Genomic DNA, 48,061 nt, shown 5'->3' with positions numbered 1-48,061 from the left:
CGGTGGTGGTGAAAATCGCCGATCGCCAGTGGCGTTATTCCCGCTTCCCTGAGCTGCCGCTGTTTGGCCGCGCCGCGCGCGAAAGCCGCATCGAAAGCCTGCACGCCGAGCGTGAAACGCTGTCTGAACGTTTCGCGACCCTGTCGTTTGACGTTCAGAAAACCCAGCGCCTGCATCAGGCGTTCAGCCGCTTTATCGGCAGCCATCTGGCCGTGGCCTTTGAAGCTGACCCGGAAGCGGAAATTCGCAAGCTCAATACCCGCCGTGGCGAGCTGGAACGTGCCATTGCCAGTCATGAAAGCGACAACCAGCAGAGCCGCGTCCAGTTCGAGCAGGCGAAAGAGGGCGTCGCGGCCCTTAACCGCATTCTGCCGCGCCTGAATCTGCTGGCGGATGACACGCTGGCCGATCGCGTGGACGAGATCCAGGAGCGTCTGGATGAAGCGCAGGAAGCCGCGCGTTTCGTTCAGCAGCACGGCAATCAGCTGGCGAAGCTGGAGCCCGTCGTATCTGTACTGCAGAGCGACCCGGAACAGTTCGAGCAGTTAAAAGAAGATTATGCCTGGTCACAGCAGGTGCAGCGCGAGGCGCGTCAGCAGGCGTTTGCCCTGACGGAGGTGGTGCAGCGTCGCGCCCACTTCGGCTACTCCGATTCGGCTGAAATGCTGAGCGGTAACAGCGACCTGAACGAAAAACTGCGTCAGCGCCTTGAGCAGGCGGAAGCTGAACGTACTCGCGCCCGTGAAGCAATGCGCAGCCACTCCGCTCAACTGAACCAGTACAACCAGGTGCTGGCCTCGCTGAAAAGCTCCTTCGACACCAAGAAAGAGCTGTTAAACGATCTGCAGAAAGAGCTTCAGGACATCGGCGTGCGTGCCGACAGCGGGGCAGAAGAGCGCGCGCGTATTCGTCGTGACGAGCTGCATGCACAGCTCAGCAATAACCGTGCGCGTCGTAATCAGCTGGAAAAAGCGCTGACCTTCTGCGAAGCGGAAATGGATAACCTGACCCGTCGCCTGCGCAAGCTGGAGCGCGACTACTTTGAGATGCGTGAGCAGGTTGTGACCGCGAAGGCGGGCTGGTGCGCGGTGATGCGCATGGTGAAAGACAATAACGTTGAGCGTCGTCTGCACCGCCGTGAACTGGCATATCTCTCAGCCGACGAACTGCGTTCCATGTCGGATAAGGCGTTGGGTGCGCTGCGTCTGGCGGTGGCGGATAACGAACACCTGCGCGACGTGCTGCGTATGTCGGAGGATCCAAAACGTCCGGAACGTAAAATCCAGTTCTTCGTGGCGGTTTACCAGCACCTGCGCGAACGTATTCGTCAGGACATCATCCGTACCGACGATCCGGTTGAAGCCATCGAACAGATGGAAATCGAGCTGGGTCGCCTGACGGAGGAGCTGACCTCCCGCGAGCAGAAGCTGGCGATCAGCTCCCGCAGCGTAGCGAATATTATTCGTAAAACCATTCAGCGTGAACAGAACCGTATCCGCCAGTTGAACCAGGGCCTGCAGAGCGTGTCGTTTGGCCAGGTGAACAGCGTGCGCCTCAACGTCAACGTGCGTGAAGCCCACGCGACGCTGCTGGAAGTGCTGTCTGAGCAGCACGAGCAGCATCAGGATCTGTTCAACAGCAACCGTCTGACCTTCTCCGAAGCGCTGGCGAAGCTGTATCAGCGCCTGAATCCACAGATTGATATGGGCCAGCGTACGCCGCAAACCATCGGCGAAGAGCTGCTGGATTACCGTAACTACCTGGAAATGGAGGTAGAGGTAAACCGTGGCTCAGACGGCTGGCTGCGTGCGGAATCCGGGGCGCTCTCTACCGGTGAAGCGATCGGTACCGGGATGTCAATTCTGGTGATGGTTGTCCAGAGCTGGGAAGATGAAGCGCGCCGTCTGCGCGGCAAAGACATCTCGCCATGCCGACTGCTGTTCCTGGATGAGGCGGCGCGTCTTGATGCCCGCTCCATTGCCACGCTGTTCGAGCTTTGCGAACGTCTCGATATGCAGCTCATTATTGCGGCGCCGGAGAACATCAGCCCCGAGAAAGGCACTACCTACAAGCTGGTGCGTAAAGTGTTCCAGAACAGCGAACACGTTCACGTTGTGGGGCTGCGTGGCTTTGCGCCGCAGCCGCCAGAGTCATTGCCGGAAACCACAGCCGACGCTTCCTGAAGCGTCTTCTGACCCGAAGCGGCGCCCTGGCGCCGCTTTTTTTTTAAACTTAACTTGTGCTTAGGGCTGCGTTATCTTTAAACTTCTTTACATAAGGTAAGGCAACAGCTTAGCCGTCTACCTATAATGAAAGAAAGCCCCAACGTGATGGGCATGTCGTGAAAACAGGGGGCAAGGGATGTTGCTTAAGAAAGAATGTGGTCGTCAGCTGTCTGCGCTGAGTTTATGCCTGGCAGTGATGTTTGCTCCGCTGTTAACCGCCCAGGCCGACGAGCCTGAAATTGTGCCGACTGACAGCTCGGCAACGACAGGCGCGCAGCCAACGTCGTTGTCCCAGCCGCTGGACCAGTCTCCTGCGACGGCTGTCATGGCCGGTATTAAACCGCTGCCGGAAGGCATCGACGCCGAATCGCTCAGTCAGCAGCTGCAGTTGGGGCTACCGTCAGGCTACACGCCTGTCTATATCAATCAGCTCACGCTCCTCTATGCTGCCCGCGATATGAAACCGATGTGGGAAAACCGCGATGCCGTGCGCGCCTTCCAGCAACAGCTGGCGGAGGTCGCGATTGCAGGGTTTCAGCCGCAGTTTACAAAATGGGTTGAGCTGTTAACCGATCCTGCTGTCACCGGGCAGGCGCGGGACGTGGTGCTTTCCGATGCCATGATGGGCTACCTGCAGTTCGTGGCGGGTATTCCTGTCAATGGCAACCGCTGGCTGTACAGCGATAAACCTTACAAACTGGCGACGCCAGCGCTGTCGGTGATTAATCAATGGCAGCTAGCGCTGGATAATGGCGAACTGCCGCGCTTTATCGCCAGCCTGGCACCGACGCACCCACAATATGCCACTCTGCACCAGTCGCTCCTCGCGCTGGTGGGGGACACGCGTCCGTGGCCGCAAATGCGCGGTACCGCGACGCTGCGTCCGGGGCAGTGGAGCAGCGATGTGCCCGCCCTGCGCGAGATCCTGGTGCGTTCCGGTATTCTGGAAGGCGGGCCAAAGATTGCTCTCCCGGGTGATGATCCACAAAACGTCGCCGTCAGCCCGTCAGCTCCCGTGAAAGAGAAGAAAGCCGTTGTCCTGAGCGACAAACCCGCGGCTTACGATCGCGAGCTGGTTGCGGCCGTTAAGCAATTCCAGGCCGCTCAGGGGCTGGGGGCCGATGGCGTCATTGGCCAGACGACGCGTGACTGGCTGAACGTATCGCCTGCGCAGCGGGCAGGGGTGCTGGCGCTCAATATCCAGCGTTTGCGCTTGCTGCCGGGAACGCTCTCTACCGGGATTATGGTTAACATCCCGGCGTATTCCCTGGTCTATTACCAGGACGGTAGCGAAAAACTGGCGTCGCGCGTGATTGTCGGGCGTCCGGATCGCAAAACACCGATGATGAGCAGCGCGCTGAATAACGTGGTGGTAAACCCGCCGTGGAACGTGCCGCCGACTCTGGCGCGAAAAGACATTCTGCCGAAGGTCTGGAACGACCCGGGTTATCTGGAACGTCATGGCTATACGGTGATGCGTGGATGGAACAGTAAAGAGGCCATCGATCCTTATATGGTCGACTGGTCGACGATCACAGCGTCAAATCTGCCGTTCCGTTTCCAGCAGGCTCCCGGGGCGCATAACTCTTTAGGGCGCTACAAATTCAATATGCCGAGTTCAGAAGCTATCTATCTGCACGATACGCCGAACCACAACCTGTTCCAGAAAGATACCCGCGCGCTGAGTTCTGGCTGCGTGCGCGTGAACAAAGCCTCGGAGCTGGCCAATATGCTGCTTCAGGATGCGGGCTGGAACGATACGCGCATTTCGGATGCCCTGAAGCAGGGGGATACGCGTTACGTTAATATTCGCCACAATATTCCGGTCAATCTTTACTATCTGACGGCGTTTGTGGGCGAGGACGGGCGTACCCAGTATCGTACAGATATTTACAATTATGATCTCACCGCGCGATCCGGCGCACAAATTTTGCCAAAAGCGGAACAATTAATCAGGTAAATGAAGCAGTTCGGGAAAAATGATTGTCGTAAGTTATGGTGAATAAGGGGCTATATCGCTGCAAGCCGCGTATTCACTGGGGTTGGGCGCCTTGACGTACCTGGTTTTGCCAGTTATGGTGCCCTTCGTGCGCTAAGCATATTACGATTTCTTTTACCTGTAGACCTGATTATCATGGACAAATTTGACGCTAATCGCCGCAAACTGCTGGCGTTAGGTGGCGTTGCGCTCGGCGCAGCGGCCATCCTGCCGACGCCAGCATTTGCCACCCTCTCGACACCTCGTCCGCGAGTTTTAACGCTCAACAATCTTCATACCGGTGAGTCGCTAAAAGCGGAGTTTTTCGATGGCAGAGGCTATATTCAGGATGAATTAGCAAGACTTAACCATTTTTTCCGTGATTTCCGCGCGAATAAAATAAAAGCCATCGATCCTGGACTGTTTGATCAGATTTTCCGCCTTCAGGGCCTGCTGGGCACCAGCAAGCCGGTGCAGCTCATTTCTGGCTATCGCTCGATTGATACCAACAATGAACTGCGCGCCCACAGTCGCGGGGTAGCGAAAAAAAGCTATCACACGAAGGGACAGGCAATGGATTTCCATATTGAAGGCGTTTCGTTAGCCAATATTCGCAAAGCTGCGTTATCTATGCGCGCAGGTGGTGTAGGATATTACCCCAGCAGCAACTTTGTGCATATTGATACCGGTCCGGTTCGGCACTGGTAATAACGAAACACAGGAGCAGTATGAACTATCGTATTATTCCGGTTACCGCGTTCTCCCAGAATTGTTCACTCATCTGGTGCGAACAAACTAAACTGGCCGCGCTTGTCGATCCCGGCGGTGACGCTGAGAAGATCAAGCAGGAAGTCGCTGACAGTGGCGTGACGCTCATGCAGATTTTACTGACGCATGGTCACCTCGACCATGTGGGCGCAGCGGCTGAACTGGCTGAACACTACGGCGTGCCGATTGTCGGTCCGGAAAAAGAAGATGAGTTCTGGCTGCAGGGATTACCTGCCCAAAGCCGCATGTTTGGCCTTGATGAGTGTCAGCCCCTGACGCCCGATCGCTGGCTGAACGAAGGAGAGCGCGTTAACGTAGGGAATGTGACTTTACAGGTGTTGCATTGTCCTGGACATACGCCAGGCCATATTGCCTTCTTTGATGACCAGTCTCGTCTGCTGATTTCCGGCGATGTGATTTTCAAAGGTGGCGTAGGACGCAGTGATTTTCCTCGCGGCGATCACGGGCAGCTGATTCAGTCGATTAAACAGAAGCTATTGCCGCTGGGTGATGACGTTACGTTTATTCCTGGACACGGTCCAATGTCGACGCTGGGCTATGAACGGCTCCATAACCCGTTCCTTCAGGATGAAATGCCTGTCTGGTAACCCGAATAAAAAAAAGCCTGCATAACGCAGGCTTTTTTTATGGGCGCAAATTACAGTACGGCGACAATCGCTTCGCACAGTGGCGCCATGTTGTCAGGCGTCATGCCTGCAACGTTCACGCGGCCAGAGGCCACGGCGTACACGCCAAACTCTTCACGCAGACGCAGAACCTGCTCTTTGGTCAGGCCGCTGAACGAGAACATGCCGTTCTGTTTGATGATAAAGCTGAAGTCGCGGTCTGCGCCTTTCTCAGCCAGGGTGTTCACAAACAGCAGGCGCATGCGCTGAATACGCTGGCGCATATCGTTCAGCTCTTGTTCCCAGATAGCGCGCAGCGCATCGTTGCTCAGGATAGTGGCAACAACAGACGCACCGTGTGCCGGTGGGTTAGAGTAGTTAGCGCGGATAACCGATTTCATCTGGCTGAACGCACGATCGACGGTCTCTTCGTTAGCAGCAACCAGCGTACAGGCACCCACACGCTCATTGTACAGACCGAAGTTCTTGGAATAAGAGCTGGCGACAATCAGTTCCTGATGCACGGCTGCGAACGCGCGCAGGCCTTCGGCATCTTCTTCCAGACCACGGGCGAAGCCCTGGTAGGCAAAGTCAAACAGCGGCAGCCAGCCTTTTTCTACGGACAGCTTCGCCAGGTGTTGCCACTGCTCAAGCGTCGGATCGATACCGGTTGGGTTGTGGCAGCAGCCGTGGAACAGCACCACGTCACCCGCCTGCGCTTCGCTCAGGCTCGCCAGCAGGCCGTCAAAGTCGAGAGAGTGGTTTGCCGCGTCGTAGTAGGCGTATTCACGCACTTCCAGACCCGCAGAGTTAAACACGCTCTTGTGGTTAGGCCAGCTTGGGTTGCTTACCCATACGCGCTTAACAGAGGTGTTTTTCGCAAGGAAATCCGCCGCCACGCGCAGCGCACCGGTACCGCCCGGAGTCTGTGCTGTACGGGCACGTTTGTCACTCACAATTGCGCTGCCTTTACCGAACAGCAGCTCCTGGGTACAGCGACCAAATTCAGGGATACCATCAATACCGAGGTAGTTTTTGGTGGTTTCGTTTTCCAGCAGATACTGCTCAGCTTTCTTGACGCTGGTCAGTACCGGAGTTTTGCCGGTTTCATCTTTATATACACCAATACCCAGGTTGATTTTGCCAGGGCGGTCGTCGGCACGAAACAGATCGGCCAGGCCCAGAATAGGGTCGGCAGGAGCGGCGGTAATGTTCTCAAACATGACGAAGTTCCATTGTGATTACAGAAGTGAAATCCGCTATCAGGTTAACGGTAGATTTACAAAATGCCAACCGTTTGCGACGAAAAGCGTGCGGCTTTTCAAAAGTCGCCATTATTTTCTGTCACGCATAAAAAAACAGGGCCGAAGCCCTGTTCATTAAGCATATAACAAAGTGGTGTACTGATTAGAACTGGTAAACGATACCAACACCAGCCTGGTCGTCGGTAGACAGAGCTGTTGCACGGGTGTAATCATTCTCATCCAGCAAGTTGAACTTGTACGCAGCATAAACGTTCATGTTCTTGTTGAAGTAGTACCAGGTACCCACTTCGATGTATTTAACCAGATCAGCATCGCCACCTGCGAAAGTAGCACCGTTAGCAGTACGGCCTGTCAGGTCTTTACCCTTAGACTGCACATAGCCAATGGATGGACGCAGACCAAAGTCGAACTGGTATTGAACCACAGCTTCGAAGTTCTGCGTTTTGTTCGCGAATTCGTCATCGTTTTCACGAGTCATGTTACGGGATTCACCGTACATAACAGATGCGTATACGCTGTTCGCATCATATTTCAGTGACGTTGCCCAACCTTCAGCACGTTCACCTTTACCATCGGCAGTCTGCTTAGTGGAACGGTCAGAGTTGGTGTATGCCGCGGTTACGTTGAAGCCGTCTGCGAAGTCATAACCCAGAGAGTAGCTGCCGCCATCGCCGTTCTGGCGAGAAGTGGTGTGGCCGTTTTCATTTTTACCCTGGTACTGCAGGCCCAGTGCCAGACCATCAACCAGACCGAAGAAGTTAGAGTTACGGTAGGTAGCTAAACCGGTGCTACGCGAGGTCATGAAGTTATCAGTTGCGGCCAGAGAGTCGCCACCCCAGATAACCAGCATATCGGTTGAAGCCAGTGCATCATAGAACACACCGTAGTTACGGCCGTAATCAAATGAACCGTATTCACCCGCTTTCAGACCCGCGAAAGCCAGACGGGTTTTGGTACCCTGAGCACCTTCCTGAGAGGAAGCGTCCATGTTGTATTCCCACTGGCCGTAACCTACCAGTTGGTCGTTAACCTGGGTTTCACCTTTGAAACCGATACGGGCATAGGTGGTATCGTTGTTATTAGATGCACCGTTAGTAGTCCATTGATGCTCACCTACAGCTTTACCGTAGAAGTCCAGCTTGTTAGCGTTTTTGTTATAGATTTCTGCAGCGTTAGCTGCACCAGCTACCAGCAGAGCAGGGATAACCACTGCCAGAATATTGCGCTTCATCATTATTTATTACCCTCATTGGTTTTTTTATGACACTCGCCACTGCCGTCAATAAATTCTGTCAATAAATATTTCCGGAACTATTGATGAGAGTTTGGTGTCTTTATGTATCTGACAGGCATCTTTCCATTCGGCGAAGCGTTTCGCTAGCCTGAAAGTGCTACAATTCTCAAGATTAAGTAACTGAAAGAAAATATGTGTAACTAAATATTTATTTTTGGGAACTTTGTGAACCACCTCAAACTTCAGAGTGCCCTGGCGAATTAAGCGACAGGGCATATCCTATATATATGAATTCCTTATGATTAATTGAGATAACGGCGATTCATATAAACAGAGGCTAAACGACTCAGTTTTTCTTATGACCTCAAAAAGCCTTCTGGATGGCTGTAAAAGTGGTTGAAATTTGTGCTAACGCTTGAGGATGTAATAATCGCAATAAGAATGGGGTTTATTTTTTGTGGCTGAATATTTCGCGGAAACAAAACGTAACAGCTAGTGGTTGTGACGGGGTTAAGGTTTAAAGATGCTGACTTTGCGCTGACGAAAACTGACAATGCAGAATAAAATAATGGCCAGCACAGGCTGGCCATTTTAGTCTTTTACCGATTAGAAGCTGGCGTTACGTGGTGTACGTGGGAATGGAATCACGTCGCGAACGTTCTGAACTCCGGTAACGTAGGCGATCAGGCGCTCGAAGCCGAGACCAAAACCGGCGTGCGGTACGGTACCGTAACGACGCAGATCGCGGTACCAGCTGTAGTCAGCTGGGTTGAGCCCCATCTCTTCCATACGCGCGTCCAGCACGTCAAGACGCTCTTCACGCTGAGAGCCACCGATGATTTCACCGATGCCCGGCGCCAGTACGTCCATCGCTGCCACGGTTTTACCGTCTTCGTTAAGGCGCATATAGAAGGCCTTAATGTCTTTCGGGTAGTTTTTAACGACAACCGGCGCTTTGAAATGTTTCTCGGCCAGATAGCGTTCGTGTTCAGACGCCAGGTCAACGCCCCAGTAAACCGGGTTCTCGAACGTCTCACCGCATTTCTCGAGGATCGCCACCGCGTCGGTATAGTCCACCTGCGCAAAGTCGGCAGACACAAAACGCTCCAGACGCGCCACAGCATCGCTGTCTACGCGTTCTGCGAAGAATTTCATGTCGTCAGGACGCTCTTCCAGCACCGCTTTGAATACATACTTCAGCATCGCTTCCGCCAGACCCGCAACATCGTCCAGGTCGGCGAACGCCACTTCCGGCTCCAGCATCCAGAATTCCGCAAGGTGACGGCTGGTGTTGGAGTTTTCGGCACGGAAGGTTGGGCCAAAGGTGTAGATCTTAGACAGCGCACAGGCGTACGTTTCGCCGTTGAGCTGACCGGATACCGTCAGGAAAGCTTCTTTACCAAAGAAGTCTTTGTCATAGTCCACTTTACCTTCCGGCGTGCGCGGCAGGTTTTCCATGTCCAGCGTCGAGACGCGGAACATCTCACCCGCACCTTCTGTATCGGACGCGGTGATCAGCGGGGTAGACACCCAGAAGTAACCCTGCTCGTCGAAGAAACGATGCAGCGCCTGCGCCAGCGTATGACGCACGCGCGCCACCGCACCAATCAGGTTGGTACGTGGACGCAGGTGCGCCACTTCACGCAGGTATTCAATGCTGTGACGTTTTGCTGCCATCGGGTAGGTATCCGGATCTTCAACCCAGCCGGTGACTTCAATGGCTGAGGCCTGAATTTCGAAACTCTGGCCCTGGCCCGGGGATGCCACAACCACGCCGGTGACAATAACGGAACAGCCCGTCGTCAGGCGCAGAACGTCATCATTGTAATTGGGCAGAGAATTATTAATGACGGCCTGTACAGGATCAAAGCAGGAACCGTCATAGACGGCAAGGAAGGAGATGCCAGCTTTAGAATCTCGGCGGGTACGCACCCATCCGCGCACGGTGACCTGTTGGTCAACGGCGACACGGCCCTGGAGTACGTCGGCTACAGGCACAACGCTCATAATATTCTCTCTGTTAATAGTCGGAAAAAATAAACACTTGTCCACCCTTATGGGGGGATATCTATGTTACCTGCCATCCGCTATCAGACAAGTAAATTTCGCAGTCAAAAGAGAAGAATTAAGAAATAAATAAGAAGAGGGGAGCCATAAAGGCTCCCGTAAGCGCTTAACTGGCTTTTTTGATCTGAGGAAGATCGAAGGCTTTGCGCAACGCGCGAACAAACGCTTTGTCATGGCAGATGGTTTTGCCCGGGCTGTCGGAGAGCTTCGCCACCGGCTTGCCGTTACATTCCACCAGTTTGATGACAATATTCAGAGGTTTTACCTGAGGAATATCGCAGGTCAAACGGGTACCAATGCCGAAGCTTAGGTTCACTCTGGTACTGAAATGGCGATAGAGTTCGACCGCTTTCGCCAGGTCGAGATTATCGGAGAAGACCAGCACCTTGCTCATCGGATCAATGCCGAGTTTCTCGTAATGGGCAATGGCCTTCTCGCCCCATTCAACCGGATCCCCGGAGTCGTGGCGTAATCCCTGGTAACGTTCAGCGAACTCGGGACCAAAGTCGCGCAGGAAGGCATCCATCGTAATACAGTCGGTGAGGGCGATCCCGAGTTGATTCGGGTACTCCTCAAGCCATGCGGCCAGTGCCGCGCGCTGGCTGTTAGCCAGATTGGGGCTGATCTGCTGATGCGCCTGGAACCACTCGTGCGCCTGGGTACCCATTGGCGTCAGGCTAAGGCGACGTGCCAGATCGTAGTTACTGGTGCCTACAAACCACGGCTCCTGCTGAAGACGTTTAACGATGGCCTCCTGAACGTCGCGCGAGAAACGACGACGGGTGCCAAAGTCCATCAGGCGGAAGCGGGACATGTCTAACCCTTCGGTCAGCGTGGAGAAGGCCGCGAGTTTATTTTCCAGCGCGGCGACCGCCTGCTCGACGCCCGTTTCCGGCGAACGGTAGCGGTGAGCCAGTTCGCTGATCACCGCCAGAAGCGGCACTTCCCACATGATCACTTCCCGCCACGGACCTTCAAGGCGAATATCCAGCTTGCCGTTATCGTTAAGCACGGTGACCTGCTCCGGCTTATAGCGGAAATCGCGCAGCCAGTTCAGGTAGTCGGCTTTGAAGAAAGGCAGGCCAGAAAGCCACTGATATTCCTCGTCCTGCAGCGTCAGATGCTGCATAGCATTGACCTGTTCACGAATGGCGTCTGCGTAGATACCGAGCAAGTCGTCGCCACGGCAGCGGAATTCCGCCGCGACATGAACGTCATAGTAATGGTGGAAAACGGCTTGCTGCATATGCAGTTTATACGCGTCGGTATCCAGCAACGTATGCAGAACTGGAGAAGCGAATTGAGTCATAGGTGCGCAGTAGCATCCTCTCACAGGAGCGTTTAGTACAATAAACAACTCCGGAGTATACCTTGTTTAGTGATTTATTGAACCCCGATCACAACATAAGCGCGTTTTATGGTCGAGGGCATTTTGTGCCCCGTGTTATACAAATGTAGCAAAAAAAGGTTTTGACCCTGAAAAGATGAACATTCTGCATAGCGCGTTTTGCGCAACAGGAATATATTGAAACGTTACTCGACAAACGATGCATAAGGTTTTCTATGACACAACAGCCACAAGCCAAATACCGCCACGACTACCGTGCGCCGGATTACCTGATTAGCGAAATCGATCTGACTTTTGACCTGGATGCCACTAAAACCGTTGTCACGGCGGTAAGCAAGGTGACGCGCCACAGCGCAACTGCGGTGCCGCTGCGTCTGGATGGTGAAGACCTGACGCTGGTCTCCCTGCATATTAATGATGAAGCCTGGTCAGACTATAAAGAAGAAAACAACCAGCTGGTCATCGACAACCTGCCGGAACAGTTTACGCTGCGCATCGTGAATGAAATCAGCCCGGCCGCCAACACCGCGCTGGAAGGGCTTTATCAGTCAGGCGTGGCGCTGTGTACCCAGTGTGAAGCGGAAGGGTTCCGCCACATTACCTGGTATCTTGACCGCCCGGACGTCCTGGCGCGCTTCACCACCAAAATCATCGCCGATAAAACCCTCTATCCCTTTCTGCTCTCCAACGGTAACCGCGTAGGTGAAGGCGAGCTGGAGAATGGCCGTCACTGGGTGCAGTGGCAGGATCCGTTCCCGAAACCGTGCTACCTGTTTGCGCTGGTGGCGGGGGACTTCGACGTGCTGCGTGACACCTTCAAAACGCGCTCAGGCCGTGAGGTGGCGCTGGAGCTGTTTGTTGACCGCGGCAACCTTGACCGCGCGCCGTGGGCGATGACTTCCCTCATCAACTCCATGAAGTGGGACGAGGAGCGCTTCGGCCTCGAATATGATCTCGACATCTATATGATTGTCGCCGTCGATTTCTTCAACATGGGCGCAATGGAGAATAAAGGCCTGAACGTCTTTAACTCCAAATACGTGCTGGCGCGTACCGATACCGCAACGGACAAAGACTACCTCGATATCGAACGCGTCATCGGCCACGAATATTTTCACAACTGGACCGGCAACCGCGTCACCTGCCGCGACTGGTTCCAGCTCAGCCTGAAAGAGGGCCTGACCGTCTTCCGTGACCAGGAGTTCAGCTCCGATCTGGGTTCACGCGCGGTAAACCGCATCAACAACGTGCGTACCATGCGCGGCCTGCAGTTTGCGGAAGATGCCAGCCCAATGGCGCACCCGATCCGTCCGGATAAAGTCATCGAAATGAACAACTTCTACACCCTGACGGTGTATGAGAAAGGCGCTGAAATTATCCGCATGATCCACACTCTGCTGGGTGAAGAGAACTTCCAGAAAGGGATGCAGCTGTACTTTGAGCGTCATGACGGCAGCGCGGCCACCTGCGACGATTTTGTGCAGGCAATGGAAGATGCCTCTAATGTCGATCTCTCTCACTTCCGCCGCTGGTACAGCCAGGCCGGTACGCCGATTGTTACCGTCAAAGACGACTATAATCCGGAAACCGAGCAGTACACGCTGACCATCAGCCAGCGCACGCCGCCGACGGCAGAGCAGGAAGAGAAATACCCGCTGCATATTCCGTTCAGCATTGAGCTGTACGATAACGAAGGCAAAGTCATCCCGCTGCAGAAGGGCGGCCACCCGGTACACAACGTGCTGAACGTGACCCAGGCCGAGCAGACCTTTATCTTCGATAACGTCTACTTCCAGCCGGTGCCTGCGCTGCTGTGTGAATTCTCCGCGCCGGTGAAGCTGGAGTACAAGTGGAGCGATCAGCAGCTGACGTTCCTGATGCGTCACGCGCGTAACGATTTCTCCCGCTGGGATGCGGCGCAAAGTCTGCTGGCGACCTACATCAAGCTCAACGTAAACCGTCATCAGCAGGGCCAGCCGCTGTCGCTGCCTGTCCATGTGGCTGACGCGTTCCGCGCGATCCTGCTGGATGAGAAGATTGACCCGGCATTGGCCGCAGAAATTCTGACTCTGCCGTCAGCGACTGAAATCGCGGAGTTGTTCGAGATTATCGATCCGATCGCGATCGTGGCGGTGCGTGAAGCGCTGACCCGTACGCTGGCTACTGAACTGGCGGACGAGTTCCTCGCCATTTATAACGCCAACAAGCTTGACGCTTATCGCGTTGAGCACGCGGACATTGGTAAACGTTCTCTGCGCAACACCTGCCTGCGCTATCTGGCGTTTGGTGAAACCGAGCTGGCGAACACCCTGGTGAGCAAGCAGTATCACGAGGCGGATAACATGACCGACGCCCTGGCCGCGCTGGGTGCAAGCGTTGCCGCCGAACTGCCGTGCCGCGATGCGCTGATGCAGGAGTACGACGACAAGTGGCATCAGGATGGCCTGGTGATGGACAAGTGGTTCATCCTGCAGGCGACCAGCCCGGCGGCCGATGCACTCAGCAACGTACGCAGCCTGCTGAAGCATCGTTCCTTTACCCTGAGCAACCCAAACCGCGTGCGTTCGCTGATTGGCGCGTTTGCCAGCAGCAACCCGGCGGCGTTCCACGCCGAAGACGGCAGCGGTTATCAGTTCATGGTGGAAATGCTGACCGAGCTGAACAGCCGTAACCCGCAGGTGGCGTCGCGTCTGATTGAGCCGCTGATCCGTCTGAAGCGTTACGATGCGAAGCGTCAGGCGAAGATGCGTGCCGCGCTTGAGCAGCTGAAAGGGCTGGAAAATCTGTCTGGTGATTTGTACGAGAAGATCGCCAAAGCGTTAGCGTAAAATAAGTTAACCCTCCCTCTCCCCGTGGGAGAGGGCCGGGTGAGGGCATCAGGCATTAGCCTTAGCTCGCTGTAACTCTATGCTCCCGCGCTTCATCACTCGATCTAATACCTCAGCTTCGAGCTCCGCCAGTCTTGCTGAGCCCACGCGACGAGGCCGCGGAAGATCCACCGTCAGATCCAGACCTATTTTCCCGTCCTCTATTAACAGCACCCGGTCCGCCATCGCGACGGCTTCGCTCACGTCATGCGTCACCAGCAGTACCGTAAAGCCGTGCGCCTGCCACAGGGATCCAATCAAATCCTGCATTTCGATTCGCGTCAGGGCGTCGAGCGCGCCGAGCGGTTCATCAAGCAGCAGCAGGCCAGGACGGTGAATCAACGCCCGCGCCAGCGCCACGCGCTGCTTCTGCCCACCCGAGAGGGCGGCAGGCCATTCATCGGCTCGATTTTCCAGCCCAACGGCGGCCAGCGCCTGGCGGGCTTCATCCCGCCAGCTGCCCTTAAGACCGAGCCCGACATTGTCGATAACCGTTTTCCACGGCAGCAGCCGCGCGTCCTGAAACATCATGCGGGTATCGTCCTGAATATTCGAAAGCGGCGTTGTTCCTGCCAGAATGTCGCCGCCGTTGGGGGCTTCCAGTCCGGCCAGCAGCCTTAGCAGGGTACTCTTGCCGCCGCCGCTGCGCCCGACAACGGCCACAAATTGTCCGGCGGGGATATGCAGATCCAGCCCGTTAAGAATGGTGTTTTCGCCGTAGCGTTTGGTCACGCCGTTCAGCAGTAACGGTGTTCCCTGGTTCAGTCGTGCAGTATTCATGCTTTCGCCTCCTGAAGGGTGTAGGCCGGGTTCCAGCGCAGCCAGCTGCGCTCCAGCCACTGGGCGCTAACGTCGGCGAGTTTGCCGAGCAGGGCATACAGAATGATGGCAACCACCACCACGTCCGTTTGCAGGAATTCGCGGGCGTTCATCGCCAGGTAACCAATGCCTGAATTGGCCGAGATAGTCTCTGCTACAATCAGCGTCAGCCACATCAGGCCGAGCGCAAAACGCACCCCGACCATAATGGAGGGCAGGGCGCCCGGCAGGATCACGTGTATAAAGAGAGAAAAACCCGATAAGCCGTAGCTGCGCGCCATCTCCACCAGACCGCGATCGATATTGCGGATCCCGTGCCAGGTGTTGATGTAGATCGGGAACAATGTGCCCAGCGCCACGAGGAAGATTTTGGCGCTCTCATCAATCCCAAACCACAGGATAACCAGCGGGATCAGCGCCAGATGCGGCACGTTGCGCAGCATCTGAATAGAGGTATCCAGCAGCCGCTCGCCCCAGCGGGAAAGGCCACTGATCAGGCCCAGAACCAGACCGATGCTGCCGCCGATGGAAAACCCAATCACGGCGCGCCAGGAGCTGATCGCCAGATGCTGCCACAGCTCACCGCTCACGCTCAGCGACCAGAACGCTTCTACAACGCCCTCCGGGGAGGGCAGAATGCGGCTCGACAGCCAGCCGGTGGACGACGCGAACTGCCAGAGTGCCACAATGCCGACGGGTAAAAACCACGGCGCGGCGCGCAGCAGCCATTTTTGTGAGGTGGCAGACATGGTCACTCCTTAGCTCTGTGCGGCTTTGCGTGGAATAAACTCGTTCGCCACGGCTTCGCCCTGAAGCTGAAGCCGCTGCGGCTGTGGAATTTCCGGAATGGCGACATCCAGATGCGGGAATAACAGCTCGCCCACCTTGTACGCCTCTTCCAGATGCGGATAGCCGGAGAGAATAAAGCTGTCGATGCCCAGCTCGGCGTATTCATTAATTCGCGCAGCCACGGTCGGGCCGTCGCCAACCAGCGCCGTACCCGCACCGCCACGTACCAGGCCGACGCCCGCCCACAGGTTCGGGCTGATCTCCAGGTTCTCGCGCTTGCCGTTGTGCAGGGACGCCATTCGGTGCTGTCCGACGGAGTCGGTTTTGGCAAATGCGGCCTGGGCTCTGGCGATCGTTTCATCATCCAGATGCGAGATCAGGCGGTCCGCCGCCTGCCAGGCTTCTTCATTGGTTTCGCGAACAATCACATGCAGGCGAATGCCGAAGCGCACCTTGCGGCCATGGGCGGCCGCCTTAGCGCGGACCTGGGCAATTTTTTCTTTCACCAGCTCAGGCGGTTCGCCCCAGGTCAGATAGAGATCGACCTGCTCTGCCGCCAGATCCTGGGCCACATCCGACGATCCGCCAAAATAGAGCGGCGGGCGCGGCTGCTGCACTGGCGGGAAGTAGAGTTTCGCGTCGCGAACGTGGATATGCTTGCCTTCAAAGGTAACGGTTTCACCTTCCAGCAGACGTCGCCAGACGCGGGTGAACTCGGCGGAGGCTTCATAGCGCTCGGTATGGTCGAGAAATACCCCATCGCCCGCCAGCTCCTGCGGATCGCTGCCCGTCACCAGGTTAAACAGGGCGCGGCCGTTGGACAGTCTGTCCAGCGTTGCCGCCTGACGCGCCGCCACGGTGGGGGAGACAACGCTCGGGCGTAACGCGACCAGGAACTTCAGACGCTGGGTGACCGGGATCATCGACGCGGCCACGAGCCAGGCATCTTCACATGAACGTCCGGTCGGGATCAGCACCCCGGTGAAACCGATTCGGTCCGCTGCCTGCGCAATCTGCTGCAGGTAGCCGTGGTCAACCGGGCGCGAACCCTCTTCTGTACCAAGATAGTGTCCATCACCGTGGGTGGGTAAAAACCAGAAAAGATTCAGACTCATGATTTAGCTCCTTCTTTGCCTGCGGGCTGCCAGATGCGTTCGCGAATAGTGACCTGTTTCGGCACCAGGTGGTTTTGATAGAAAAGGTCTGCCGTTTGTTGCTGAAGCGCGGCGACGTGGGCGTCCACGGGCGTGATGGTGGTCGGTGGACGGTGGTTGAGATAGCTCGCGATCACCGGCTCAGGTAAGCCCATGGTTTTCGCCAGCAGGGTAATGCTCTCCTGGCGCTGGGTCTGGGTCAGCGCATCGGCCTGGGTAAAGGTATCCAGTACGCCCTGAATAAATGCGCCGTTCTTTTCCGCATAAGGACGCGCGGCCAGATAGAACGAACCGGTCTGCTTCAGCGTGGTGCCGTCTTTCAGCACGCGAACGCCGCCCTGCAGTAAAGCGGCGGAGTAGTACGGATCCCAGATGGCCCAGGCATCAACGTTCTTCTGCTGGAATGCAGCGCGCGCGTCGGCAGGCGTCAGGTAAACAGGTTGAATGTCAGTGAACTTGAGTCCGGCTTCTTGCAGGGCACGCAGCAGCAGGTTGTGTGAGCTGGAACCTTTCTGGAAAGCAACTTTATGCCCTTTAAGATCGGCGACGCTTTTAATGTCGCTGTTTTCTGGCACCAGAATCACTTCGGCCTTCGGTTTGGGCGGCTCAACGCCAACATAGACGAGGTCCGCTCCCGCCGCCTGGGCGAATATCGGCGGAATATCACCCGTACTGCCGAGATCGATACTGCCGACGTTCAGGGCCTCCAGCATCTGCGGGCCAGCCGGGAACTCCACCCAGGAGAATTTGGTGTCCGGGAAGCGTTTTTCCAGAAGCTGGTGGCTTTTCGCCAGCACCATGCTGACACTGCCTTTCTGATAGCCAATGCGTAAACTGTCCGGAGCCGTTTCTGCGGCATGGGCCAGCGAGGAAAGCGCCATCAGACCTGCCAGGCCGATACGGGTTAACGTTTTAAACATGTGCGACTCCTTGAGGCTGACCAAACGCCGGCGCCTGGATATCCCTGCGGTGCAGAGCATGCCAGAAGGTTTCCAGGGCAGTATCGAGGCGGGTTTGCAGGTTCGGCGTAAAATGAGGTTTATGTTGATAATCGATAACCTGGGAGTCATCGGCGAAAACGCCGTGGAGGATCTCCTGCGCTTTCAATGCGTTCAGCACCGGCTTCAGGGCATAATCCACGGCCAGTAAATGGGCAACCGTACCGCCCGTTGCCAGCGGCAGCACGACTTTGCCGTCCAGGGCACGTTCCGGAAGCAGATCGAGCAGGGTTTTCAGCGCCCCGGAAAAAGAGGCTTTATAAATGGGCGTTGCCACAATTAGGCCGTCAGCGCCGTTAAGCTGCTCGATGAGCGTTTTAAGCGCAGGGCTGTCGAAACGGGCATAAAGCAGATCTTCAGGTTCGAAGTTATGCAGGTTCCAGTGGCACACTTCCACATCCAGGGCATTGAGTTTTTCGCGGGCATATTCCAGCAGGGCGCTGGATCGCGAAGGGAATCGTGGACTTCCGGCCAGGGTAATGACGCGCATACTTCCTCCTTATAACTAATTGTTTGCTTTTATCTAACATTCATAACAATTTTCAGGAGTGTGACACCGCGCGGTTATTCCACTAAATGATTTATCTGCAATTAAAATGCGAAAAAGTGCATAAGAAATAGACAGGGAGGTAAACGATTGCGTTTTACGCTGATTTTTTGCCGCAGGTCAATTCCCTTTCGCGCGTGGATCGCCCATAATCCCCTCCCGGTTTGCACACCGGGAATCCAGGAGAGTTCATGTACTACCCCTTCGTTCGTAAAGCTCTTTTCCAGCTCGACCCTGAGCGCGCTCATGAATTTACAATGCAGCAATTACGTCGTATTACCGGAACGCCGCTGGCCGCGCTGGTGCGTCAGCATGTCCCGGTAAAACCTGTGCAGTGCATGGGTCTGACCTTTAAAAACCCGCTGGGTCTGGCGGCTGGTCTGGACAAAAATGGCGAGTGTATCGATGCCCTGGGCGCGATGGGCTTTGGCTCCATTGAAATCGGGACCGTCACGCCCCGCCCGCAGCCGGGAAATGACAAGCCGCGACTGTTCCGCCTGGTTGAAGCCGAAGGGCTGATCAACCGCATGGGCTTTAATAACCTTGGCGTTGATCACCTTGTTGAGAACGTTAAAAAAGCCCACTTTGACGGAATTCTGGGCATCAATATCGGCAAAAATAAAGACACGCCGGTCGAGCAGGGTAAAGATGACTATCTGATTTGTATGGAAAAAGTCTACGCCTATGCCGGTTATATTGCGGTGAATATTTCTTCACCCAATACTCCGGGGTTGCGCTCCTTACAATATGGCGAAGCGCTGGACGATCTTCTGAGTGCCATTAAAAATAAGCAAAATGAACTCCAGACGATCCACCATAAATATGTTCCGGTCGCGGTTAAGATCGCCCCGGATCTTTCTGCCGAAGAATTGATCCAGGTTGCCGACAGTTTAGTTCGCCATAATATTGATGGTGTGATTGCAACCAATACCACCCTCGATCGCTCCCTCGTGCAGGGAATGAAAAACTGTGACGAAGCGGGTGGGTTAAGCGGACGTCCGGTACAATTAAAAAGCACCGAGATTATTCGCGCCCTGTCTGCGGAATTAAAAGGACGCCTGCCGATTATTGGCGTCGGTGGCATCGACTCCGTGATTGCTGCGCGCGAGAAGATGGCGGCGGGTGCGTCACTGGTGCAAATCTATTCCGGCTTTATTTTTAAAGGACCACCGCTGATTAAAGAAATCGTTACTCATATCTAATCTTTTCTCTTAATCAGACAACCAGGGCTTTATTTCCAGCCCTGGTTGTTTTATATTCCGTCACTGTTGCTTATTTAGACATTATAGTCTTTTATTAATGGTGTTATAAACGAAGCGGCGATCAGGACATTTTTAGTACAGGACGTTTCGGGGACGGGAGAGAAACATGCGAATTAAACCTGACGATAACTGGCGCTGGTATTTTTGCGACGAGCATGATCGAATGATGCTCGATTTAGCCAATGGCATGTTGTTTCGCTCTCGTTTCGCCCGCCGAATGTTAACCCCGGACGCGTTTTCCCCGTCGGGCTTTTGCGTTGACGATGCGGCGCTTTATTTCTCTTTCGAAGAAAAATGCCGCGATCTGGTGCTTTCTAAAGAGCAGCGTGCCGAGCTGGTATTAAATGCGCTGGTGGCTATCCGCTTCCTGAAACCGCAAATGCCGAAAAGCTGGCATTTCCTGCCGCACGGTATGAACTGGACCCCGGCAACAGGTGACGCGGCGAGCGTCAATCTGAGCGATACCGCAGAAGAGGTAAGCCTGCTGGTGGTTGAGCCTGGTGAAAATGCTGCGCTCTGCCTGCTGGCCCAGCCCGGCGTAACCATTGCCGGGCGGACGATGCAGCTTGGCGATGCCATTAAAGTGATGAACGACAGGCTGAAGCCACAGCTGCGCGTAGATTCTTTCAGCCTCGAACAGGCGGTTTAAGCTTCCAGCTGTACGGACGTTTTCGGTATGCAGCTACAGCACAGAATTGTGCCGTCATTTCCAATTGCCGATTTTTTCAACGCACTTACTTCGCCATCCACCAGCCTGATGCGGCAGCATCCGCAAATGCCTGCGCGACAGGAATAGGGGACGCGAATACCTGCCTGCTCCAGTTGCTCCAGTAATACCTGCTGGTTGTTGCCACGGATGATGTTTCCCTGCCAGTGAATATCTACCGCAGAAGCGACATTCGTCACAACGTCGACCATTTCTTCTTCCTGACCTGAGCCGTACACTCTTGCAGGCCCTCGGGCAAGGATCTCTACCTCATCACCAACGCGGATTGCACCGCTGGAGCGCGGGATCAGGTTCTGGCCGAAATCCACATCGCCGTTGTCCTGCGCGGTGCGGAATGACTGCAGCGTCTTCAGCGGTTCGCCGGAAGGGTGCTTCTGGCCTTTCTCCGGGCTCACCGTGGTGAAAATGCAGCGGCTACAGGGTTTTACGACATCAAAGATGACGCTGCCAATGCGGATCACTTTCCAGGTGTCTTCGTCCCAGGCGTCAACACCGGTCACCACCAGGTTCGGACGAAACTGTTCCATCTGAACGCTGGCTTTGCAGCGGCGTTGTAAATCACGCAGCGAGGCTTCGTTAGTCAGCAGGAACGGGAAGCCATCGGCGAAGGAGAGGGGAACGGCGTCGTGGCGCTTCACGCGACGCGTCAGCTCAGGCCCAACCCAGCGCAGCTGCACGTCACGGGAAAAGAAGCCGCTCAGCCAGCGGTTAATCTCATCCGGGGCGATGCGCGCGGTAAAATGGTTACCCCACACTTCCGTTGGCGCATCGACGGGCGCAAAATCCGCAAAGCGAATCACCGCGCTGGAACCGTCCGGCGCGGTAAGGTGCAAACCGTCGTGAAGCGGGGAAGGGGTAAAGCGAACCATCTGCGGGAACTGGCGTGCGGTAATAAACGTGCCGTCAGGCTCGGTGACCATAAAAATACGATCGAAGGCGAATCCGCTCATGTCGGCCAGCGCGTGAGAGACGCCGATTCCGCGCATGGATTTCACCGGATGAATAAAAAGCCTGGATAACGTCGCCACTGCACACTCCCACAAATGAAAATAAGCCTTCAACTTTATGACATACACGCCATATTAGCTATAATGCGCGACAATTTTCTAAGAGTAAAAGTGACGATATGAATTCTCTGTTTGCCAGTACGGCCCGTGGGCTGGAAGAGCTGTTAAAAACTGAACTGGAAAGCCTGGGCGCACAAGAGTGCCAGGTGGTTCAGGGTGGTGTCCATTTTGAGGGCGACACGCGGCTTATTTACCAGAGCCTGATGTGGAGTCGCCTGGCGTCGCGCATCATGCTGCCGATGAAGGAGTGCAAGGTTTATAGCGACCTTGACCTCTATACCGGCGTACAGATGATCGACTGGACAGAGATCTTCACCCCGAATGCCACCTTTGCGGTGCATTTCAACGGCGTGAACGACGAGATCCGCAACAGCCAGTACGGTGCCCTGCGCGTAAAAGACGCCATTGTGGACTGCTTCACGCGTAAAAATAAGGAACGTCCGAACGTCGATCGTGAAAACCCCGATCTGCGTATTAACGTCTGGCTGAACGGTGACACGGCGAGCATCTCTCTCGATCTAAGCGGTGCAGGTCTGCATCTGCGCGGCTACCGCGATCGTACCGGTATGGCGCCAATTAAAGAAACGCTGGCGGCTGCCATTGTCATGCGCTCCGGCTGGCAGCCGGGCACGCCGCTGCTCGATCCGATGTGTGGTTCCGGTACGTTGCTGATTGAGGCGGCCATGCTGGCAACCGATCGCGCGCCGGGCCTGCATCGCGGTCACTGGGGCTTTAAAGGCTGGGCACAGCACGATGAAGCGCTCTGGAAAGAGGTCAAAGACGACGCGCAAACCCGCGCACGCAAAGGCCTGGCAGAGTACACCTCCCACTTTTATGGTTCGGACAGCGACCCGCGCGTCATTGAACGCGCGCGCAGCAACGCCCGTCGCGCTGGTATCGGCGAGCTGGTCACCTTCGAAGTGAAAGACGTGGCGAACCTGACCAACCCGTTGCCAAAAGGCCCGTACGGTACCGTGATCAGCAACCCGCCATACGGCGAGCGTCTGGACAGCGAGCCTGCGCTGATTGCCCTGCACAGCCTGCTGGGCCGCAATATGAAGGACCACTTCGGCGGCTGGAACCTGTCTCTGTTTAGCGCCTCGCCGGAGCTGCTGAGCTGCCTCCAGCTGCGCGCCGATCGCCAGTTTAAGGCCAAAAACGGCCCGCTGGACTGCGTGCAGAAGAACTACCATCTGGCGGAGAAAGCGGCCGACAGCAAGCCGTCCGGCGTGGCGGAAGATTACGCCAACCGCCTTCGCAAAAACCTGAAGAAATTTGAGAAGTGGGCGAAGCAGGAGGGCATTGAATGCTATCGCCTGTACGATGCCGACCTGCCGGAATACAACGTGGCGGTTGACCGCTACGCGGACTGGGTGGTGATTCAGGAATATGCGCCACCGAAAACCATTGATGCGCAAAAAGCGCGTCAGCGCATGCTGGACGTCATTGCCGCCACCATCGCCGTGCTCGGCATTGCGCCGAACAAGCTGGTGCTGAAAACCCGCGAGCGTCAGAAAGGAAAAAATCAGTATCAGAAGATGGGCGAGAAGGGCGACTTTATCGAAGTGAGCGAATACAACGCGCGCCTGTGGGTCAACCTGACCGACTATCTGGATACCGGTCTGTTCCTCGACCACCGTATCGCCCGACGCATGCTGGGCCAGATGAGTAAAGGCAAAGATTTCCTCAACCTGTTCTCCTATACCGGCAGCGCCAGCGTGCATGCGGGTCTGGGCGGGGCGCGGAGCACCACCACGGTGGATATGTCCCGCACCTATCTGGAATGGGCGGAGCGCAACCTTCGTCTTAACGGCTTAACCGGACGTCAGCATCGCCTGATGCAGGCTGACGTGCTGGGCTGGCTGCGCGACACCGACGAGCAGTTTGACCTGATCTTTATCGATCCGCCGACCTTCTCCAACTCCAAGCGTATGGAAGATAGCTTTGATGTACAACGCGATCACCTGCGCCTGATGACCGACCTGAAGCGCCTGCTGCGCAAAGGCGGCACCATTATGTTCTCGAACAACAAACGCGGCTTCCGTATGGATCATGACGGCTTAGCAGCCCTGGGACTGAAAGCACAAGAAATCAGCCAAAAAACGCTGTCTCAGGACTTTGCCCGTAACCGTCAAATCCATAACTGCTGGTTGATTACCGCGGTCTGAAAGGAAAAATAAATGTCTTTAATTAGTATGCACGGCGCGTGGCTCTCTTTCAGCGACTCACCGCTTCTCGACAATGCAGAACTGCACATCGAAGATAACGAGCGCGTCTGTCTGGTGGGCCGTAACGGCGCGGGTAAATCCACGCTGATGAAAATCCTCAACCGTGAACAGGGTCTGGATGACGGGCGTATTGTTTACGAGCAGGATCTGATTGTCTCCCGCCTGCAGCAGGATCCACCGCGTCACGTGACCGGCAGCGTTTACGATTTCGTGGCGGAAGGGATCTCCGAGCAGGCTGAATACCTGAAGCGCTATCACGAGATTTCGCATCTGGTGATGACCGATCCGAGCGACAAAAACCTCAACGAACTGGCGAAAGTGCAGGAGATGCTCGATCACCACGGTCTGTGGCAGCTTGAAAACCGCATTAATGAAGTACTGGCGCAGCTCGGTCTGGAACCCGATATGGAACTGTCGGCGCTCTCCGGCGGCTGGCTGCGTAAAGCGGCTCTGGGCCGCGCGCTGGTCAGCGGGCCGAAGGTGCTGCTGCTGGACGAACCGACCAACCACCTGGATATCGAAGCGATTGACTGGCTGGAAGGTTTCCTGAAAACCTTCAGCGGCACCATCATCTTTATCTCGCATGACCGTTCGTTTATTCGCAACATGGCGACGCGCATTGTCGACCTCGACCGCGGCAAGCTGGTGACCTATCCCGGCGATTACGATACGTATCTGCTGGAGAAAGAAGAAAACCTGCGCGTGGAAGAATTGCAGAATGCCGAGTTCGACCGCAAGCTGGCGCAGGAAGAGGTCTGGATCCGCCAGGGCATCAAAGCCCGTCGTACCCGTAACGAAGGCCGCGTACGTGCCCTGAAGGCGATGCGTCGCGAGCGCAGTGAACGCCGTGAAGTGATGGGCAGCGCCAAAATGCAGGTGGAAGAGGCGTCCCGTTCCGGCAAGATTGTCTTCGAAATGGAAAACGTCAACTATCAGGTTGACGGTAAAGTGCTGGTGAACGATTTTTCCGCGCAGGTGCAGCGCGGCGATAAAATTGCGCTCATCGGCCCGAACGGCTGCGGTAAAACCACGCTGCTGAAACTGATGCTGGGCCAGCTGCAGGCCGACAGCGGACGTATTCACTGCGGGACCAAGCTGGAGGTCGCCTACTTCGACCAGCACCGCGCGGAGCTGGATCCGGACCGTACGGTGATGGACAACCTCGCCGAAGGTAAGCAGGAGGTGATGGTAAACGGTAAGCCGCGCCACGTGCTGGGCTACCTGCAGGACTTCCTGTTCCATCCGAAACGCGCCATGACGCCGGTGCGCGCGCTGTCCGGCGGTGAGCGAAATCGTCTGCTGCTGGCTCGCCTGTTCCTTAAGCCAAGCAACCTGCTGATCCTCGATGAACCGACGAACGACCTCGATGTCGAAACGCTGGAATTGCTCGAAGAACTGATTGACGGCTATCAGGGTACCGTGATGCTGGTCAGCCACGATCGCCAGTTCGTGGATAACACCGTGACCGAGTGCTGGATCTTCGAAGGTGAAGGGCGAATTGGGCAATACGTAGGCGGTTATCATGATGCAAAAGGGCAGCAATTGCAGTCTCTGGCGCAGAAACAGTCAAAGTCCAAAATAAGTTCTGAACCTGCTGTAACAAAAGCAGAAACTGTCAAGAAAACCTCGGCTAAACTAAGCTATAACCTGCAGCGCGAACTGGAGGGGCTACCGCAGCGTCTTGAAGAGCTGGAAGCCGCGCTTGAGGATTTGCAAAAACAGGTTGCTGATGCGTCATTCTTTACTCAATCGCATGACTATACTCAGAAAGTACTGTCAGAAATGTCCGCGGCTGAAAAAGCCCTGGAAGAAGCATTTGAGCGCTGGGAGTACCTTGAGTCTCTGAAAAACGGCGCATAAACAGGGATAACATATGTGTGACCAGCACCATGCCGACAGGCATATTTTATGCTCGCAATGCGATATGCTCGTGGCGTTGCCAGAGCTTGGTCACGGACATAAAGCCCTGTGTCCACGTTGCGGTGCGACGTTGACAACCGAGTGGGACGCGCCGCGGCAGCGTCCCACTGCTTATGCTTTGGCAGCATTGTTTATGCTGCTGCTCTCCAATCTCTTCCCCTTCATCTATATGAAGGTGGGGGGGATCACCAGCCAGGTAGATTTGCTTGAAATTCCGGGCGTGATGTTCTCGGAAGATTACGCCAGCCTGGGGACCTTTTTTCTCCTGTTTGTCCAGATAGTCCCGGCTTTTTGTCTGGTCGTCATCCTTTTGCTGGTGAACCGCGTCAGGATGCCGGCACCGCTGAAAATCCGACTGGCGCGTATCCTTTTTCAGCTCAAAAGCTGGGGGATGGCCGAGATCTTTCTGGCGGGGATTCTGGTCAGCTTCGTGAAGCTCATGGCATACGGCGACGTGGGGATTGGCAGCAGCTTTATTCCCTGGTGTCTGTACTGCGTTCTGCAGCTGCGCGCCTTCCAGTGCGTGGACAGGCGCTGGGCGTGGGACGATATCGCGCCAGCGCCGACGCTTGCACAGACGGTGAAGGTCGGCGTACCCGGTATTCGTCAGGGGCTGCGTTCTTGCCCATGCTGCACCGCCGTGCTGCCCGCCGATCTCGACGTTTGTCCGCGCTGCGAAACGAAAGGGCACGTACGCCGTAAAAATAGCCTTCAGTGGACGATGGCGCTGCTGGTCACATCCATCATGCTGTATCTGCCAGCCAATATTCTGCCGATCATGATCACCGATTTGCTCGGTGACAAAATGCCCTCGACGATCCTCGCCGGGGTGATACTGCTCTGGGGCGAAGGTTCTTATCCGGTCGCCGGCGTCATCTTTATCGCCAGTATTATGGTGCCCACCTTAAAAATGATTGCCATTGCCTGGCTCTGTTGGGATGCGAAAGGGCATGGAAAACGCGATAGCGAACGCATGCACCTGATTTATGAAGTGGTCGAGTTTGTCGGACGCTGGTCAATGATTGACGTGTTTGTCATCGCCGTTCTCTCTGCACTGGTGCGGATGGGCGGTTTGATGAGTATTTATCCCGCGATGGGGGCTTTAATGTTTGCACTGGTCGTGATTATGACCATGTTTGCGGCCATGACCTTCGACCCTCGTTTATCGTGGGATCGTGAGCCTGAATCAAGCCATGAGGAAGAGTAAGAGCATGGAAAATAAGAGTGGAGAGGCGAAAGTGCAGAAGGTCAAAAACTGGTCGCCGGTGTGGATTTTTCCCATCGTGACTGCGCTGATCGGTGCATGGATCCTGTTTTATCATTACAGCCATCAGGGACCGGAAGTCACGCTGATAACCACCAATGCCGAGGGGATTGAGGGCGGTAAAACGACTATCAAAAGCCGAAGCGTGGATGTGGGCGTGGTGGAAAGTGCAACCCTGACCGACGATTTAACCCATGTGGAGATCAAGGCGCGCCTTAATGCCGGCATGGAAAAACTGCTGCACGGCGATTCCGTTTTCTGGGTCGTTAAGCCGCAGGTGGGGCGTGAGGGAATCAGCGGCTTAGGGACGCTGCTTTCGGGCGCCTACATTGAGCTGCAGCCTGGCGCTAAGGGTAACCAGCCAGCCAAATACCAGCTTCTGGATTCACCGCCGCTTGCACCACCTGATGCCAAGGGTATCCGCGTGATCCTCGACAGTAAAAAAGCAGGTCAGCTTACGGCGGGCGACCCGGTCCTGTTCCGCGGCTACCGCGTGGGATCGGTTGAGAAAAGCACGTTTGATCCGCAGAAACGCGCGATCAGCTATCAGCTCTTTATCAATGCGCCAAACGATCGGCTGGTCACCAGCAATGTCCGTTTCTGGAAAGACAGCGGGATCGCGGTGGATCTGACCTCGGCAGGTATGCGCGTTGAAATGGGGTCGCTGACCACGCTGTTTGGCGGCGGCGTAAGTTTTGACGTGCCGGAAGGCCTGGATTTAGGGCAGCCGGTCGCAGAGAACACCGCTTTCCGTCTCTTTGACGATCAAAAAAGTATTCAGGATGCGCTCTATACCGATCACGTCGACTTCCTGATGTTCTTTAAAGATTCTGTCCGCGGTCTGCAGCCGGGGGCGCCTGTTGAGTTCCGCGGTATTCGTCTCGGTACGGTTGGACAAGTTCCGTTCTTCGTCCCGGGCCTGAGCCAGATGCTGGATGATGACTATCGTATTCCGGTGCTGATCCGCATCGAACCGGAGCGTCTGCTAAACCAGATTGGCGAAAATCAGGATATTGCTGCCCATATCTCTCAACTGATGGAACGCGGCCTGCGTGGATCGTTGAAGACGGGTAACCTGGTGACCGGTGCGCTGTATGTGGATATGGACTTCTACCCGAAAGCACCGCCGATTACCGGTATCCGTGAATTCGGTGGCTATAAGATCATCCCAACGGTGAGTAGCGGCCTGGCGCAGATCCAGCAGCGTCTGATGGAGACGCTGGATAAGATCAACAATCTGCCACTGAATCCGATGATTGAAGCGGCGACGAACTCTTTGAGCGAAAGCCAGGCAACGATGCGTCGTCTGCAAACCACGCTGGATAACATCAACAAGATTACGGCGAGCCAGAGCATGCAGCAGCTTCCGCAGGACATGCAGAAAACGCTGCGTGAGCTGAACCGCAGTATGCAGGGCTTCCAGCCGGGTTCAGCGGCCTACAACAAGATGGTGGCAGATATGCAGCGTCTTGATCAGGTCTTACGTGAACTGCAGCCGGTGCTGAAAACGCTCAACGAGAAGAGCAATGCGCTGGTGTTCGAAGCGAAAGATAAAAAGGATCCTGAGCCGAAGAGGGCAAAAGAATGAAAAAGTGGCTATTGATGGTTGGTGCTCTGCTGTTAACGGCGTGCAGTTCAGGAGTAGATAATAAAAGCTACTATCAGCTGCCTGTGGCGACCCACAGCGGTGGGCAAAGCACGGCCAGTCAGGGAAACCGTCAGCTGTGGGTTGAGCAGGTTGCGGTGCCGGATTATCTGGCAGGAAACGGCGTGGTCTATCAGACCAGCGACGTTAAATACGTGATTGCGACGAACAACCTGTGGGCCAGCCCGTTGGATCAACAGCTGCGCAACACGCTGGTGGCCAATCTGGGCAGTCAGCTACCGGGTTGGGTTGTCGCGTCGCAGCCGTTGGGTAACGACCAGGATACGCTGAACGTCACCGTAACGGGCTTCCACGGCCGTTATGATGGTGCGGTGGTGATCAGCGGGGAGTGGTTGCTGAATCATCAGGGGCAGCTGATTAAGCGTCCTTTCCATCTGGAGCTCAAGCAGCAGAAAGATGGCTATGACGAAATGGTGAAAGTCCTGGCTCAGGGTTGGGCACAGGAGTCGGCCAGCATCGCGAGGGAAATCTCCCGGCTGCCATAAGTAAAATTCATCATCAAAAACCGCAGTTGGCCTCTCGCTGATTGCGGTTTTTTTTTCGTTTTCACTTCAGTTTGTTACTTGTGCTGCGTCACAATTTTTGTACAAATGAACTTCCAGGTAGCTCACAAATATGACACCCGTATGAATTTTGAACATTGACGATGGGGCTAATTCGGGGTATTCGTTATCTGTGCCTGTACATTGAGTGCAGACACTGTTTTCTTTCCACCAGACAAAAGAATGAGGGAAACGAGGCATGAAGAGACAGAAACGAGATCGCCTGGAACGGGCTCATCAACGTGGTTATCAGGCCGGCATCGCTGGACGTTCTAAAGAAATGTGTCCTTATCAGACGATAAATCAAAGGTCACAATGGCTTGGAGGTTGGCGAGAAGCCATCGGCGACAGGGCACTCATAGCCTGATAACGTCTCTTTCAAAAAAGAAACCTCCGCAATGCGGAGGTTTCGCCTTTCCGGGAGTGCGAAAAGCACGATCAGAACGCAGAAGTATCCTGGAACAGGCCAACTTTCAGGTCGCTTGCGCTATAGATCAGACGCCCGTCTACCAGCACTTCGCCATCTGCCAGGCCCATAATCAGGCGGCGGTTAACGATGCGCTTGAAGTGAATACGATAGGTCACTTTCTTCGCTGTAGGCAGAACCTGGCCAGTGAATTTGACTTCGCCCACGCCCAGTGCGCGGCCTTTACCTTCACCGCCCAGCCAGCCCAGATAGAAGCCAACCAGCTGCCACATCGCATCCAGGCCCAGACAGCCAGGCATTACCGGATCGCCAATAAAGTGGCAACCGAAGAACCACAGGTCCGGGTTGATATCGAGTTCTGCTTCTACGTAACCCTTATCGAAGTTGCCGCCGGTTTCGGTCATTTTCACGACACGGTCCATCATCAGCATGTTCGGGGCCGGTAACTGTGGGCCTTTTGCGCCAAACAGTTCACCGCGACCAGAGGCAAGAAGATCTTCTTTTGTATAGGATTCGCGTTTATCTACCATGTTCTCAGTAAGCCTTATTTTAGTGAAGGACGCAGGATAGCTAACACGTGTACGCTGAACAAGTCCGATCAGTTCGAACTAAACCAGCCCAGCCAGCGTAACGGCCATGGATAACGATGACGAGCATCCTGCTGTGTCGCCTGAGCAATGCGCTCCTGGATAGTCTGCATCAGGGTGGTTTGCCCTTCGCCATCCCATACCAGGTTTGTCAGTAAGGGTAGTGCATCCTCAATCCCTTCGATGGCCCAGATAGCGAACTGCTCTTGTTCCACCGCATCCAGAATCTCCTGACTGAGGCTTAAATGGCGTGCGTTGGGAGCCGGGATAATCACACCCTGCTTGCCGTTTAAACCGCGCTGCTGACAGATAGAGAAGAAGCCTTCAATTTTCTCGTTGAGGCCTCCCACTGGCTGGGCGCGGCCAAACTGGTCCACCGAACCGGTGATCGCGATGTTCTGATTGATGGGCACTTCCGCCAGGGCGCTGATTAAGGCGCACAGCTCGGCCATAGAGGCGCTGTCGCCATCCACTTCGCTGTAGGACTGCTCAAACGTCAGCGAGGCGGAGAAGGGGATCTGTTGCTCAAGCTGCAGCTCTGACATCAAAAACGCCTGCATGATCATCATGCCTTTGGCGTGTATGTTGCCGCCCAGCTCGGCTTTCCGTTCAATATCGGTAAACTCGCCATCGCCAATGTGCACAACGCAGCTGATACGGGACGGCTCCCCGAATGCGCGCGGATGGCCTGGAAATTCAATCACAGACAGGGCGTTAATCTGCCCGACGCGTTCGCCTTCGGTTTCCACCAGAATTTGTTCGAGCAGAATTTCATCCTGCATGCGGTCAGCAAGATAGCCTTCTCGCCACTCACGCTGAGCCAGCATCTGAGTGAGCTGTTCGCCGGTGAACGCCCCGTCACCGCTAATCACACCCACTTCACGCAACTGCTTGCCGATCCAGAGCGGGCAGAGTGGCAGCGTTTCCTGGTCACCGGTATAGCGCACCGCTTCGCGGATCAGGCCTGGCCACGCGTCAGCCGCAGGCGTTGGCAGCGCAAAACGTTCTGCTACAGCCATCACCCACTGGCACCACTGCGCCATATCGTCGGCGTCAGCAATCTGGATGTTGTCTTCGTATTCGCTATACACGGCCTGCTCAGCCAGTTCCGGCTCCATTTCCTGGAAGTCCGCCAGCGATTCACGGTCGCCCGTCAGCACGACGGTCAGCGACAGCGGCATAGAGGGAACAGAGACGGGCAGAGGACGAGACTCATCGTAGCCGACCCAGTCGAAACGCTGCTGGTGCACGATGGTTTTCAGACGCATCCACAGCAGCGGCTGCGAGAGCAGGGTGCGCAGTGAAATGATCAGAACACCGCCATTTGCGCGATGTACCAGCCCAGGCTGCAGCGAAAGCTCGCCGTTAAACTGGCGCAGACAACCAAAAAGTTGTTCAGCCTCAACCCAGTTAGCGGTAATCACCTCGCCCTTAGCGGCAAAATGGCCGTCGGCCTGTGCCGCCGGTTCGAAAGTGACATCATGTCCCGCGATACGATACTGGCCGCCAAAAACGGCGTTCGCTTCCGGCTTTAACTGACGCACGGCATCCCCGAACAACGTCAGGTATTCCGCTTCTTCCGGGGCTTTGAGCAGCATGAAAGGCGCAGTTGCCCATGGGCTTAAGACCTGCTCCAGCGCGTAATGCAAACGGGGCTGCGTATCGCTAAGGATGAATTCGTGTTCTTTTGCGAGTTCGGGCTGTGCAAACAGTTCCTGATAACTTTCGGTATCCGGAACAAGGTCACGCCATGCAAGTTTCGTAATGGTCAAAGTTGATGTTTTTTAGTCAGATGTAAAAGCGTGGAGTATACCGTAAGCGGGGGGCTGTACCCAAGCAGGATTGGGGATTTCGACAGGGTGATTGGCTGCATTCACTCACAGGATATGATTTCTTTTCAGCAGATTGCTAAAAAACTGATATTCTGAACAGAGTTACGTGGTAACACTGAGATCGCAATGAAATATCAACAACTGGAAAATCTCGAAAGCGGCTGGAAATGGAAGTACCTGGTCAAAAAGCACCGTGAAGGGGAGCTGATCACCTGCTACATCGAAGCCAGCGCTGCACAAGAAGCCGTGGATATTTTGCTGACCCTCGAAAATGAACCGGTACAGGTTAACGGCTGGATTGAGAAACACATCAATCCTGCCTTGTTAAACCGGATGAAGCAAACTATCCGTGCGCGACGCAAACGGCATTTTAATGCTGAGCATCAGCACACTCGAAAAAAATCAATCGACCTGGAGTTCGTTGTCTGGCAACGTCTGGCTGGGCTGGCACAACGACGGGGCAAAACGCTGTCGGAAACCATCGTGCAGTTGATTGAGGATGCCGAACATAAAGAGAAGTACGCCAACCAGATGTCGACGCTGAAGAACGACCTTCAGGCTCTGTTAGGTAAAAAATAGATTTTTCTTTTCTTCAGACAATAAAAAACCCCGCATGGCGGGGTTTTTTTATAAGACGATAACTTATGCCGCTGGCTGAGTTACAACGTCTTTGATGCCTTTAACTTCGATCTCTACGCGACGATCTGGAGCCAGGCAGTCGATCAGTGCAGCGCGAGCTTTCACGTTGTCACAGGTGTTGCCAGTAACTGGGTTAGATTCGCCCATACCACGTGGGGAGATCTTGTTAGCTGGGATACCTTTAGAGATCAGGTAATCAACAACAGACTGAGCACGTTTCTCAGACAGTTTCTGGTTGTAAGCGTCAGAACCGATACGGTCGGTGAAGCCCAGAACCACTACAGAACCGTCTTTAGGATCCAGGTTGCTCAGCTGAGAGTACAGCTGATCCAGTGCCTGCTGACCTTCTGGTTTCAGAGTTGCTTTGTTGAAGTTGAACAGAACGTCAGACTTCAGAGTGAAGTGCTTGGTCTGTACTTCTGGAGCTGGAGCCGGCGCTGGAGCAACAACTGGTGCTGCTTCTTCCTGCTGGCCGAAACGGTAGGAAACACCTACGCTCAGCATGCCGTTGTCTGGACGAACACCAACGGTGTTGCCGTCGCCGATGTTGTTAACCCACTGGTATTCCAGACGGGTAGCGATGTCACGGGTCATAGCCCACTCAACGCCACCAGCGAATACTGGGGAAACACCGGTGTCATGGTCGCTACCAACCTGGTTGTTGCTGGAGTCAGCGCGCCATACCATGCCGCCCAGACGGGTGTACACGTCCAGATCGTCAGTTACTGGGTAACCCAGTTTAGCGGTCAGCTGAACGCCCTGTGCTTTGAAAGCGCCGTTTACGGTGTCGCCTTTGTATGGCATACGACCTAACCAGTCGTAACCCATTTCAAAACCAACATACGGGTTAACCTGATAGCCACCGAACGCACCTGCACCAAGCTGGCTCTCGTGAGTCGGGCCATCGTTGTTCAGGTCTTTGTTGTACCAGCCGGTGTCGTGGAACTGAGACCAGCCCAGTTTACCACCTGCATACCAGGTATTATCTTTCGGAGCGGCCTGCGCTACGGTAGCGAAGCCAGCCAGTGCCACTGCAATCGCGATAGCTGTCTTTTTCATTTTTTGCGCCTCGTTATCATCCAAAATTCGCCATGAAAGTCTCAAGAGAGAATCACGGTTAAATCCTTCACCGGGGGGCGTGGTCAAATATAAATCTACCGATATCTTCGGCTTAGGCCGAGCACCCCTGGCGATGTAAAGTCTACAACGTAGCTGAAAACTTACAAGTGTGAAGTCTGTCAGGCATATGAAAAAAAAAGTTCCGTATACCGATTATTTAACATTTTTAGAACGAATTTTGTGCAATAAAATGAAGGAGAACCGCACCAGACAAGCCTTGCCGCAATTTTCAGACCGGGAACTTTAATGCCATCTTGTGGTCGAAAAAAATTCCAGGAAAAATCTTAATTTCACTCAATGATACAAATTTGAGTGAATTTTTAGCCCAGAAAGTTGTCCTCTGCGGTAAGAATCCGATCGAACCGGACGCATAATGAACCCGATCGCACTCCCTTCTTCAGCGGCTTCAGTCAGACGGAAATGTTCCTCTTCCGTCAATTCTTCGGGTAACCATCCAATTACCACGCTGTAATTTCCGGTGCGTAACGCGCGGATCATCGACTCAACGGTATCGCACGGCGAGAGCTGATTAATCTGCATGACCTTGGTCAGCGGAAGGCCAGCGGACTGAACCCACTCACGGCTCAGTTTTTGTTGAGGCGTGAGCCAAAGCTGCCAGCGCGATTGCTGACCAAGCTGTTGTAATAACGGCAACAACAGAAGTTGCGTCAACAGGGGCTGGTCTTCACGATAAACCACTTCACTGATAAGCCCTGTGGAAACACGCTCGACGGAATTCTGCGCGACATTGCCTGCGGCAGAAGAGAGAGAGATTGCGCGATTTGCATAGCCTGAAGTGTGCATATTCATTCCAGCCCTGTAGTTACTGTATGGATATACAGTAACCCCTGTATGCATAAAGATCAACCTCATTTTCGGAAAGCGACTCGCAAAATTCATTCAATCTTGATGCCCCTGGAAAAATCATCTTGCTCAACGGCGATAAGTTGCCTATTTTCCTGCTAACGGATCCGCTAGTAAGAAATTTCGTTGTTATTTTATGATTTTGAAGGGAAATATCATGAAAAAGATATCTTATGAACGGATTTATAAATCCCAGGAATACCTCTCCCCGTTGGGCGAGATTCATCATCGTGCGCTGTTTGGAGGCTACACCCTGGCGGTGGATGATGCGGTTTTTGCCATGGTGTCTGATGGCGAGCTTTATCTTCGGGCTTGTGAGGAAAGTGCGAAATACTGCGTAAAGAATGCCTCCTCATTTTTGACATTGATGAAGCGAGGCCGCCCGGTGCTGCTCAACTATTATCGTGTGGATGACGGATTATGGCAGGACAGGGAGCGGTTGCTTCAGCTCTCTTCGTTTGCGCTCAGTGCGGCAAGAAAAGAGCGCTATCAGCGCCATCAACGAAACCGACTCAAGGATCTGCCAAACCTGACCTTTCAGCTTGAAGTCTTGCTCTTTGAAGCCGGAATTACCAATGAAGAAACACTCCGGGCGCTGGGCGCCAGAGCCAGCTGGCTGAAGATGCGGGCGAAAAATAAAGCGCTCAGTATTAAAGTCCTCTTCGCGCTCGAAGGGGCTATTGAAGGGCTGCATGAGGCGGCACTCCCGGCAGGCATTCGCCGGGAGCTAACGGAGTGGTTTAATGCGCTGCCTGAGCCACAGGAGAATCACTCCTCCAGGTAGCGATTTGCTGTTGCAGCCGGCAAATTTCAGGCAGCAGAGCGATAAGCAGGCCTATCTGCTGAAGAACCAGCGGCGCTTTGCTGTCGTTTCCCGGGTCAAGATGCGCAATGCGTTGCGCCAGTTCATTCAGCGCCTGTTGTACGCGCGGTTCATCGGCTGGGCGGTGATGAAGCGCGTCATCGACATAACAGACGGCGTCATCGAGCAGGTTGAGAATACCCGGGTTGGTGAGTTTCTCGCGGTGGGCACCCAGCGTCGAAATATAGCTGGTAAACGTATGGTTCAGGCAGAGCAGGCGGAACGCGGTCTCACGAATTTCCGCCGTGGCGCGAGGCTCCGTTGACATGTTAGAGACAACGGAGGCCAGTTCTGCATCACTGTTGTGCGCATCACGACGTGCTATCCGGTAAGCCAGGCGGTTATCGCGCCCCTGGTGATACTGCTCCAGGATAGCGTCAAGGTATCGACAGTTGGCGTTCATCGCCCTGTCGACCACCCGCGGCAAATTGCGGAAACGCCAGTCCGGCCAGATAAAGCTGACCGCGGCCCAGGCAATCGCGCAGCCTATCAGGGTATCGATCACGCGGGGCAGGGCGACTTCAAAGCCTTCACCCAGCAGGTTAAAGCAGAGCAGTACCAGCAGCGTGATGAACATGGTGGCGTGGGCATACTGCACGTTGCGAAACGCGAAGAACAGCACGCCGGTGATGACGATCAGAATCAATTGACCTTCGACGGAAGGCACGAAATAGAGCACCGGAAGGCCGATCGCGACGCCAACCAGCGTACCGATAATACGCAGCGCAAGTCGGTGTCGGGTGGCGTTATAGTTCGGCTGGCAGACGAACAGGCTGGTGAGCAGGATCCAGTAGCCGTGGTGCAGTCCGGTTATCTGAATAAAGGCATACCCCACGCACAGCACCAGCGACATTCTCACCGCGTGGCGAAAGAGAGCCGACTCCGGCGTAAAGTTGCGGCTCAGGCGTAGCCACATATCGCTAACGCTGTGCACGCTGTCATCAGCAAGCTGATTGTCCACCTCACTGCCCGGCAGTGCCATCGCCTGTTCGGACTCAATGGTCGCCAGCTGTGCATCAATCGCCCGCAGGTTGTTCAGCAGAAAGCCCAGCGCTTTGATGTGTTCCGGTGACGTTCCGCTGGCCTGAACGCGGTCGAGCGCCGCATCAAGGTGGCTGAATACCCGTTCAAAGCGGGGATCATGCTGATAGGGCGTGCGCAGCAGAATGGAGCGCGAGAGCCGCTGACACGCCTGAGACTGCATGGAGAGCAGGCGCTGGAAGCGGAACATCACGTCGCTGTAGCGGAATCTCTCGCGCAGTGCGGCATACTGAACGTGCGATGAGCTGGCGCGTTCATGAATATCCTGGGCGGCAAAATAGTAGTGTAAGGTCCTTCGCGTTCCGCGCTGACCGCGATCGCCGCGCAGACGGGTCAGCAGAGAGGCTTTTGTCTGGTTAAGGGTGGCAACCAACTGGCCGTTTGCCAGCGCCAGATCGTAGAGCGGAGCCTGGCTTTCTTCCTCGATATCCGGGTCGAACAGCCGGGATTTCAGTTCCAGATAGTGGGCTAACTGCTCAAAGCTGCGGGCAAGGTTATCCTGTAGAGGGCGAACCGGGAAGATCAGATGACCGGTTAGCGTCAGCAGGTTATACCAGATGGCGCCCAGCAACAGCAGAACCGGCTGCTGGTACCACTGGTCGTACAGGGAAACGCCCAGCATGGTGTAGATGGCGATCAGCAATGCACCAAAAGCGATGGTGGCATAGCGCTGCCCAAGGCCACCCAGCAAAATAAACCCGCTGGTTGAGAGGGTAAGACCCAGGGCAAACAGCCAGGGCCACGGGAAAAGCAGCTCAACGGACGCTGACGCAATAAAAAAGCAGACAAGCGTAATGACCAGATTACGCAAACGCCCGGCCAGACGATCGTCCAGGTCCGCCAGCGCCCCGGCCACCACTCCCAGCGTGAGCGGAATAGTGAGTTTGACATCATTCAGCCACCAGGGCAGAGCAACCGTGCCGCAAAGCGCGATGAATATCCTGACGTTATAAAGCCAGGTGCTGTTCCAGGTATAACGGCGAAGCAGTGGGCTTAGCATAAACGCGGCCAGTCCTTATTTACTGAAAACGACGACGAGCGTTTGCTTCACGCGCCGCCTGGGCCACTTCTACCGGAACAACCCTGCGACCGACGGGCCAAAGGGCGATAGCGGCGATCTTAAAGTTCGCGATCCCCACCGGAATACCAATAATCGTGATGCACTGTGCAATACCGGCAAAAATATGCATGATGCACAGCCACCAGCCGAAGAAAATGAGCCACAGAATGTTCAGCAGGGTTCCGCCCGTATTCATCAGGGCGTTTTTGTTCTCCGGATTCAGCTCGTCAACGTGGATGGCTTCATTCCCGTAGGGGATTAAGGAGAGTTTTGTGATTTCCCAGCAGGAACGGGTCAGGGGAAGCGTGAAAATCAGGACGATGCTCACCAGCGTGGCAAAAAGCCAGGAAAGGGTGGTGGCAAAACCGCCCAGCACAAAATTCAACACATTCAGAACGGTACGCATAAACCCTCACTTCCTTTCGATAAAATTAACGCCCAATGATTGTAACGTTTTTTTAGGCTGGAGCACCTTAAAACTGGCAGTTAAACTGTCAGGTAAATTATCTCTTCGTGGATTTGGCGGAACATGGAACTGAAAGCAACGTCGTTAGGCAAACGCCTGGCGCAACACCCTTACGACAGGGTTGTTCTCCTTAATGCCGGGGTGAAAGTCTCCGGGGAACGCCACGAATACCTTATTCCGTTTAATCAGCTTCTGGCTATCCACTGCAAACGCGGGCTGGTGTGGGGCGAGCTGGAGTTCGTTCTCCCTGACGATAAAGTCGTGCGTCTTCACGGCACCGAGTGGGCGGAAACTCAGCGTTTCCACCATCACCTGAACGCGCTCTGGCAGCAGTGGAGCCAGGATATGAGCGTGATTGCCGCCCAGGTGCTCCAGCAGGTACTGGACGATATCGCGCAAAGCAACGCGCAACATTCGTGGCTGACCCGTCAGCAGACCGCCGGTCTGCAGCAAAAGATCCGACAGGCACTCTCGGCGCTGCCGCTCTCCGTGACGCGTCTCGACGAGTTTGACAACTGTCGTGACGCCTGGCGCCAGTGTCAGGCCTGGCTGAATGATAAGGATAAAAGCCGTCTCGCCCATAATCAGGCCTGGACGGACGCCATGCTCACCCAATATGCCGACTTTTTCAGTACGGTGGAATCGTCACCGCTCAATCCGGCCCAGGCGCGCGCGGTGGTCAACGGCGAGCAGTCGCTGCTGGTGCTGGCGGGGGCCGGTAGCGGTAAAACGTCGGTGCTGGTGGCGCGTGCCGGCTGGCTGCTGACGACCGGGGAAGCGGTAGCCGATCAAATTCTGCTTCTGGCCTTTGGCCGCAAGGCTGCCCAGGAGATGGACGAACGTATCCAGGAACGCCTGCACACCCGGGATATCACGGCCAGAACCTTCCATGCCCTTGCGCTGCATATTATTCAGCAGGGCAGTAAAAAAGTGCCTTCCATCAGTAAGCTCGAAAACGACGCGCAGGCGCGTCAGGCGCTGTTCATCAAAACGTGGCGCCAGCAGTGCAGTGAGAAAAAAGCGCAGGCAAAAGGGTGGCGTCTGTGGCTGGAGGAAGAGCTCAACTGGGAGGTGCCGGAGGGCAGCTTCTGGCAGGATGATAAGCTGGCGCGTCGGCTGGGTTCGCGACTTGACCGCTGGGTCAGCCTGATGCGAATGCACGGTGGATCGCAGGCAGAGATGATTGAAAGCGCGCCGGAGGCGATCCGCGATCTGTTTTCGAAGCGGGTCAAGCTGATGGCTCCGCTACTGAAAGCCTGGAAAACCGCGCTGAAAGCGGAAAATGCCGTTGATTTCTCCGGCCTGATCCATCAGGCCATCATCATTCTTGAGAAGGGACGTTTTGTCAGCCCGTGGAAGCATATTCTGGTGGATGAGTTCCAGGACATTTCTCCGCAGCGTGCAGCGTTGCTCTCAGCGCTGCGGGCGCAAAATAAACATACCTCGCTGTTTGCGGTGGGGGACGACTGGCAGGCCATCTATCGCTTCAGCGGGGCGCAGCTCTCCCTGACAACCGCATTCCACCACTATTTTGGCGAAGGCGATCGCAGCGATCTGGACACGACCTACCGCTTCAATTCACGGATTGGTGAAATCGCCAACCGCTTTATCCAGCAGAACCCGCATCAGCTGGCAAAACCGCTCAATAGCCTGCGGGCAGGGGATAAAAAAGCCGTGACCCTGCTGGCGGACGATCAGCTGGAACCGCTGCTGGACAAGCTCAGCGGCTATGCGAAGCCCGATGAGCGTATCCTGGTGCTGGCGCGTTACCATCACCTAAAACCCGAGGCGCTGGAAAAGGCGGCCACCCGCTGGCCGAAGCTGCAGCTTGAATTTATGACGATTCACGCCAGCAAAGGGCAGCAGGCCGACTATGTGATTGTCATGGGGCTGAAAGAGGGCAGCGACGGTTTCCCGGCTCCGGCCCGCGAGTCGGTAATGGAACAGGCCTTGCTGCCGGTGCCGGAAGACTTCCCGGATGCCGAAGAGCGGCGTTTGCTGTATGTGGCTATCACCCGCGCGCGCCATCGCGTGTGGCTGCTGTTCAATAAAGAGGAGCCATCCGTGTTTGTCGATATCCTGAAGAGTATTGATGTGCCGGTAGCGCGTAAACCATAACGACGTCAGGCAAGGTTTTGTAGGCCGGGTAAGGCGTAGCCGCCACCCGGCAAAAAAGCTACTTCAATCTGTCGGAAAGATAACGCTGATAGTCCGGAATAAGGATATCAACCGGCGAGTTAAACTGCGGCGATTCGATGATGAAATCCGCCGTCGACAGGTTCGTCGCCACCGGAATATTCCACACCGTCGCCAGACGCAGCAGGGCTTTGACATCCGGGTCGTGCGGAACCGCGTTCAGCGGGTCCCAGAAGAAGATCAGCACATCAATCTTCCCTTCGGAGATCTGCGCGCCGACCTGCTGATCGCCGCCCATCGGGCCGCTCAGCATGGCATTCACCTGCAGACCCGTTTCGCGCTGGATCAGGTTACCGGTGGTACCGGTCGCCGACAGAGCGTGCTTTTCCAGCGAAGACTGATGGCGGCGAACCCAGTTAAGCAGCATTTGTTTACAGTGATCGTGCGCCACCAGCGCAATGTGTTTGCGTTCAGGTAGCGTGCGTGTTGTCAGTTCCATAATCATATCCATCAGGTTAACTGCCTACACGATGACGGGAACCGTCTGACGCTGCAAGAGAAAGGCGTAAAAAATGTGGCTTATGATGAAGGTTGTTGTTTTGCCCACTGTAAAAACCGGGCCCGCGTGTCGGGATCGGCCTGCTGGAACCAGAATTTTAGGCGCTGTTCCGTCAGGGTCTGGGACTGGGGAGGAATGACGTCCAGTTCAGAGACGCCGGAAAGCAGCGTACTGTCGTCAGCCATCATGGTGGCAAACTGAGGAAGCGACGCGCGTTTACCCGCTTTGTTATAGGTCTGGGTCGCGGCCTCGTAATCCGGACCTTTTGGTGAGGTCGTCAGCGCCAGAATATCCAGCTTCACCGGAATCGGCATCGCATCCCCGTCCAGCAGTTCAATGCGGGGGGACGCGTCGAAGGCCGCAGATTCTTTCTCCGTTTCAATACGAGGCAGGGTAATGTTGACCTGACTGATTTGCCGGGTATTAAAGCTGACGATCAGCGGCGGGGAGATATACATCCTTTGCTCGTGATTCGCCAGACCGATCGATTTTTCCACCCGGAATACCAGCTGATGCGGCCCGTTATCCAGCTCGATACTGTCCGCACCGCGCAATAACGAACTGGAGACTTTTTTCCCGTCCAGTACCAGGAGATCAATATCGGTAGAGAGCCGGAGCGTGGTCGCAAAAACGCAGACCGGCATCACTAACGCAATCAGAGCAGTGGCAATACCGGTTTTCATAGAAGGCTCCCGTCAGAAATCCTGTCGCCGCATTAATGTATCTAAATTTTTCGAGAATCATGTTTACTAACATATAGACATATTTCGCCGTTTTGCCCTCATGCGTCGGTATGGGATGGATGGTTGAGATGTGCGGTTTGGCGTACACTTTTAAAAAAGCCAGGAGAAAAACCATGAAAGAGAACGATATTGCCGAGATTCTGACATCCACGCGTACCATTGCGCTGGTGGGCGCGAGCGATAAACCCGATCGTCCAAGCTATCGGGTGATGAAATACCTTCTCGATCAGGGCTATCACGTCATCCCGGTCTCGCCAAAAGTGGCGGGGAAAACCTTACTGGGCCAGCAGGGTTACGCCACGCTCGCTGACGTGCCGGAAAAAATTGATATGGTTGATGTCTTTCGTAATTCCGAGGCGGCGTGGGAAGTGGCGCAGGACGCTATCGCCGTCGGGGCGAAAACGCTGTGGATGCAGCTGGGCGTGATTAACGAGCAGGCTGCGGTGCTGGCGCGGGATGCGGGGTTAAACGTCGTCATGGATCGCTGTCCGGCGATCGACATCCCCCGTCTGGGGCTGGCGAAGTAATAAAAAAAAGCCCGTTCATCGGGCTTTTTTTACACGCTTAGTTCCGCAGGCGCGGAGCCTGTAACTGTTTGCGGATTGTCTGAGCAAGCTCATCCATTGTGGGTTGCTCCGGATGCTCTTCCTGCAGCTCGCTGCTCAGCTGCGCTTCAGCAAGATAGGTGTGAACGGGTTGTCCATCATCACCTTCCATCACCACATGGTACCAGGGCGCGGCGCGAAGCTCTGCATTCACCGCCAGCTCGTCTGCTGACGGTTCATCAAGGGAATACTCCGGGTCGATATCCACGACCACACCCAAATACCCGAGCAAAGTGTGGCGGACCTGCTGGCCGATACCGAATTTGCTGGCAATCATAGTCACCTCCCGGGAAATACGACTTACACGTTATGTGCGGGCAATATTTCTCTTTTCAAGTTACATGACGCGACAGGCAAACCCTTTCAGATACAGTCCTTCCGGGTAGGTAGCAATCACGGGGTGATCGGCTGCCTGACGGAACTGCTCTATAAATTGTACATCACGGCCAGCATCTATTGCGGCATCGGCGATGATTTTCTGAAATAAATCTGTGGTCATCAGGCCTGAGCAAGAGAAGGTGAGCAGAACCCCGCCCGGGTTCAGCAGCTGGATAGCCAGCATGTTGATATCTTTATACCCACGGCACGCGCCCATCAGCTGGCTTTTGTTTTCCACAAACTTGGGTGGATCCATCACGATGACGTCGAACTTCTCGCCCTGGTCGCGATATTTACGCAGCAGCTTGAAGACGTCATCACGCACAAACTCCGCTTTGCTCAGATCCAGCTTATTCAGCTCGACGTTCTGTTTTGCCACGTCGAGCGCTTCCTGTGAGGTGTCCACGCTCACCACCTGGGCACAGCCGCCCATCAGTGCCGAAACGGCGAAACCGCCGGTATAGGAGAAGCAGTTCAGCACGCGTTTGTCGGCAACGTACTGACGCGTAGCCAGGCGGCTGTCGCGCTGGTCGAGGTAGTAACCCGTTTTGTGCCCGCCCTGAATATCCACCAGCAGCTTCATGCCGTGCTCTTCAATCGGCAGCAGGGCAGGCGGCAGTTCACCCGTAACCGGACCCTGCGTCAGCTCCATGCCCTCTTTTTTGCGCACCGCCACATCGCTGCGGTCATAAATGGCGCACTGTGGGAACAGCGTTTGCAGCGCGCTAATCAGCGCGGCACGCTGGTATTCCGCTCCGGCGCTCAGGAGCTGCAGCACAAGGAAGTTACCGAAGCGATCGATGGTCACGCCCGGCAGGCCGTCGGACTCACCGGCAATCAGACGGTAGCTGTCCAGCCCGTCGCGTTTTGCCAGCCAGTCGCGCCACTGCTGCGCCTGCTGCAGACGACGCACAAAGAAGTCGATGTCGATGGTTTCGTCTTTATCGAACGTCCAGACGCGCGCGCGGATCTGGGACGCTGGCGAGTAAGCGCCTCGCGCTAACCATTTCCCCTGATGGTCAACGATATCAATGGATTCACCGAGGCTGGCTTTGCCTTCCATACGGGCAACCGCGCCGGAAAAGACCCAGGGATGACGGCGTAGTACTGATTTCTCGCGCCCTTTGGCTAACACTAAACGTACACTCATAATTTGCTGTTCTGTCGATTTCAGGGAAATGGCGCGTAGATTACCACATTCAGCAAGGCGCAATCATCTGCGGATGCCGTTGAGCGTTTCGGCACAAAATCGAATCGCTTAGGCACATTACGGCATTGCAGCAGGCTTTACAGTAGGGCCTCCAGTTCAGCAGAGGAAGCACCCATGAAAAAGCGCAGTGTCATCACAATAGCCGCTCTGACGGCAATGAGTTTTCAGGTTTTCGCAGCAACGTCTTTCAGCATGACCAGCCGGGATATTTCCGGCGATCGGCGGTTGGCGCAGCAGCAGGTATTTGAGGGATTTGGCTGCCATGGTGGGAATACCTCTCCCCAACTGGCCTGGAAAAATCCGCCCGCCGGTACAAAAAGTTTTGCCGTTACGGTCTATGACCCTGATGCGCCCACCGGCAGTGGCTGGTGGCACTGGACCGTAGCCAATATACCGGCGAATACAATGACGCTGCCCGCTGATGCCGGTAACCCGAACGGCGAGAAATTACCTGCCGGCGTGGTGCAGGGGCGCAATGATTTCGGCTATTCTGGATTCGGCGGCGCATGTCCACCTGCCGGGGACAAGCCTCACCGCTATCAGGTTACCGTCTGGGCGCTGGACGTGGATACACTGCCCGTCGACAAAAATGCCAGCGGCGCGCTGGTCGGTTTTATGATTAATAGTCACACTCTGGCAAAGGCTCAGTTAACAGCAACCTACAGCAGATAAGGATGACAGGGTGCAGGAGTTCCATTTTCGACATAAACATCTTACTGCGGGTGAAGTGACTGCCAGCAAAATGCATCGCCTGCATCAGGTTAAACTCTTCTTTCCGGCTATTTGCCATATCACTCACGGCAGTAAGGTGATTGTTCAGGACGATAACCGCCTGGAGGCGACACGGGATCAACTCATCATTATCCCTGCCAATACGGTGATGGAGATTATCAATCAGCCCGCGAACGGCATGTTTCGATCGGACTTGCTCATGTTATCTCCGGAGATCGTTGCCGAGTTTAAAGCGCATTACCTGAAATCCTGGCCGCGCACGACGTTGCATTCGCTCTGCGCGCCGCTGAGCGAGGGGCTGGCGTTTATGTGGGATAATCTGCTGCACGCCGTGCGTCAGGATTTACCGGAGGCGCTACAAAAGCATCAGGCTTTCGGTCTGTTGCTGGCCTTGCTGCATGACGGCGTGGCAGGTCCGCTGCTTATTGAGCGACACAGTAACCTGACCGAGCAGGTGCGGCAGTTCATTATGCTGTCGCCCGCCAGAGCCTGGAGCGCGCAGGACGTCGCCAGCCGTCTGGCCTTAAGCGTACCGACGCTGCGCAGGCGGTTACGCGAGGAGTCACAGAGTTTTCGCCAGATTGTGGAGGAGGTGAGGATGGCCGTTGCTTTGTCACAGCTACAGTCAACCCGATTACCGATTGGCGAAATCGCATTACAATGTGGGTATCTTTCCAGCTCTCGTTTCACCGCCCGTTTCCGGCAGCACTACGGCTGTTTGCCGAAAACGCTACGTTAAGGAGAAAAAGAATGTCTAAAGTCTGCACCATTGCCTGGGTTCACGGCGTTGTTCAGGGCGTGGGGTTCCGCTACAGCACCCAGCGCGAGGCCGTTCAGCTTGGGCTAACGGGATACGCGCGAAACATGGACGACGGCAGCGTTGAGGTGGTCGCCTGCGGCGAAGCGGAACAGGTTGGAAAATTGATGGCGTGGCTGAAAGCGGGGGGACCGCGCAGCGCGCGGGTTGATAAGGTCTTAACGGAACCGCATCAACCCGGTCGGGAGTACGTTAACTTCGGTATTCGTTATTAAATGCACTTTACCGGCTTAGGCAGGCCAGCAATTTTTGTTGCCTGTTTTGCCGGGCCCTTCGGGAACAGACGATAGAGATAGCGGCTGTTGCCTTTCTCTTCGCCGAACTTACTTGCCATGGCTTTGACCAGCATGCGGATAGCCGGAGAGGTGTTGAATTCAAGATAGAACTCGCGGACAAAACGCACCACTTCCCAGTGTTCGGGGGAAAGGGTAATCCCTTCGTTTTCCGCAATTTTCTCCGCCAGCGGTTCGCTCCAGAGCGCTGTATCTTTTAGATAGCCTTCGCTATCGGTCTCAATTTCATGGCCTGCAAAAATGAACATAATCTTCTGTCGTAGGTGAAAAATCGGCGACAGTGTAGCAAAAAAGCCGCCTCAGGATAAACCGTGACCTACAGGAGCAGCTGAAGCAGGTTGTTGGCATTGAGCTTCTTCAGCGCGTTGCATTTATGGGTTGAAACCTGTTTCTCCGACATGTGCGTCACGATGGCAATGTGGCGGACCGGCAACCCGGTCAGCATCAGATCGAGCACGTTGAATTCAGGAACGGTCAGGCAACAGTCCAGGCTTCGAACGCGACGCGGCTCTTTTGCAAGCAAATACGCCGCATCGGCAACGGCGATCCTGTCGTCGATGATATAAAGCGTTAGCGTACCGAAACGCTTGCGTAAATGCGTCGCCAGCGCCCACCCCTTTTCGTTGCAGACCAGATAAAGGCTGCCTTTCCAGCGGGCGGCTTCAAGCCTGAGCAAAATGTTGATCAGCGCCTGATGCGTCGCCGCCACGGAAAAACGGCAGCGGACGACAACCACGCGGCGGGTAAGCAGCGCTGGCTGCCATTGTACGGTATCGCTTATGACCTCTGGCTGGACGCCACGACGCAGCAGCGCATAGCGCAACCCTTCGGCGTAAAATCGATTATTGTCGAGAATGGCGTAACTCACGGTGACCTCGTTATAACGTGCTGGGCGTATAGATAACGCGCAGCGTGCCGGTATAGTCACCCGCATTTTTGCTGCTGGTGGCAAATGCAGGCGTTTTCAGGATAATAGGGGCGGGAATGCACAGCACGCTCTCGCGTCCGCCGGGCAGCACGACCTGACGCAGATACTGCGGATCGTTCGTGCCTTGCCAGACGATGGTTTTACCATTGGCGACAGTGTCGGTTGCGCCGGTAACGGGATGGGTAACAAAGACCTGATAGTCGAGACGATCCCGCGCGTCGGCCGGGCTGCCACCGCGTCGCCGGATAGAAAATGCACCTTCGGCACGGCCCGCTGAGGCGAGTCCGTCATCCTCAAATCGCAGATAGGTACGGGTGCTGGTGGCGTTTTTGCCGTCGTACAGGCACATATCCAGCGTGTTTTCCCCCTTGATCTCGCTGCCCCCGGGTCGCCCCGGGAAGTTGGTCAGGTTGAGGTTAACGATCGGCGTTGAGTGGGGGAAGGCGGGCAGATAAATCTGCTGATTGCCGGGATCGACCACCTCGATGCGGATCGATGCCTGCCAGCTGGCGATGGTCAGATACCCCGGGCAGCCCACGTTGCCGTCGTTAAAATTACCGCCGCAGGCGGCGCTGCCCCATTCGCGCAGGTTTTGCCTGAGCGTGGCGGTCCAGATGCCGGCCTGATTGAGCTTGTTCAGCTCGCTTTTCACGATGTAGTAATCAAAATAGGGCTCGCGGTCCCACGCCGCGAGATCGCCCGCGCCGCCGGTGACGTAGCTGGCGAAGGCGTAGGTTTTGCCGTTCATGAACATGTGCTTTTCGCCGTAAACCTTTACGTCCACCGTTTTTTTAGTCACCGAATGGGTAAAGCGCAGGTTAATCGGATAAGGCGATGCCGGGTTGGCCGTAAACCATACCGGTGCGGTCATGCACGCGCCGTAGGTGGGGTCGGTGCGCGACTGGCAGGTGAGGGTGTTTCGCCCCCACTTCTGCGGATCGTTGGCGATAAAGCCGCCCGACTCGTGCAGCCAGATGTCCAGGCGCGCCGGGGAGGTCATGCGATCGACGCTCATCCCGACGCTGGTGTTTCTGCCCCCCGCGCTGGCCGCCAGCGCCTGACCGGATCCTGTGCTTAACAGCAATAAAACTAAGAGTAATTTTTTCACATCACGTTCCTGTCATTATTTTTCAGCGTTCATCGCCGTTGTGCCTGCAGGCGGCATGCGTCCGGCAAGCATCAGCTGCGCCTGCTGCTGCACGGTTTCCGGCAGCGCGGAGAAGGTCAGCTCCTGACAGGTCACCGCGCCGACGTAGCGCACGACGTCGCGCATACTTTTTACGTTCAGCGCACATTGATAAAACTGCTGCTGACGCACCAGGTAGAGGTTATGCAGCAGGGCGTCGCTCTGGGCGCTAAACCCGCCGTTGCCAAGATCGCTCCAGCCGTTAACGTTTAGCGG

43 protein-coding genes and 1 pseudogene are annotated in these 48,061 nt (G+C 55.3%); 20 read left to right on the top strand and 24 right to left on the bottom strand.

Annotation, left to right across the window (positions count from 1 at the left end; translation table 11 throughout):
* The 4 genes from mukB to DOU50_RS13910 all read left to right on the top strand — a co-directional run.
* Positions 1-2,183, top strand: a 2,183-nt coding sequence (mukB, locus tag DOU50_RS13925) for a chromosome partition protein MukB (RefSeq protein WP_148769591.1), incomplete at its 5' end; no start/stop codon positions are given.
* Between the two features lie 178 nt (positions 2,184-2,361).
* On the top strand, positions 2,362-4,185 hold the full coding sequence (ldtD, locus tag DOU50_RS13920) for a L,D-transpeptidase (protein ID WP_024907785.1): 1,824 nt from the start codon (positions 2,362-2,364) through the stop codon (positions 4,183-4,185).
* A 174-nt stretch (positions 4,186-4,359) separates the two neighbouring features.
* Entirely contained in the window at positions 4,360-4,911 is a 552-nt protein-coding gene (locus tag DOU50_RS13915; protein ID WP_023335137.1) for a YcbK family protein, read from the top strand.
* A 20-nt stretch (positions 4,912-4,931) separates the two neighbouring features.
* Positions 4,932-5,579, top strand: coding sequence for an MBL fold metallo-hydrolase (locus tag DOU50_RS13910; RefSeq protein ID WP_148769590.1), 648 nt, complete (start codon positions 4,932-4,934; stop codon positions 5,577-5,579).
* Positions 5,580-5,629: 50 nt separating this feature from the next.
* Here DOU50_RS13910 and aspC read toward each other — a convergent pair whose 3' ends face one another.
* From aspC to pncB, 4 genes are all read right to left on the bottom strand, one after another.
* A complete protein-coding gene (gene aspC / locus DOU50_RS13905; protein WP_033145106.1) occupies positions 5,630-6,820 on the bottom strand; it encodes an aspartate transaminase in 1,191 nt (396 codons plus the stop codon).
* A gap of 184 nt (positions 6,821-7,004) precedes the next feature.
* Positions 7,005-8,096 carry a porin gene (locus DOU50_RS13900; protein ID WP_023615888.1) on the bottom strand — a complete coding sequence of 364 codons (1,092 nt, stop codon included), beginning with the start codon at positions 8,094-8,096 and terminating at the stop codon, positions 7,005-7,007.
* Positions 8,097-8,702: 606 nt separating this feature from the next.
* Positions 8,703-10,103, bottom strand: coding sequence for an asparagine--tRNA ligase (gene asnS / locus DOU50_RS13895; RefSeq protein ID WP_024907781.1), 1,401 nt, complete (start codon positions 10,101-10,103; stop codon positions 8,703-8,705).
* A gap of 166 nt (positions 10,104-10,269) precedes the next feature.
* Positions 10,270-11,472 carry a nicotinate phosphoribosyltransferase gene (gene pncB, locus DOU50_RS13890; protein WP_148769589.1) on the bottom strand — a complete coding sequence of 401 codons (1,203 nt, stop codon included), beginning with the start codon at positions 11,470-11,472 and terminating at the stop codon, positions 10,270-10,272.
* A gap of 254 nt (positions 11,473-11,726) precedes the next feature.
* Here pncB and pepN point away from each other — a divergent pair, with 254 nt between their 5' ends.
* Positions 11,727-14,339, top strand: a complete 2,613-nt coding sequence (pepN, locus tag DOU50_RS13885; RefSeq protein ID WP_032649161.1) for an aminopeptidase N — start codon at positions 11,727-11,729, stop codon at positions 14,337-14,339.
* Between the two features lie 48 nt (positions 14,340-14,387).
* Here the strand turns inward: pepN and ssuB are convergent, their stop codons facing one another.
* Genes ssuB through ssuE form a run of 5 tightly spaced genes read right to left on the bottom strand, consistent with a single transcriptional unit; the run spans position 14,388 to position 18,628 of the window.
* Positions 14,388-15,158 (bottom strand): aliphatic sulfonates ABC transporter ATP-binding protein, encoded by a 771-nt coding sequence (gene ssuB, locus DOU50_RS13880; protein ID WP_024907778.1) that lies wholly within the window; start codon positions 15,156-15,158, stop codon positions 14,388-14,390.
* Positions 15,155-15,946: an aliphatic sulfonate ABC transporter permease SsuC gene (ssuC, locus tag DOU50_RS13875; RefSeq protein WP_148769588.1), complete on the bottom strand. Its 792-nt coding sequence runs from the start codon at positions 15,944-15,946 to the stop codon at positions 15,155-15,157. Before ssuC ends, ssuB begins: the two co-directional genes overlap by 4 nt.
* A 9-nt stretch (positions 15,947-15,955) precedes the next feature.
* Positions 15,956-17,101, bottom strand: a complete 1,146-nt coding sequence (gene ssuD, locus DOU50_RS13870; RefSeq protein WP_032658175.1) for an FMNH2-dependent alkanesulfonate monooxygenase — start codon at positions 17,099-17,101, stop codon at positions 15,956-15,958.
* Positions 17,098-18,060 (bottom strand): sulfonate ABC transporter substrate-binding protein, encoded by a 963-nt coding sequence (locus DOU50_RS13865; RefSeq protein WP_032649154.1) that lies wholly within the window; start codon positions 18,058-18,060, stop codon positions 17,098-17,100. Before DOU50_RS13865 ends, ssuD begins: the two co-directional genes overlap by 4 nt.
* Entirely contained in the window at positions 18,053-18,628 is a 576-nt protein-coding gene (ssuE, locus tag DOU50_RS13860) for an NADPH-dependent FMN reductase (RefSeq protein WP_023335146.1), read from the bottom strand. Before ssuE ends, DOU50_RS13865 begins: the two co-directional genes overlap by 8 nt.
* A gap of 248 nt (positions 18,629-18,876) precedes the next feature.
* Here ssuE and pyrD point away from each other — a divergent pair, with 248 nt between their 5' ends.
* Together pyrD and zapC are read left to right on the top strand one after the other, a co-directional pair.
* Positions 18,877-19,887, top strand: a complete 1,011-nt coding sequence (gene pyrD, locus DOU50_RS13850) for a quinone-dependent dihydroorotate dehydrogenase (RefSeq protein WP_032649152.1) — start codon at positions 18,877-18,879, stop codon at positions 19,885-19,887.
* Positions 19,888-20,053: 166 nt separating this feature from the next.
* A complete protein-coding gene (gene zapC, locus DOU50_RS13845) occupies positions 20,054-20,596 on the top strand; it encodes a cell division protein ZapC (RefSeq protein WP_024907772.1) in 543 nt (180 codons plus the stop codon).
* Here zapC and DOU50_RS13840 read toward each other — a convergent pair.
* Positions 20,593-21,702, bottom strand: a complete 1,110-nt coding sequence (locus DOU50_RS13840) for a YcbX family protein (protein WP_148769587.1) — start codon at positions 21,700-21,702, stop codon at positions 20,593-20,595. The two genes, zapC and DOU50_RS13840, sit on opposite strands and share 4 nt — an antisense overlap.
* A 98-nt stretch (positions 21,703-21,800) precedes the next feature.
* Here DOU50_RS13840 and rlmKL point away from each other — a divergent pair, with 98 nt between their 5' ends.
* The 6 genes from rlmKL to rmf all read left to right on the top strand — a co-directional run bounded on the left by rlmKL (position 21,801) and on the right by rmf (position 29,728).
* Positions 21,801-23,909, top strand: a complete 2,109-nt coding sequence (gene rlmKL, locus DOU50_RS13835; protein WP_148769586.1) for a bifunctional 23S rRNA (guanine(2069)-N(7))-methyltransferase RlmK/23S rRNA (guanine(2445)-N(2))-methyltransferase RlmL — start codon at positions 21,801-21,803, stop codon at positions 23,907-23,909.
* 12 nt (positions 23,910-23,921) lie between these two features.
* Positions 23,922-25,829, top strand: coding sequence for an ABC transporter ATP-binding protein (locus DOU50_RS13830; RefSeq protein ID WP_024907770.1), 1,908 nt, complete (start codon positions 23,922-23,924; stop codon positions 25,827-25,829).
* Positions 25,830-25,842: 13 nt separating this feature from the next.
* The gene (pqiA, locus tag DOU50_RS13825; protein ID WP_024907769.1) at positions 25,843-27,096 is read left to right on the top strand and encodes a membrane integrity-associated transporter subunit PqiA; all 1,254 of its coding nucleotides are present in this window, start codon (positions 25,843-25,845) and stop codon (positions 27,094-27,096) included.
* A 4-nt stretch (positions 27,097-27,100) separates the two neighbouring features.
* On the top strand, positions 27,101-28,741 hold the full coding sequence (gene pqiB / locus DOU50_RS13820; RefSeq protein ID WP_061715628.1) for an intermembrane transport protein PqiB: 1,641 nt from the start codon (positions 27,101-27,103) through the stop codon (positions 28,739-28,741).
* Entirely contained in the window at positions 28,738-29,304 is a 567-nt protein-coding gene (gene pqiC / locus DOU50_RS13815; protein ID WP_024907767.1) for a membrane integrity-associated transporter subunit PqiC, read from the top strand. Before pqiB ends, pqiC begins: the two co-directional genes overlap by 4 nt.
* Before the next feature lie 256 nt (positions 29,305-29,560).
* Positions 29,561-29,728, top strand: a complete 168-nt coding sequence (rmf, locus tag DOU50_RS13810) for a ribosome modulation factor (protein WP_013097261.1) — start codon at positions 29,561-29,563, stop codon at positions 29,726-29,728.
* Positions 29,729-29,799: 71 nt separating this feature from the next.
* Here rmf and fabA read toward each other — a convergent pair whose 3' ends face one another.
* A complete protein-coding gene (gene fabA, locus DOU50_RS13805; RefSeq protein WP_008499931.1) occupies positions 29,800-30,318 on the bottom strand; it encodes a 3-hydroxyacyl-[acyl-carrier-protein] dehydratase FabA in 519 nt (172 codons plus the stop codon).
* A gap of 68 nt (positions 30,319-30,386) precedes the next feature.
* Positions 30,387-32,147, bottom strand: a complete 1,761-nt coding sequence (locus DOU50_RS13800) for an AAA family ATPase (RefSeq protein ID WP_024907766.1) — start codon at positions 32,145-32,147, stop codon at positions 30,387-30,389.
* Between the two features lie 186 nt (positions 32,148-32,333).
* Here DOU50_RS13800 and matP point away from each other — a divergent pair, with 186 nt between their 5' ends.
* Positions 32,334-32,786, top strand: coding sequence for a macrodomain Ter protein MatP (gene matP / locus DOU50_RS13795; RefSeq protein WP_008499929.1), 453 nt, complete (start codon positions 32,334-32,336; stop codon positions 32,784-32,786).
* Positions 32,787-32,849: 63 nt separating this feature from the next.
* On the opposite strand, the gene ompA is transcribed toward matP, so the two are convergent.
* The gene (ompA, locus tag DOU50_RS13790) at positions 32,850-33,905 is read right to left on the bottom strand and encodes a porin OmpA (protein ID WP_024907765.1); all 1,056 of its coding nucleotides are present in this window, start codon (positions 33,903-33,905) and stop codon (positions 32,850-32,852) included.
* A gap of 354 nt (positions 33,906-34,259) precedes the next feature.
* On the bottom strand, positions 34,260-34,769 hold the full coding sequence (gene sulA / locus DOU50_RS13785) for an SOS-induced cell division inhibitor SulA (RefSeq protein WP_024907764.1): 510 nt from the start codon (positions 34,767-34,769) through the stop codon (positions 34,260-34,262).
* 217 nt (positions 34,770-34,986) lie between these two features.
* On the opposite strand from sulA, the gene DOU50_RS13780 reads away from it, so the two are divergent.
* Positions 34,987-35,613, top strand: coding sequence for a TfoX/Sxy family DNA transformation protein (locus DOU50_RS13780; RefSeq protein WP_023311030.1), 627 nt, complete (start codon positions 34,987-34,989; stop codon positions 35,611-35,613).
* On the opposite strand, the gene yccS is transcribed toward DOU50_RS13780, so the two are convergent.
* Together yccS and DOU50_RS13770 are read right to left on the bottom strand one after the other, a co-directional pair.
* Positions 35,570-37,732 (bottom strand): YccS family putative transporter, encoded by a 2,163-nt coding sequence (yccS, locus tag DOU50_RS13775; protein ID WP_148769585.1) that lies wholly within the window; start codon positions 37,730-37,732, stop codon positions 35,570-35,572. The two genes, DOU50_RS13780 and yccS, sit on opposite strands and share 44 nt — an antisense overlap.
* A 19-nt stretch (positions 37,733-37,751) precedes the next feature.
* Positions 37,752-38,198 carry a YccF domain-containing protein gene (locus DOU50_RS13770; protein WP_032649128.1) on the bottom strand — a complete coding sequence of 149 codons (447 nt, stop codon included), beginning with the start codon at positions 38,196-38,198 and terminating at the stop codon, positions 37,752-37,754.
* Positions 38,199-38,321: 123 nt separating this feature from the next.
* On the opposite strand from DOU50_RS13770, the gene helD reads away from it, so the two are divergent.
* A complete protein-coding gene (gene helD, locus DOU50_RS13765; RefSeq protein ID WP_148769584.1) occupies positions 38,322-40,376 on the top strand; it encodes a DNA helicase IV in 2,055 nt (684 codons plus the stop codon).
* Between the two features lie 58 nt (positions 40,377-40,434).
* On the opposite strand, the gene mgsA is transcribed toward helD, so the two are convergent.
* Positions 40,435-40,893, bottom strand: a complete 459-nt coding sequence (mgsA, locus tag DOU50_RS13760; RefSeq protein WP_023311034.1) for a methylglyoxal synthase — start codon at positions 40,891-40,893, stop codon at positions 40,435-40,437.
* 80 nt (positions 40,894-40,973) lie between these two features.
* Positions 40,974-41,636 (bottom strand): curli synthesis inhibitor, encoded by a 663-nt coding sequence (gene csgI, locus DOU50_RS13755; protein ID WP_061715624.1) that lies wholly within the window; start codon positions 41,634-41,636, stop codon positions 40,974-40,976.
* Between the two features lie 173 nt (positions 41,637-41,809).
* Here csgI and DOU50_RS13750 point away from each other — a divergent pair, with 173 nt between their 5' ends.
* Positions 41,810-42,223, top strand: coding sequence for a CoA-binding protein (locus tag DOU50_RS13750; RefSeq protein ID WP_008499920.1), 414 nt, complete (start codon positions 41,810-41,812; stop codon positions 42,221-42,223).
* A gap of 37 nt (positions 42,224-42,260) precedes the next feature.
* Here DOU50_RS13750 and hspQ read toward each other — a convergent pair whose 3' ends face one another.
* Positions 42,261-42,578: a heat shock protein HspQ gene (hspQ, locus tag DOU50_RS13745; protein WP_008499919.1), complete on the bottom strand. Its 318-nt coding sequence runs from the start codon at positions 42,576-42,578 to the stop codon at positions 42,261-42,263.
* A 60-nt stretch (positions 42,579-42,638) separates the two neighbouring features.
* Complete coding sequence (gene rlmI, locus DOU50_RS13740) at positions 42,639-43,829, bottom strand: 23S rRNA (cytosine(1962)-C(5))-methyltransferase RlmI (RefSeq protein ID WP_148769583.1); 1,191 nt, start codon at positions 43,827-43,829, stop codon at positions 42,639-42,641.
* A 174-nt stretch (positions 43,830-44,003) separates the two neighbouring features.
* On the opposite strand from rlmI, the gene DOU50_RS13735 reads away from it, so the two are divergent.
* Genes DOU50_RS13735 through yccX form a run of 3 tightly spaced genes read left to right on the top strand, consistent with a single transcriptional unit; the run spans position 44,004 to position 45,653 of the window.
* Positions 44,004-44,561 carry a kinase inhibitor gene (locus tag DOU50_RS13735; RefSeq protein WP_061715622.1) on the top strand — a complete coding sequence of 186 codons (558 nt, stop codon included), beginning with the start codon at positions 44,004-44,006 and terminating at the stop codon, positions 44,559-44,561.
* Positions 44,562-44,571: 10 nt separating this feature from the next.
* Positions 44,572-45,360: an AraC family transcriptional regulator gene (locus tag DOU50_RS13730; protein ID WP_032649118.1), complete on the top strand. Its 789-nt coding sequence runs from the start codon at positions 44,572-44,574 to the stop codon at positions 45,358-45,360.
* Between the two features lie 11 nt (positions 45,361-45,371).
* On the top strand, positions 45,372-45,653 hold the full coding sequence (yccX, locus tag DOU50_RS13725; RefSeq protein WP_148769582.1) for an acylphosphatase: 282 nt from the start codon (positions 45,372-45,374) through the stop codon (positions 45,651-45,653).
* Here yccX and tusE read toward each other — a convergent pair.
* From tusE to DOU50_RS13705, 4 genes and pseudogenes are all read right to left on the bottom strand, one after another.
* Positions 45,650-45,979, bottom strand: a complete 330-nt coding sequence (gene tusE, locus DOU50_RS13720) for a sulfurtransferase TusE (protein ID WP_148769581.1) — start codon at positions 45,977-45,979, stop codon at positions 45,650-45,652. The genes yccX and tusE overlap by 4 nt on opposite strands.
* 68 nt (positions 45,980-46,047) lie before the next feature.
* Positions 46,048-46,599, bottom strand: coding sequence for a LuxR C-terminal-related transcriptional regulator (locus DOU50_RS13715; protein WP_148769580.1), 552 nt, complete (start codon positions 46,597-46,599; stop codon positions 46,048-46,050).
* 10 nt (positions 46,600-46,609) lie between these two features.
* Positions 46,610-47,767, bottom strand: coding sequence for a CfaE/CblD family pilus tip adhesin (locus DOU50_RS13710; RefSeq protein WP_148769579.1), 1,158 nt, complete (start codon positions 47,765-47,767; stop codon positions 46,610-46,612).
* 15 nt (positions 47,768-47,782) lie between these two features.
* Positions 47,783-48,061 (bottom strand): annotated as a pseudogene (locus tag DOU50_RS13705) (CS1-pili formation C-terminal domain-containing protein); the annotation flags it as partial.

Origin of the sequence: Enterobacter sp. C6 (assembly GCF_008122455.1) — a bacterium.
Lineage (GTDB): Bacteria > Pseudomonadota > Gammaproteobacteria > Enterobacterales > Enterobacteriaceae > Enterobacter > Enterobacter pseudoroggenkampii.
The sequence above is the reverse complement of the archived record's forward strand: the minus strand, read 5'-3'. Positions and strand labels throughout refer to the sequence as shown.

Bases quoted from the DNA above. Each gene is read 5' to 3' on its own strand.
- ldtD (WP_024907785.1), top strand. From the start codon at position 2,362: ATGTTGCTTAAGAAAGAATGTGGTCGTCAGCTGTCTGCGCTGAGTTTA.
- DOU50_RS13915 (WP_023335137.1), top strand. From the start codon at position 4,360: ATGGACAAATTTGACGCTAATCGCCGCAAACTGCTGGCGTTAGGTGGC.
- DOU50_RS13910 (WP_148769590.1), top strand. From the start codon at position 4,932: ATGAACTATCGTATTATTCCGGTTACCGCGTTCTCCCAGAATTGTTCA.
- aspC (WP_033145106.1), bottom strand. From the start codon at position 6,820: ATGTTTGAGAACATTACCGCCGCTCCTGCCGACCCTATTCTGGGCCTG.
- DOU50_RS13900 (WP_023615888.1), bottom strand. From the start codon at position 8,096: ATGATGAAGCGCAATATTCTGGCAGTGGTTATCCCTGCTCTGCTGGTA.
- asnS (WP_024907781.1), bottom strand. From the start codon at position 10,103: ATGAGCGTTGTGCCTGTAGCCGACGTACTCCAGGGCCGTGTCGCCGTT.
- pncB (WP_148769589.1), bottom strand. From the start codon at position 11,472: ATGACTCAATTCGCTTCTCCAGTTCTGCATACGTTGCTGGATACCGAC.
- pepN (WP_032649161.1), top strand. From the start codon at position 11,727: ATGACACAACAGCCACAAGCCAAATACCGCCACGACTACCGTGCGCCG.
- ssuB (WP_024907778.1), bottom strand. From the start codon at position 15,158: ATGAATACTGCACGACTGAACCAGGGAACACCGTTACTGCTGAACGGC.
- ssuC (WP_148769588.1), bottom strand. From the start codon at position 15,946: ATGTCTGCCACCTCACAAAAATGGCTGCTGCGCGCCGCGCCGTGGTTT.
- ssuD (WP_032658175.1), bottom strand. From the start codon at position 17,101: ATGAGTCTGAATCTTTTCTGGTTTTTACCCACCCACGGTGATGGACAC.
- DOU50_RS13865 (WP_032649154.1), bottom strand. From the start codon at position 18,060: ATGTTTAAAACGTTAACCCGTATCGGCCTGGCAGGTCTGATGGCGCTT.
- ssuE (WP_023335146.1), bottom strand. From the start codon at position 18,628: ATGCGCGTCATTACCCTGGCCGGAAGTCCACGATTCCCTTCGCGATCC.
- pyrD (WP_032649152.1), top strand. From the start codon at position 18,877: ATGTACTACCCCTTCGTTCGTAAAGCTCTTTTCCAGCTCGACCCTGAG.
- zapC (WP_024907772.1), top strand. From the start codon at position 20,054: ATGCGAATTAAACCTGACGATAACTGGCGCTGGTATTTTTGCGACGAG.
- rlmKL (WP_148769586.1), top strand. From the start codon at position 21,801: ATGAATTCTCTGTTTGCCAGTACGGCCCGTGGGCTGGAAGAGCTGTTA.
- DOU50_RS13830 (WP_024907770.1), top strand. From the start codon at position 23,922: ATGTCTTTAATTAGTATGCACGGCGCGTGGCTCTCTTTCAGCGACTCA.
- pqiA (WP_024907769.1), top strand. From the start codon at position 25,843: ATGTGTGACCAGCACCATGCCGACAGGCATATTTTATGCTCGCAATGC.
- pqiB (WP_061715628.1), top strand. From the start codon at position 27,101: ATGGAAAATAAGAGTGGAGAGGCGAAAGTGCAGAAGGTCAAAAACTGG.
- pqiC (WP_024907767.1), top strand. From the start codon at position 28,738: ATGAAAAAGTGGCTATTGATGGTTGGTGCTCTGCTGTTAACGGCGTGC.
- rmf (WP_013097261.1), top strand. From the start codon at position 29,561: ATGAAGAGACAGAAACGAGATCGCCTGGAACGGGCTCATCAACGTGGT.
- fabA (WP_008499931.1), bottom strand. From the start codon at position 30,318: ATGGTAGATAAACGCGAATCCTATACAAAAGAAGATCTTCTTGCCTCT.
- matP (WP_008499929.1), top strand. From the start codon at position 32,334: ATGAAATATCAACAACTGGAAAATCTCGAAAGCGGCTGGAAATGGAAG.
- ompA (WP_024907765.1), bottom strand. From the start codon at position 33,905: ATGAAAAAGACAGCTATCGCGATTGCAGTGGCACTGGCTGGCTTCGCT.
- sulA (WP_024907764.1), bottom strand. From the start codon at position 34,769: ATGCACACTTCAGGCTATGCAAATCGCGCAATCTCTCTCTCTTCTGCC.
- DOU50_RS13780 (WP_023311030.1), top strand. From the start codon at position 34,987: ATGAAAAAGATATCTTATGAACGGATTTATAAATCCCAGGAATACCTC.
- yccS (WP_148769585.1), bottom strand. From the start codon at position 37,732: ATGCTAAGCCCACTGCTTCGCCGTTATACCTGGAACAGCACCTGGCTT.
- DOU50_RS13770 (WP_032649128.1), bottom strand. From the start codon at position 38,198: ATGCGTACCGTTCTGAATGTGTTGAATTTTGTGCTGGGCGGTTTTGCC.
- helD (WP_148769584.1), top strand. From the start codon at position 38,322: ATGGAACTGAAAGCAACGTCGTTAGGCAAACGCCTGGCGCAACACCCT.
- mgsA (WP_023311034.1), bottom strand. From the start codon at position 40,893: ATGGAACTGACAACACGCACGCTACCTGAACGCAAACACATTGCGCTG.
- csgI (WP_061715624.1), bottom strand. From the start codon at position 41,636: ATGAAAACCGGTATTGCCACTGCTCTGATTGCGTTAGTGATGCCGGTC.
- DOU50_RS13750 (WP_008499920.1), top strand. From the start codon at position 41,810: ATGAAAGAGAACGATATTGCCGAGATTCTGACATCCACGCGTACCATT.
- hspQ (WP_008499919.1), bottom strand. From the start codon at position 42,578: ATGATTGCCAGCAAATTCGGTATCGGCCAGCAGGTCCGCCACACTTTG.
- rlmI (WP_148769583.1), bottom strand. From the start codon at position 43,829: ATGAGTGTACGTTTAGTGTTAGCCAAAGGGCGCGAGAAATCAGTACTA.
- DOU50_RS13735 (WP_061715622.1), top strand. From the start codon at position 44,004: ATGAAAAAGCGCAGTGTCATCACAATAGCCGCTCTGACGGCAATGAGT.
- yccX (WP_148769582.1), top strand. From the start codon at position 45,372: ATGTCTAAAGTCTGCACCATTGCCTGGGTTCACGGCGTTGTTCAGGGC.
- tusE (WP_148769581.1), bottom strand. From the start codon at position 45,979: ATGTTCATTTTTGCAGGCCATGAAATTGAGACCGATAGCGAAGGCTAT.